The following is a 57,671-nucleotide window of genomic DNA, read 5'->3' as shown; positions in this document are numbered from 1 at the left end:
GGGCGATCGCGAATCGCCAGACCTCGGGGGGCGCGATCGCCATTGACTTCGCGGCACAGACTTTGGGTGGTGGTTTCTGTGGGAGTTCTGGGCACTGCACCCACTCTTTCCGTACAATAGCCCAAATTGCTCTCACCGCTAGGAAACCCGTTGGACACATACCCTTCCACCGGGGAGACGATTTCAATCCAAGTGCGACCCCCGGGACCTTGGATACCGCGATATCCTTGGGCGAGGGTCACTTGGGTATCGAATCCTACGCCACCCACGCGCGGGGAATTCGGGGTGGGTTCTGCGCGGACGATGAGTCCCACGGATGCGAGCACGCGGCGACAAAAGCTCTCTGGGGCCTGAGCCAGTTGCACGGAGGTTTGCCACCTCTCGGTGAGGGGGGAGGGGTTTGGCGAGGCGATCGCCGCAGGTGTCATACTGCTACCGGCGATCGCGATCGCGCTCAACACTGCACCGGGTAAACTCCACAGGGTTAATTTTTTCATCGGTTAATCTCCCAATGTAACAAAAACATTTGTGTTATGGTATTGTCGTTATAGCAAAAAACCGCCACGCTTCAAATCAGTCTGAAGATAGGGATTTTTGGCAACCACGGGGCAAAATCGCCGGAACATTTCCCCATTGGGGGGTTTTTTCCCACTGGGCGATTCCTCTCGGCAAACTCCCCCGTTTCTTCCCTGTCTGCGGTTCGATGGGGCTGCACCCGCTTCTGATTGTAATCGAAATTTCGCGATCGCACAAGGCTTTTTTCCAGTTTCGCCGCATTTTCCCCCTGTTTGCGTGGCGTCACCCCCTTCTGTGCGGCATTGGGGGGATATTCGATTAATCATTGGCAAAATGAAATCGCTTTTTTGTGCAGGTGGCATGGATTGACGAAAATACCAACCCCACGCCGCGCCTAAAAGGGAAAAAAGCATCCCCCACCCCCGCATCAGTTCAACCCCAACCCGCTGCGATCGCCCACCTTACCGGAAAAAAGCCACAATCGCCGCCTTTTTCCTCCTGCACAAAAGGTTAACCCAATAATTACCTTTTCTTAAACCAAGGTTATCACAACCTACAATATTTCTGGTAAAATAAAAATTAATTGTTTCGATTATTATCGCCCAAATCATTCACAGACTACAGGAGAACGCAAGGGGTAAGTATGACCCTCAAACGCCGAAATTTTCTAATATTTTTAGGTGCCACAGTTGGTGCCGTTGCCTGCGGTAATCTCGCAGAACAGGGACAACAAAAAACGTCATTTTCACCCGAAAAAATCGGCGGATTTTGGGACTTTAAACCGGTGAAAGGCCCCATGCCTCTGGATGGGGATACAGTGGCGATCGCGCGACAACCGCTAGAATATGCCCGCTATGAAATCAAGGATGACTTAATCCTACCCGAAGGCTACACCTACGACACCATTGCAATGTGGGGAGATCCATTAGGAGATTCCCGAGTGGGGTACAACAACGATTATCTCTCCTTTGTGGAAACCGGAGACGGCGAAGGGGTACTCACCGCCAATTTCGAGTATATCAGCGGTGCCACCTGGATGCAAACCTACGAACAGGCAATGGGAAAATCCCTGCCCCTTGCCGAAATAATCCCCAAAGATAACGCCACAAACGGCAAAATTGACGCCTACAAACTGTCGGACAAAGACCCAATTAAAGCCAAAATTCGCGAAATTTGCGAAGCGGCATTAGAAGACCAGGGAATGGGGGTGATTTTTCTCAAAAAAGCCGCCGATGGACGATGGGAAAGAGCCGAATCGAATGCCAACCGTCGCATTTCGGGAATTTCCGGTATAAAAGGGAAATATTTAAAAGCAACCGGACCGGGAGTCGTCATTTTCCAGAAAAAGAAAAAAGCGGGATATGATGATAAATTAGACGAGAAAATCCTGGGCACCTTTGCCAACTGTGCTGGGGGAACTTCCCCCTGGGGGACGGTATTTAGTGCCGAGGAAAATTTCCAAGCGCAAGTTCCGGAAGCGGTGTATGCGGATGGGTCTTCATTTTCCCCCAGCAGTTTGCCGTTTAACACCCAATCCCTTAACGGGCAGGGGAATGTGTTGGGGTTAGCGGGGAACAAGTACGGCTACATGGTAGAGGTCGATCCCGCAGATCCGAACGACTACGGCACCAAGCATACCTGGTTGGGACGCTATCGCCACGAAGCGGTTGCCTTTCATGCGGTGGAGGGGAAACCCTTGGCGGTGTATTCCGGGTGCGATCGCCGAGGGGGTCACTTGTATAAATTCGTCAGCAGTGGCAATATCAACCGCCCCACGGACAAGGCCAATTCCCGCTTGTTAGAAGACGGAATGCTTTATGCGGCGGCGTTTGAACCCGATGGAACCGGGCGCTGGATTCCCCTGAAACCGGATACGCCCGTCAGTCCCCTGTTGCCCAGTGCGGTCCGGGGAGGCAAAGTGATGCTCCCGAACCGTCCGGAGGGGGGATTTGTGGCCGTCACCCAAGACGCAGAGGCGATCGCCTTCGGGGAAAAGTATAAAACCCTCGGCGACCTCTACGAAGGCAGCGATCGCGAAAAACAAGGCGCTATCCTGGTAGACGCGCATTTTGCCGCCAACGCAGTCGGGGCCACCGCCACCGCCCGCCCGGAAGATACGGACACCGCCCCGGACGGGTCGCTATACATTGCCTATACTTCCGGTAGCCCGGGCAGCGATGGCGGACCGGATCGAGAGATTTTCCAAGGACCCCAGGGAGAACCCTGGGAATATGGCTGGATTATGCACCTCGCGGAACAGGAAAACGACCCCGGGGCGACCGAATTTACGTGGGAAATGCTGGCGATGGGGGGCGAACCGGCCAATGGGGGGGCGGGATTCTCCAATCCCGATAATTTGTTCATCGATGGCGATCGCCACATCTGGATGGTCACGGATATTTCCACCGGCAAACATAACGACCCCAACGATAAGGACCGATGCGGTTGTTTTGGCAATAATTCGATTTGGTATATTCCCACCTCTGGAGAACATGCGGGAAATGCCTATTTATTTGGCCTCGGACCGATGGAATGCGAAATATGCGGCCCGTTTTTCACTCGCGATCGCCAAACCCTATTTTTAGCCATACAGCATCCCGGCGAAATCCACGGCATTCGGCAAAACAATGCTCTAGAAACCCGCCAATTTCTAATGAAAAGCACCGATGGCAAACAGTTCCTCCAACATCGACAAGTGCCGTTAGGATCCAATTGGCCCGGAAAACAACCCAACGACCCCCCCAAACCGGCGATCGTTGCCGTTCGCAAACTCACCTAATCCCATTTTCCACCACTCGCACCACTCGTTCCCAGCACATGCTGGGAACGCCCTCCCCCAGCTACCGCCTCCCCACAATAGCACAATAATAAACCCGCTGGCTTCTAGTTAATCCTGCTGCAGGTTAATCGAGTGGGAAGAATTGCGAAATTGCAGGGTATAAATCTCCGTGGGCAACTCAATTTCCGCCTTTACCAATCCTTCTTTAATCGCCTTTGCCCCTTGAGAAGTCATTTCCATAAATTCCGCTCGTCGCGAATCCACCCAAAACCGAACTTCTAAATTTACCGTACTCGCCGCTAGTTCTTTTACCAACACTTCTGGCGGGGGACTCGGTTCTACTAAATCAAGATTTTGCAGGGTTTCCAAAATCACCTGTTTGGCGCGAGCAATATCCGCATCGTAGTCAATGCCAACTATCACCGAAGTGCGTCGCCGCTTGGATGCGGTATTGTTAATAATGTTTGAAGAAAACACTTCTTGATTGGGGATATAAACCACTCGCCCGTCATAAGTAGTCAAGGTCGTTGCCCGCAAGTCAATGTGGGTAACGGTACCCTCAAAATCTTTAATTACAATTTGGTCGCCGATGCGAAATGGGTGAGCGGCGAGTAAAATCACCCCGGCAATGTAGTTACTCAAGACATCTTTCAAACTAAAGCCGATCGCCACACTGGTTAACCCCAAAGCGCCCAGTAAGGTAGCGAAATCCAATCCCAATACTCCGAGGGCAATAATCGAACCCACCACCCAAATTGCGCCATATCCCAAGCGCCCGATGAGAATTTCGGTGTTGCGATCGCCTTCGGTTTGTTCCGCCCAAGTCAAGGCAATCCGCCGCATGGAAATCGCCACCAACCAGGTGAATACCATCACGATCGCCGCCCCCACAAACGAGGGAAAATTACTAATTGTATTTCGCAATAACTGTCGCACAGTGCCATTCACCCGTTGTACCACATCGATCGCCAGAGGCGGTTTTTCCAAAGCAGTATTGAGTTGTGCGACCCATTGGGTGGCTAATTCTTCCACATTTTCCAGTCCAAAATCCTCCGCATCCTGTGGCGTCACCGTCATAATGATCCGGTTATTTATTTGCAAGGTAGCAAAATTTTTTGCCCGGTTGTATTGCACCGTCAAAGGGTCGATTTCCTCGGATTTGGCGATTAAACTAGAAATGCGGCGGTTGATAATCTGCGCTCTTTCTCGCGCGCTCAAAGGTCCCAAACTACCGATTTGAAAAATCGGTCGCCCCCGGACCATCACATCGGCAAAAAACGGTTCGTTTACCGTCGGGGCGCTGGTTGGCGTCGCCGGGGCGACAACCGGGGGCGGGACTTCTTCCTCCTGTGCTAAAATGGTTCCACCGCCACTGAGCAGCAGACCCACCAGGAAACCGCACAAATAAACATAACCCCGGATATTTGAAGTGGCGTTGCTTCGTTTAAACATGCTAATTGGCGATCGCTGATGTACGTCTTTTCTATTGTCCTCCAAACCCTTTAAAAGGTAACAACAAGTTTGGCAAATCCGATGCATCAATTCACCCGCTACTTTGCGAAGCGATCGACCCCAAACCATTCTGCCAGATTTCCCCCCAAATCACCCTCCAACGTCCCCCCATTCCCTTCACACCGTTAGAACTTCCGCAAAAACCCTCCCCGCAAGCGGTACCCATCCACCTAACCCCCCCTGACCCGCTAAAATATTGCATGTTGTTAATCACCAAGGATTGATTGATTCCCCAACCGGGGACGAAGAACAAAAAGTCACCTACAAAAGACAATTAATACAGACCGATTGCCAATCCTAACTTTAAAATCGTAGTGAGTTAAACAGGAGCGTATTCTATCATGGCGCGGAAACAGTGCCCACTCTCCCTGGCAATGTTTGGGGTGACGCTAGTGCTAGCGATCGCCGCGATCGTAACTCGCCCATTTACCCCCCTCCGGATCCAGGCACTGGCGGGAGAATCAGACGCCCCCCAAGAAAAGCCGATCCTGAGTCAACTGGATCCTTTGGATCCACCACCGAACCAAGATGCCCCCACCCAAACGGCGGGAGGAGGCACCCGGGTGCGATACGACCCCCCCCTAAACGAAGAAGCGCCCGATTTCCGCCACAGAGGAATTAACGGAATACGCGGAAAATGCCCGGTAGACGAAGCGTTGCCAGAGGTTCCCTTAACCTTATTAATTCCGCCAAACCGAGTGGGATTGAGCCTTACAGACACCCCCCCCAGCTTTTTTGTGTATGTACCCCCCACTGCTGCACCACTGGCAGAGTTTGTCCTCTTCGATGAAAGTGAAACCATAACCATTTATGAAACGACGATTCCCTTAGATCGAACCGGGGGAATTATTCGCATCCAACTGCCCGCCGAGGGAATCTCCTTAGAAGCTGGCGAATATTATAAGTGGTATTTTAGTGTAATTTGCGACCCTAACGATCGCGCGGCGGATTTATTTGCTTCGGCATGGATTAAGCCCATCGAAACTAACCCCATGCTGAGGGAAACCCTGGAAAAAGCGACTCCCATCCAACAGGCGGCTTTATATGGAGAAAATGGCATTTGGTACAACACCCTAACCAGCTTAGCACCGTTGGTAAATGCGTCGGAAGAAAAATCCGCCACAGCGCAAGCACAATGGCAACAACTGCTCGAGTCCGAAACCGTGAAACTCGAATACCTTGCCGAAGAATCCCTGTTAGATTGTTGTCAAATTGAAAATTAAGCGGCTAGAGTAGGAATTGCAATATAGGGGCAAAAAAACTCGGTTAATTTCACCTTTTGAACCTGCGGCTGTAGCTGTAGGGTGGGCAACTCGTTGTCCACCCTACCCGTGAGGGCGGTGCGGTTGTCCTGTGCTTTTGAACCGACAGCTGTAGAGAAGCCCGGTTGCATCTCTACAGTTTGTGGAGTAGAGAAAAATAGGGAATAATTGATGTGGAAAAATCTGAAAAATCAGTTGTGGGAATGGCGGGGAATTTTTATTGCAGTTCCCACGGTAGCGGCATTAACGATCGCCTTGCGGAGTGTTGGGGGATTGCAGCTTCTGGAATGGGCGGCGTTGGACTTATTTTTTCGCTGGCGTCCCCCGGAACCCACCGAAACCCGAATTGTCCTGGTTGCCATTGAGGAATCGGACATTAGAAAAACCGGGGATTGGCCGATTTCGGATTTAATTTTAGCGCAATTGTTGCAGAAAATCAAGCAACAGAAACCGCGTGCGATCGGACTGGATTTATATCGAGATTTACCCGTAGAACCGGGGACTGAGAAGTTAGGGAACCTGTTCGAGAGTACCGAAAATCTGATTGGCATTCAGAAGCTCGTGGGGGATGCTTATGGCGAATCCGTAGCACCCTCGCCAAAATTAAAAGAATTAGGGCAAATTGGGGCAGCAGATATTTTAATCGATAAAGATGGGAAAGTGCGGCGGTTTTTGCTGTCGATGAAAAACTCAGAGGGCGAAACCGTTTATAGTTTTGCCGTGAGGTTAGCGTTAATTTATCTGCAACAAGAAGACATTTCCCTAGAACTTATTGACCGAGAGAAATTTAAGGTCGGATTGGGGAAAACCACATTCGTTCCCTTGAGAAAGAACGATGGGGGATATGTGGATGTGGATGCGGGAGGATTTCAAATTTTATTTAATCCGCGCAGTCACGTTTGTCGGGGAAAAATAGAGCATTGCGATGTATTTGAGACTGTGACAATGACCGAGGTATTAGAGAATCGGATAGCGCCGAATTTGTTTCGCGATCGCATCGTGTTGATTGGGTCCACAGCAGCGAGTTTGAAAGACCGATTTTTTACTGCATTTAGCAACAGCTATCTCACCGCACCGGCAGGGGTAGAAATTCATGCCGATATGACCAGTCAACTGGTAAGTGCGGCACTCGAAAACCGACCGTTATTGAATGTATGGCCGGATGGAGTAGAATGGGGGTGGATTGGGTTGTGGTCGGGCATAGGTGCGATTTTGGGGTGGAAATTGCTGCGCTTTCGTTGGAAAGCGGCGAGCATTCTGGTGGTAGGCGGGAGCGCGATCGCCATTGCATACCTGGCATTTTTATCCGGGTGGTGGATACCGATCGTGGCCCCCTTGCTGGCATTAGTGGGATCGGCGGTGGCGATGGTAGGCTATACGGCGTATATAGAAAGCGAAGACCGGGAAACGGTGATGAACTTGTTGGGGCAGCATGTTTCCCCGAAAATCGCACAAGCGGTATGGAGCGATCGCCACCAATTGCTGAAAGAAGGGCAAATTCTCGGCCAGCAAATGACCGCCACCGTGCTATTTACCGACTTAAAAGGCTTTACCCGCATCACCGAACGCACCGACGCCGAACAGTTGATGTTTTGGTTGAATGATTATATGAAAGCCATGTCCGCGATCGTGTTGCAGCATGATGGCGTAGTGGATAAATTTATCGGCGATGCGATTATGGCAGTATTTGGCGTGCCGATTCCCAGCACTCGGCGAGATGAAATTGCCCGAGATGCGATCGCCGCCGTTTCTTGTGCCGTCGCGATGGGCCAAAAACTGCGATCGCTCAATCAGCAGTGGCAGTCCCAGGGTCGTCCCACCGTCGCCATGCGCGTCGGTATCTCCACCGGCATGGTCGTGGCCGGCAGTCTCGGTTCTCGCCAACGCTTAAATTATACCGTCTTGGGCGATAGCGTCAACGTCGCCGCCCGGTTGGAAAGTTACGATAAATCCTTGTTGGAGGGTGGCATTTGCCGGATTTTAATCGGCGAAGAAACCTATCGTTATATCCAGGGACAATTTTCCGCCGAATGTATCGGCACCGTGCCACTCAAAGGACGGGAAAAACCAGTGAAGGTCTATCAAGTGACAGAAGTTTAATTTTGCATATCTCCCTGAATATATATTTTCGCGAATGTCCGCGTTAATCGATTCCTCACAAATGCCAAAAGAGAATACAATCTTCTCTCCGGAGCAATAGTCGCAAACAGAATGAGTCCTTGTCATGCGGACTATAGCGCTGTCGCCCCGGGCTTCGCGCTTTACCTTTGCCTCGGCACGATTTCAATCGCCCGCTTTAATTCGCTAGCCGTAGGGTGGGAAACGAGTTGCCCACCCTACCCGTGAAGGTGGTGCGTCAGTCCTGAGAGGAAAATTTGCCCACCCCCTACCCCAGAACGCCAATTTGCGGCAAAATAGTTAAGAAAGGTAAAGATTGCCATGTAATTTGAGAAAAGCCGATAACCATGACCGTACAACAGCTTACATCCTCAGCCACCCCCAACTCCGAAACCGGATTTGATTATGACATTGCCATTGTCGGGGGTTCAGTGGCAGGTACAACCCTCGCCGCCGCGTTAAAAGATTCCGGATTGAGCGTAGCGCTGATTGAGGCAGTGCCGCAGTCAGTAGCAGCATCGCGGAATAAAGTGTATGCCACCTCATTGCTTTCCGGGCAAATTTTCCAAGGAATCGGCGTTTGGGAGAAAATACAGCCAAAAATCACCACATTTTACCAGATTAGCCTATCCGACTCGGGAATCGAAGGAGTGCGGTTCAAGCCCACAGATTTGCAGACAGAAGCCCTCGGATATGTGGCAGAACATCAAGAATTGTTGCCGGTATTGCAAGAATTTCTCGAAGAGCGCTGTAGCAACGTCACCTGGATCTGTCCCGTGGAAGTGGTGGGGATAGAGTATCGAGACGACGGCGCTATCCTGGAGATGCAACCTGTCGGCGAACCGCAGACCGAAGAAACCAGGCGGATTCGCACCCGACTCATCGTCGCTGCAGATGGGGCGCGATCGCGCATCCGCACCCAAGCCGGCATTCAGACGCGCGGTTGGAAATACTGGCAATCCTGCGTTACCGTGAAAGTCAAACCCGAGAAAGCGCATCATAACATTGCTTACGAAAGGTTTTGGCCCAGCGGACCGTTTGCGATTTTGCCCTTAACCGGCAATCGCTGTAATATCGTCTGGACTTCCCCCCATGCGGAAGCAAAAGCCTTAGCACAACTCGACGACGCCGAATTTTTAGCCGAATTGAAAAAGCGCTACGGCGATGCAATGGGAGAGTTAGAATTGATTGGCGATCGGCAAGTCTTTCCGGTGCAACTGATGCAAAGCGATCGCTACGTGCAACCGAGACTCGCCCTAATTGGCGATGCCGCACATTGTTGCCATCCCGTGGGCGGACAAGGGTTAAACTTAGGAATTCGCGATGCGGCGGCGATCGCCCAAGTGCTGAGCGATGCCCATCAAAACCGCGAAGATATTGGGGATTTAGCCGTGTTGCGACGCTACGAACGCTGGCGCAAACTCGAAAACCTGATAATTCTCGGGTTTACCGATTTTCTCGATCGCCTGTTTTCCAATAACTTTCCCCCATTTGTTGCCCTGCGCCGTCTCGGGTTGTGGTGTGTGCGAAACCTACCTTTCGTCAAGAGATTTGCCTTGCGCTTGATGACCGGCCAAACCGGACGACATCCGCAAAACATCAAACCATTGCCCTTGAAAGTCTCCGTGCAATCCTAGGATTTAGCCAAACAATAATTGCCCTTTTTTATTTCGCGATCGCTACTCAATCGGTGGCGATATTTTTATTTGCAAAAACCTTTTGCTAGCAATAAAAAAACCAGTATATTGGGATAAAACAGTCCGGAAACGGGTTAAAAATGAAGAATGAATAATTTAGAGTAGCCTAGAATACCTCTAAATTATTCATTCTTTAAATGGTTTGATGGATTCTCCCAAATCAGGAAAAAGTTAAGATTTCCGAGCCAAGTGAACCCAGACATGAAAAATAGAGAACCGAGAATTGTGGTTCTAAATTCTTAATAGTTCATGCATCATTGGGTGTGACGATTAGGGAATAGATTGACCCACGGTGGAATTAATTCTTAGATTGGCGGGGTCTCCCGGGAGATAAACCAGGGGGTCAACCGCATCTTCGCCCGGAGGATAGAATTCAAAATGCAAGTGGGGGCCAGTGCTATTGCCCGTGCTGCCCACTTCTGCAATGACTTGACCCTGTTCCACCGCCTGACCTTCCACCACCAGAATGCGGTGATTGTGAGCGTAGCGAGTAAAACTGCCATCCGGGTGTTCGATTTCCACTAAATTGCCGTAACCCCCCGGATTCCACCGGGCATAAGTGACCGTTCCCCGGGCAACAGAAACGATTGGGGTACCGATGGGAGCTGCGATATCAATGCCCTTGTGCATTCGTCCCCAGCGCATGCCGTAACCCGAGGTAAAGACCCCATGAGTCGGCCAAATAAGCTGTTGAAAACCCTGTAAAGGTTCAGGGAGATAGGTACCCGCAGCAGCTAACGGGGGTAAAGCCTGGGGCGTGGTGTTCGTAGTTTGGATGCGTTCTCGCAACAAATCCAGACGAGTGCTGATGCGGGTTTCCAGGGATTCCGACTCCTGATGAGCGCTGTTGATGGGCGATGGGGGAGCCTGTTTGGGGGGCGGGGGGTTGAAGCGATCGCGGCGTTCCCACACCGCATCCGATCGCTGCAAATGAGAAACGCGGGCCGCCCCCATATCAGGCGATCGCCCGTATCGCTCTTCCCGGGAGTGGTCATTTCCCCGGGTTTCCAGACGCGACGTCGGCGTTGACGGTGCAGAAGGGGTGACAGAATTATCCGCCCCAGACCAATCCCGAGTAGAGGGTTTAGGATTAGAGAAACGGCGATCGGCATTTAGGGGAACCGAAGCGCCAGGGTTTCGCACCATTGCGCCATCCGACACTGCATCCTCATCAGTGCTGAGGGTTTCCCCGCCGCCGATCCAGAAAGGGGAAGGCTTGTCAGAAAAAGAAACCGACTCCGCAGAGACATCAGACAACTGAGCAGATAAACCCGAAGCGGGTGAGTCAGGGGATGACGAAGGGTTCATTTCCGCCGTAGGAGTTGGAGAGGGAGAGGATTGCTCCTCAGCGGGAGCATTCCCGGCGGAAAAGTCCGACTCATCCGGAGGAGCGATCGCCTCAGGGGAGAACGGAGCTTGCGATCGCGTGGACTGGGCAATTTCCAACGCCTGATAAATGCAAGCCGCCACCTCCGCGCGAGTCGCCAACTGATTCAGATGCACCACCCAATCCTCCAGATGCGAGTCCTGGGGTAGAGTTGGGTGTCGATCGAGCTGGTGCAAAAAAACAATTGCCGTCGCTAAACGTTGCTTCGCCTCCTGTGGAATCGACTCCACCTCTTGAAAATACGCCTCTAAATCCCTGCGCGCCGACTCCGGAATGGTTAAATTTAAGCCATGTACCAGAGCCAGCAAAACTTGCAAGCGCGAAATCGGTTCATTGGCTTGAAATCCCTCAGTGGTGTACTCGCCAACAAACCCCATGTGGGAAACCGCATCAATAGCCGTTCGCGCCCATTGATGGTCCTCCAGATTGGCAAAAGAAGCACCACCAAGCTTCTGAGCAGAAGCTTGGCGGCGATTGGGAAAAGCTTGTTGGAGTACGGCAGCAAACTGCCCCTGGGTCATCGGGGTCTCCGGGCGAAAACTGCGATCGGGAAACCCATGTAGCAGTCCCCGAGCTTGCAGCGCTTCGATAAACCCGCGCGCCCAATGGTCTTGCAAATCGATGAACTGCACTTGCTCCACCAAAGCGGGAGTGGAAGCGGCAACATTTTTGCCTCCTGCGGCATCGGTATTAAGAATATCCGCCCCTTGCATCCCCCGAAGGTTGTCTTTCGGATTTTGGGTGAGCGGGGTACCACTAACAAATTCTGGAGTTTGGGGTGGCACAATCGGGGAAGAGACCCCGGGCTGGATTGCCACCTCGCGGGTTAAGTCCGCCGTGGTAATTGCAGCTAAGGTGCCAATTGCAAACTGTTGAATGTTCATTGTTCGCCTTTTGAGTCGGATAAAGCCTGAGATCTAGAGCGAATCTCGGGTCACGTACCCCAGAGATTTCCGCTACAGGCTGGTGGTCATAGATGGACCCTTTCCGGAAAAAGCCTTGGGTCGCGGTGGATTCGCGATCGCAGGCATTCTTCGATGTGGGATTCCCTTGCGGGAAGCAGATGCATGGTGTGGGGGGTGACGCTGCGACATTTTGCCCGGTTGGCAAGCTCAGAGCTTCTGAGATTCAGCCACCCTCGTTCCGGTCATTCCCCGGGTGCTACATCGGGCATGACAATCGCCGGAATGCTTTTTATAAAAAGCTTTTCGCGCGATATGACCCGGCCCTCATTCAAGCTTTATACTGTGCGGCGGTGTAGAAATCCGTACAGTTACTCAATTTAATTTTTATTGAAATGATTTCGGAATTTTTTTTGCGTAAGGAATACATTTTTTGCCACAAGGGTAAATATTTATAGGTAAAGAAAACATCACAGTCAAATCATTGCAGCGTTATAAAACCAAAACCTCCGGCTCCCGCCCCGATGCTCGCGCAGTGGAAGATGCATCCGGGAGAAGAAGTGACGGGGAAAGGGAGACTCGTGGGCACTTTGGCGGGCGGGGGTTCGCGGTTCGCAGGGGTGGGGAGTGGGGGGGGGTTGGGATGGGGGGAACACAGCCCTGAGGAAATGTGGAAAATGGGATCGAGATGGATCTAGCCTGTTATTGAAAACGAGGATTGCATCAGCGACTGTGAAAGCAACAACCAAGCGTCGAAAATCTGGGGGATGGCGATCGCGGCGTCTCGCCCGCCTCTTCATCCTTCCCCTGCTGACGATCGCCTTGCTGCTGACATGCAGCATTGAGTCGATCGACGCAAGTGTAGGGAGTCCACCTGCCGGTGCCACCTCAGTGACCCTAGAGGTGGAGCCGCTAGGAATCCGCGAATCATCGGAGTTTCACCTCGCCCAGTTTCGCTCCGAGTGGCTGAATCGGGAGTTTAGAGAAGCACAAGCGCCGATTTCTCTGGATGGGCGACGATTGTTTTTCATCAGTCGTGCAGGAGAGTATCCGGCAGATGTGCGCGCGGATTTGATTGAAAGACAGCTTCAAAGAGCGGTAGAGTCCAGGGAGGCAATCGAGGTCGAAGTTCGCAACTCGAACGAGATGCCGGCGATTTTTCTTGGGTCTCGCCAACTGCTGACTGTCACCGACGCCGATGTGCCCGAAACCGTCAATCCGGAAACCCAAGCGCATATTTGGGCGCACGAAATCGAACTGGCCCTGCAACAGGCGCGGCGAGAGCGCAACGGCAAGTTTATTCAGAAATCGCTCATTTATGCCGCGATCGCGGTGGTATTCGTACTGGCACTGAATCGAGGATTGAGCATCTTCTGGCACCGCTACCGGGAACCGTTGCGCCAGCAGTTGTCTAAAAACTTGGATTCCGAGCCGGATGAGTCGGTGGGGGCGCTGGATTTGTTGCTCAGCCTGAGTGTGGCGATCGTCCGCTTCCTGCTCTGGGGTGGGGCGCTGCTTTACATCACCAATCTGTTTCCCTTCACCCGACAAGTCAGCTACCGCATCACCGAGGCTCTCAGCACCACTTTTACTTCCGGACTCCTCACCCTCGGGGAACGCTCTTACTCCGTCATCGACTTGCTGATTCTCACGGCGATGCTCTTGGGATTGGTGGCCCTGTCTGGTATTGTCACCAATCTGCTGCGATCGCGCGTCTTGCGCTACATGAACATCAACCGAGGCGCGAAGGAAGTGGTTGCCATTATGAGTAAATACGGCTTTATCTTCATCGGCGCAATGGTGGTGCTGCAAATCTGGGGCTTAGATATCAGTTCCCTAACGATCGTGGTTAGCGCCCTCGGGGTCGCGATCGGTTTTGGCTTTCAAGATATCGCGAAAAATTTTGGCAGCGGTTTGGTTCTGCTGTTCGAACGCCCCATCCAAGTGGGGGATTTTGTCGAGGTGGCAGACTACAGCGGTACCGTGGAACGGATCGGCAGTCGCAGCACCATGATTCGCACCTTGGATCAAATCTCGATTATCGTCCCCAATTCCCGCTTTCTGGAAACTGAGGTGATTAACTGGAGTCACAGTAACCCGGTTTCTCGTCTCCATTTACCGGTGGGGGTCTCTTATGGCGCTTCGGTGCAAGCGGTGGAAAAAGCCCTGTTAGATGCCGCAAAAGCCCATCCGGATGTCTTGCTGGTGCCGGCCCCGCGCGTTATGTTTATCGGGTTCGGAGACAGTTCTCTGGATTTCGAACTGCTGGTGTGGAATGCGGAACCGAGCAAGCAATATTTCCTGAAAAGCGATTTGTATTTTCGCATTTTCTCGACTTTCGCAGAGCGCAATATCGAGATTCCTTTCCCCCAGCGCGATTTGCACGTTCGTTCGGGCAATTTGCCGGTGCAATTGTCGCCGCAATTGGAACAGGCGTTGTTGCAATTGCTTCAACGATTCGGCGATCGCAAGAGCAGCTCTTGACCCCCCCCAAACTGTCTGCGCCATCCCCTCGCTTCCCCCCCCGGGGCGAATGCAGGGTTAGGATACAAATGCCATTACCGTCGCCGGAGAACCAGAACCCTCGCACAGGCGCAGGGGAGCGATCGCGAGGGTAACTCCCTTCGGCGGCAATTTATCTAAATTGGTGAGATTTTCCAAGACAATACGCGGTTGCGCTAGCACTTGCCGATTCGTGGCAAATGTGGTATCCTGCCCGCCATCTACTCCGTGGGTATCGATGCCCACTCCCGCAATCTGCCGGCGATCGAGCAAAAATCGCGTTGTTTCTTCCGCAAACCCGGGAAAATGCTGCTGGTTGATAAAGGCTTTGGCATCGGACCATTTATGTTGCCACCCGGTGTACAGTAACACCACGCAACCCGGGGGGATTTTACCCTGTTTTTCCTCCCAGTGGAGTACATCGGCGCAAGATAGGGTAAAATCCGGATTGGTAGAGGCCGGTGCTGCGATATCGATCGTCACCGCCGGAACGATTAGCGATTCTGCGGGATAAGCCTCGATTCCGACGCCATCCGGGTAAAAACTCTTCGGGGCGTTCATGTGTGTGGCGCTATGTTCGCCCATACAGAAGCGTCGCAGGTAATAGCCATCTGTTGATAATTCGGCAACTGTCTGGACGTCTACGGGTGGATCCCCGGGCCAATGGGGGATCTGAGGCGCGATCGCGTGACTGAGGTGCATCACTCGCGAATAGGTAATTGTTTTGCGGTTGGATTCAGGGTTCATCATTCCATTTTTAAGCGTTAATAGTGGGAAATGCCGCTAGCAGCAGAATCTGAAAAAAAATCGGTGGTTAGCAATCCCCGGATCGGGCTTTAACCTTAAGGATAGAATAACCAACGATTGCTTTTAGAGGGGTCAACTCTAGCTGTAAAACGAAGGAAAAACAATGCAAGAATATCAACAAATTGCTGCCTGGGTCAAAGAACAACACGCCGAAGATTATCTCCTGACATGGTTGCTGACACAACCGCAACTGTGGTGGTGCGAAGGAGAACTCTATCAAGCGGCGATTTCCAAAGACGGGGAGCGCCTCAAAGCCTTTGTCGAAACTCACCAAGAAAGTGAATTGCTCGTGCAAATTGCTGATAAGTTAACGGAGGACGACACCTGGGAAATTGTCGCCGTTTTCCTCAACCAAATCTGCGATTTTTATCAAGAACTGCTCGCTAAATTGCCGGAAGTACGCCCCAAACGCGAACGGATCCCTCGGCGCGGGTTGGAAAGTCAAAATTTCGCGATTGAAGCTTGGGCGCGAGAAGAATCCGACGCCGATCGCCACTCTGACTCGGATGCGATCGCCTGATGCAACGAGTATCGATCTCCTCGGCGGTTCAGGGGCAAAATGATGCACTCACCACGATAAAAATGAGAATTGAGAAGCACAACTCGATCCAAATTCTTAATTCTTAATTCTGCATTCGCGGTGGGGAGTAACCTGTATTCAGACGCGCCGTGGCGCGTCTGTCCCTGGATTTTCCCCCACCCCTTTCCCCGCTGCAGGAAATTTCATATCATATAATATCTCGCAATCTCACTTAAGCGTCACTGCCTTATACTAAATATATACTCGGCGCTCGGATTGGACGAACTCGCCTTGTTCTTTCGGGTCCCTCCAGACAGTCCCCCTCACCGACATTTCTTCAGATTCGGTGGGGTAACGACCAGAAAAGTTGGTATCCTAGAATAAACTGGGAAAATTTATTTTCCCAACCCAACCAACACTCAAAAAAGGTAGACAACTTAAATGGCAAGACCAACCAAAGCACAAATGCAGCAAAGCTGGAATGCCCGCAAATCCCAAGCGTTTAAAGATATGAAAAAAACACAGATGGAATACTACATGAGGGCAAAGCTGATCGAAGTCGGCGTGAATCCGAAATCGGCAATTTATCGCTGGAGTGTCGAAAGGAGTGGCGATCGCGAAACCTGGACTTACAGTGCCTATTGGGCCGACTCTAAAGAAGAACTCTTAAAACAAGAACAACAAACCTCTAATTCCACTCCCGGTTAACCCGGTTGTATGGCGAATCTTTCTGCCTTGCTCTAACTCGACAAACGAAAATCGTGGTGCCTATCGCGCTTGGGGGTTCGATAACCGGGAAGCCGCCGTGCGAGTGCCCAGCAATCCTGCGCCCCCCTCTCCCACCCATTTCGAGCTAAAAACAATGGATGCTTCGGTGAATCCTTATCTCGCTTTGGGATCCGCGATCGCGGCGGGATTCCCCGGCGAACCCGTAGCGGTAGATCCGGGCTATTTGGCACCGGCACAACGCCGCGATCGCGGCATTGATTTGTTACCCACCTCTTGAGGCGAGGCGATCGCATTTCTCACACAACATAAAATTTTCCTCGATGCCTTAGGGAACTGGCAACGGCTTATTTAGCCGTGCGAAACGCCGAATGGGAAGCCATGAAAGACCTAGACCTGGAACAAGAGGTGCTGCAAGCGCGATCGCTACTAACCCAGAAGTCGGTTGTCCGAATCGTTGCATCGCAATTCCTCCACATCGGCGGACAATCATAAGCCCCACCGCGACTTCTAGTCTTGTTTCCTTTGTCTGTGTTGCCCTTAGTATCACTGTGTGACCCATGAGAGACCTTTGGCAAATTGCCGCGATCGACCAACAGGCCCACAACCTCCTCAAACCGGAGGTATTTGCCCGTTTTCCCTATCCCTCTGCCTTCACAGAAGGACACCACAAGGCGATCGTCAACCATCACGCCCGTCATACCCTCTGCTATCGCCGCAGTTTGCGCGATATCGCTCAACTGTTGCAATGCGACCCCACCGAATCCGCCATTCTCGCACAACGCAAACGCTTGGGGTTATAACGCCTCACCGAAGTGTGCTTTAACCACGCCCAACTCGATACCATTCTCTTAGATGACGGATTTCTCCCCACCGACATTCTCCCCCTAGAATGACACCAAAACTTTCTCCCCGTCAAGCGATTGCTGCAGTTGGAAATGCTCGCCGAAACCCTCTTGCGAGAACCTGCCGATTTTGCCACATTTTTAGCGCGATTTCACGCCGAACTCGACCCGCCCCCGCCTGGAGTTGTCGGATTTAAAAGTATTGCCGCATATCGCACCGATTTAGCAATCGAATCGGTCTCCCCAAAGGTAGCAAAACCGCGATTTGATGCGCTCAAAAACGCTGCCAAAACAACATCTTTTCGCCTCCAGGATAAGTGCTTCATTGACTTTTTAATCGCCCAGGGATTGGAAATTGCGGCTCAATACGAACTCCCGGTGCAATTTCATACGGGATTTGGCGATCGCGACTTAGATTTGCGCCGCGTCAATCCCCTGCACCTGCGCCCTTTGCTGGAAGATTCCCGCTTCCAAACCGTCCCTTTTGTCTTGCTTCATGCCGCTTATCCTTTCTCCCGCGAAGCCAGTTATCTCGCCTCGGTTTATCCGCAGGTTTATCTCGATTTTGGCCTTGCCGTGCCCTATCTCAGCGTTGCCGGCATGCGCCATGCGGTTCAGATGCTTCTAGAACTCGCCCCCACCTCAAAAATTATGTACTCTTCTGACGCTCATTTTATCCCAAAATTGTATTATTTAGCAGCAAAATGGGGGCGAAAAATATTGGCCGACTGTTTAGAAGCCGCGATTGGCGATTTAGATTTAACCCCTCCCGAAGCTGAAGACATTGCAACGGCAATTTTACAGAGAAATGCGCGGCATCTATATCGGTTATAATCGGCACTTTTCCTCGGGATTCACCCCTTTAAGTGATTCATTTCACCCCCGGTGGTTCCCCGGCGATCGCCCGGAGGGAACGAGTCGGATTTACTCCCTCGCGACGCTATTATACCTACGTTTTCGCCGCTTGCGGGAGGGTTTCGAGAACCTTGGTGGCGACCCCGGCTAAATTATCATCTCGAGTCATGCCGAGAATATAAACGTAAATGGTGTTTTTTCCCACCCGGTAGACTTTGATATCGCTGAGGTGGTATGTCAGAAATGTCAGCAATTGCCGATATCTCCGCAGGGTTGCCCTTTCGTGGAAGCCGTACCACTCCTTTTCGGAGAATGCAGGGGCAAAAAATTCGTCCACAGTGATGACTTCTACCGGTGCGTCTGGCGGGTGGTAGGTTAGTTGGAGCAGTTGCTCGCGCGTCACCTGGTTCGTGTCCCAAGTTATCACCTGAAAGGGAAAGTCAGATTCGCTCATCCAGAATAAGCAATTGGTCAATTCGGCAAGCTTTTCTCTCAGAGTGGTATTGATCGGAATCATTTTTCTCCCATTTTAGAGCCAAAAGACTTATTATAGTAGCAAAAAGCGCTTTTTGCTTTCCATCACGGGGTCAGTTGCCGTCAGGTTGGGATTGTCAGGGTCTAGTGACGAGCTATTTTGTCTCACATAAAGAGAGTTGAGGGCATAAGTGCGGTGGAAAATATAGTGCGTTTTTCATGTGGCTTCGGTGGGTGCCGGATTTCGATTAGCCGATCGCGCCTGCGAGGATCCTCAGAATTGACAGACAGTTTTTTTCGGACCGTGACCCTCTACCCACAGCGTTCATCAATCCGCCCCCGTCATTCTGTGGCGCGAGTCGAGATGACTGGCGCGATCGGGGAAACAATAAAGTGCTAAACTCAGACGGCGATCGCCCAGGGAGAAGCTTCCCCTTCCAGCGACGCACAGAACTAGGAGAAAAGCGAACACCCATGCAAAACACCAACCCCCAACAAGGGCTGCACTATCTGGAAACCCAGAATTACCCCGAGGCGATCGCCTTTTATCGGCGCAGCATTCAAACCAACCCCAACGAAATCTCCCACTATTGGTATTTAGGATTGGCACAACTGCTGCTTGGCGAAGCCACCGAAGCGATGGAAACCTGGAATCGCATCATCTCGGGCGGAAGCGCCGCGCAATATGAAGCTTGGCGATCGCAGCTTCTCGCCCTGTTATTTCAATATACCACCGGGCGCGAAACCCTTGGCGATTGGGACAGCGCTTTACCCTTGCGCCAGTGCATTCATACCCTCGATCCGACGGATTTTAATAACCTCCTCGCCCTCATTTGGCTTTACGCCGAACTCGAGGTTTCTCACGCTACCTTGGACCGGGCTTTATCCGCCGCCATCGAATTACTGCGCGCCAAACAGTATGACAATATTAACAATCCACGCCTAGTTAACTTATTGGCAAAATTGGTATCTGGCAATTGCGTTTATGCCAAATCTCTGCCATTTTTTACCGCTTGTTGTGCCGAAAATCTGTTACACCCCCAAGACGCCACCGTGCTTTCCATCAGCCAAAGATATGCGATCGCCTACAGCGCTAGAGGTCAGCAACTCTCGAACATCGGCGAGTTTGACGAAGCGGTTTTTCATTTTAACAAAGCCCTAGAACTCGATGCCAATGTGCCGCGCATTCACTATAATTTAGGCATGGCTTTATTCTCCCAAGGCAATAGCCGGGAAGCCGCCCAACACTTACAAAACGTCACCGCTACCGAACCGGATTATCACACCGCTGGCATGATTTTGGAGGCGATGGATACGCCAAAAGCCCGCGAGATTCTGCTGACGATTTATCATAAAGCGTTACGGAGAAACTGGAAAGCAGCGCAATACGAACGGATGGCCAAAATTGCGCGATCGCTTCTTTCCCTGCAACCCCATGAAGCCGATTCCTATTATCACTTAGCCCTCGCTTTGTATTATGATGGCATCTTCGCCTCAAAACCAGAAGCGATCGCCGAATCCGAGGGGTACTTTCAAAAAGCCCTAGAACTTCAAGTAGATCGAGAAGAAGCGCGCTTCAGATTGGCTACCTTACCCTACATGAAACAATTTGCCGCAAAAGGGTATTCCGTGAGCGCCGATTGTTTTACCATTGTCATGCCCATTTGGGAGGAGCAATTAAAGCGATTTGCCCATGTGCCAAACTTAAATGTATTGGAAATTGGCTGTTTTGAAGGCATGGCAAGTTGCTGGTTGCTCGATAATCTTCTCACCCACGAAACGGCGAGAATCACCTGCATTGATAATTTTGAAGGGGTGGTGGAGAAGAAGAAACAAGACCAAACCGCGCGAGAAAGCGTAGAAGAGCGGTTTGATGGGAATATCGAGAAAAGTGGCGCAGCGCAGAAAGTGAAAAAGCGGGTGGGGAATTCGCAAGAATTGTTGCGATCGCTCCCGTTAAATGCCTACCATATTATTTACATCGATGGGTCTCATTTTGCCAGCGACGTGCTGCAAGATGCGGTATTAAGTTGGGGACTGCTCAAACAAGGCGGCGTGATGATTTTCGACGATTATAATTTTAAATTTGCCGACCATCCCCAATGGAATACCGGGCGAGGCATCGATGCGTTTTTAACGGTATTTGAAGATAAAATCCAAATCATCGAACGGGGAGAGCGGCAAATTTTTCTAGAAAAAATCGCGCCATAAATCCGGGGTTTTTCTGGAAAAAAATCCCCGGAGAAGGGGAAAGGATCCGAGCGATCGCCCGGATCCGAGTAGGGAATTGAAAACCCACGGCGCAACCTTATTGCTCATCCGCCGTAAAGCAATAAATCGTCTGAGTTTCCAACTCGGAACAGACTTCGGAAGGCAGTTGAGAGAGGGCAAAACTTTGACGTTTGAGCTGGACCCCCAAATGAGTCAAGGGATCGACCCCAGTAGAGATGAGAAATTCCATGCGATAGATATCGGGCCACTGGGCGAGTTTATCGAGGATTTTCCCGATCGCCTGCACGTAAGGATGTTCCGAATGTTCGTACCAATCGGGCGTCGCCAAATGAGCTTGGTCGAACCCCAAATGAAAGGTTAGCTGAGGTTTGCCAAACAGAGCGATCGTCACCGGGCGCTTTTCCTCTTGGACCAGCAAATGGTATTCATCCGCCAGATCGCGAATTTTTTCCAAATGCTCGTACCATTGTTTCATCTGGGTTGGCGGCGTCACATCCGGATCCAGTTCTTGCCAGTGAATCGCCACCGTCACCAGATAGGTTTGCAACAGCATGTGACCCAGTTTTTCCGCCTTAGTTGCGAGATAGGTGCAATTGTACGGGTTAGCCTCGATTAACAACGGTACGCGATCGACCATCTCCAACCCATACCCTTTCAACCCGGCAATTTTGCGCGGATTGTTGGTAATCAAGCGAATTTTCTTCACCCCCAAATCGTTGAGAATCTGCGCCCCCACGCCATAGTTGCGAAGGTCCGCCGGAAACCCCAGACGCTCATTTGCCTCTACCGTATCCAACCCCATATCCTGTAGCGAATAAGCCTTCAGCTTATTAATCAAACCAATTCCCCGCCCTTCTTGGCGCAGGTAAACCACCACCCCTTGGCCGAAATTTTCGATCATTTTCAGCGCCGCCTGTAGCTGCATGCGACAGTCACAGCGCAGGGATCCCAACGCATCCCCCGTCAAGCATTCCGAATGCACCCGCACCATGACTGGATTCTCTTTAAACCCCGCCAAGTCTCCCTTGACGATCGCCACATGCTCTTTGTCATCCAAGATATTGCGATAAGCGTAAATCTGGAATTGGCCAAATTCCGTGGGTAATGCGGCGACGGTTTCGCGCACCACAAAGCGCTCGTTTTGCAGGCGATAGCTGATTAAATCCGCAATGCTGATAATTTTCAGATTGTATTTTTTAGCGTATTCGATTAATTCCGGCAAGCGCGCCATCGAACCATCGGGGTTTTGGATTTCGCAAATCACCCCCGCCGGATATAATCCGGCCATGCGGCTGAGATCCACAGCAGCTTCCGTATGTCCGGCGCGTTTGAGGACCCCTCCTTCCTTCGCCCGAATCGGAAAAATATGGCCGGGACGACGCAGATCCTTGGGTTTGCTTTCCGGATGAATGGCAACCTGAATCGTGCGCGATCGGTCCTCGGCAGAAATTCCGGTGGTGACGCCGTGGTGGGGTGCAGCATCAATGCTGACGGTGAAGGCAGTCTGATTGGTTTCGGTATTGTCGATCACCATCAAAGGCAGCTCGAGTTCGTCCAGGCGATCGCCCTTCATCGCCAGACAAATCAATCCTCGGCCATTGACCGCCATAAAATTGATAATCTCCGGCGTCACAAACTGAGCCGCGCAAATCAGGTCGCCTTCGTTTTCGCGGTTCTCATCATCCACCACAATAATCGGGTGTCCCGCCTCGATCTCTGCCAAGGCAGCTTCAATAGAATCAAACTTAAACGGTTGTTGTCCGGCGTTTTCTGGCAATTCCACAGAGAAGTTCTTTCGCGTAAACGATAATGTTTGTTAAGGATATCTGTTTTTAATTTTAGCCTTTTTACTGTCTCCATACAGGGATTGGCCGCAACTCCCTCTCTTCTCACCGCCGCGCCCCGCCTTTCTGCTTGCTCCAGCATAATTTCCCTGAAAAGTCAATCCGCAAAATTTCTCAATCTGCTCTCTTTTTCCCTCGGTTCCCGGTAATACCGACTCCCCCCTCACCCACCCCGCCGGCGATTTCCCTTCTCCTTTTCTCCTCTTTCTACCCCCATTCCTTTCTCGGTTTGCTAGAAAATTACTGTAAAAATTAGCAAACTTTATGTTATAATTAACTGCTAAAAAAAAACCGGGGTAAACTTGATGGTTCCAGTGGCTTGGCGGATGATAGTAGAAGCAAAAGGACGGTTTGCCATTACCGCGATCGGGATTGGCTTTACCGTCATGCTGATGCTTTTTTTGCTCGCCGTTTATGAAGGGGTAAAATCCGGCGCGAAAACCTACGTACTTCAAATTCCCGCCCAAGTTTGGGTCAGTCAGCGCAACTCCACTAATTTGATTAAAACCTCTTCATTTGTACCCGTTCCTATCGGCGATCGCCTCCGTCAAGTTCCCGGCGTCCAAAGCGTTAACGGCATTTTGCGAACCATTGCCCCCGCCGAATTCGACTCGGAAACCGTCACCCTCTTTATTTTTGGCTTCGACATTCAAACCCAAATCGGCGCACCCAAAATTATATCGGGCACGGCTAACCTCCGCACCGGTGAAATTATTTTAGATAACGCCTTCGCCGCTACCCACAACTTAGAACTTGGCGAATCGTTACAGATTCAAGGACGCTCTTTTCGCGTAGCGGGCATCAGCGAAGGCACCAATTTAATTGTCGGTCAGTTTGCGTTTGCTACCCTCAATGATGTCAGCGAATTACTCGGCTTGTCCGAGGTGAGAAGCTTTTTCCTCTTGCAGTTAGAGCCAGAAAATTACCAGTCGGTTCTCGAAGACTTGCGAGACACTTTCCCCGACTTGTTGTTTACCCCTTCCGCAGAATTGGCGCAAAACAACGTTGCCGAAATGGAAATCGGCGTGTTGCCCATTCTCTGGACAATTGTAATTTTTGGCAGCATCACCGGCGCAACGGTTATCGTGTTAATGATGTACACTGCTGTGTTAGAAAAAAGAGAAGACTATGCGATGTTAAAAGCGGTGGGGGCTAACCAGAATTTTTTAGTGAAACTGGTCTTAAAACAGTCGATTATTGCCTCGGTTGCGGGATTTACTTTAGGGCTAACTGTAGACTTGATGTTATCCCCAATTCTCAGTACCATAATTCCCGCCCTTCTGATGGTATTTGTGTGGCAAGATGCTACGGTAGTGTTTATCGGTTCTTTGGCGATCGGTATCCTGGGGGCTTGGGCATCCCTTCGCACCTTAAGAAATATTTATCCAGGAGAAGTGTTTCGCGCATGAATACGCCACAATATCGGGTGTTGCACGCCCAAAATTTGGATAAAATCTATGGCGAAAAAACCCCCAATCCGGTGCAGGCGGTGGTGGATGTTAGCTTAGAGATAAAAGCCGGAGAATTGGTGATTATCAGCGGGCCGAATGGCAGCGGTAAAACCAGCTTGCTTTCGTTATTGGGCTGCATGACGAAACCCTCATCCGGGTCTTTGAGAATTTTGCAGCAAGAAGTGACGCGGTTGAGTCAAGATAAATTGAGCGAATTCCGGTTAAAAAATGTGGGGTTTATTTTTCAGACCTTTCGGTTGCTGGAGTTTTTGACCGTGGTAGAAAATGTGGAAATCATTTTTAATTTAGCGGGGCGATCGGGTGCTGGAGTGCGCCGCCGCGCTCAACTGTTGCTAGAGGAATTGAATATCGATCGCCGCGCTCATTTTTTTCCCAAAGCATTAAGCGGCGGCGAAAAACAGCGAGTTGCCATTGCCCGCGCCTTAGCCAACGATCCGCCTTTATTGCTTGCCGACGAACCGACGGGGAGTTTGGATTATCATAGCGGACAAGCAGTGATTGAGTTGTTAGCAACCGTGGCAAAAGAACGGAAGAAAGCGGTGGCGATCGTCAGTCACGATCGCCGCATCGAACACTACGCCGATCGCATCTTGCACATGGAAGACGGACATCTCAGCCTCCGCCCGCCCCACGCCTAACCGCCGCCACAATTCAGCTTTTTTTTGCGTCACTGTGACAGACAGCGACTCAATATTTAGGGCGATCGCCAAATTGTTTCAACCCTAGATTTTCTGCCACACCACCAGCATAGAGCCTCTGACCCCTGCCACTCTACCCACCATGAGAGTCATCCCCCCCTCACCGTCGGGGACACTCCCCCAGGATCGGGGGTTCTCTTCCTTACCCGGTCTAACCTGTAGGGATTTCTACCACGAACTTTCCCATTTGGTACTAAAATGCAGCAACAACTCGATTGAAGTTAACTCATAGGAGAAAAATTATGGGTGAAGACACCCTGCGGGTGGGTATTGTTGGGGCGTCAGGCTATGGTGGAGTGCAGCTTGTGCGCCTGATTAGAGATCATCCAAAATTAGAGCTAGTTTATTTAGGCGGGGAAAGCAGTGCGGGGAAACCCTTTTCCGACCTTTATCCGCATTTAGGACAAGCCACCGACTTAACCATCGAACCCGTGGAACTCGACACGATCGCCGATCGCTGTCAAGTGGTATTTTTATCTTTACCCAACGGGCTAGCCCACCAGATGGCTCCCCAATTGCTGGAAAAAGGATGCAAAGTCCTCGATCTCTCCGCAGACTATCGGTTTGCCAACTTGCAAACCTATCAAACCTGGTATGGGGGAGACCGGCAAGACAGCGCGATCGCCGCCACTGCAGTGTATGGCTTGCCCGAACTGTACCGCGATCGCATCAAAGAAGCGCAACTCGTCGGCTGTCCCGGTTGCTATCCCACCGCCAGCTTACTCGCTCTTGCCCCCCTACTCAAACAAGGTATGGTCGTCCCCAACAGCGCCATCATCGACGCCAAATCCGGCATTTCCGGGGCGGGACGCAAAGCCAAAACCAACCTCCTCCTCGCCGAAGCGGATAACTCCGTCGCCGCCTACGGCGTAGCGGGACACCGCCATACCCCAGAAATCGAAGCCATCTGTAGCGAATTAGCCGGACATGAAATTCTGGTGCAATTCACCCCCCACCTGATGCCAATGGTGCGCGGTATCTTATCCACCGTGTATGCCACCTTGCGCGATCCCGGCTTAGTCCGCGAAGATTTAGTAACCATTTACACCGCCTTTTATCGCAATTGTCCCTGGGTGAAAGTCCTGCCGGCAGGGGTTTATCCGCAAACCAAATGGGCGATGGGCAGTAATATGTGCTACCTCGGCGTCGAAATCGACCAGCGCACCGATCGCGCCATCGTCGTCTCCGCGATCGATAACCTGCTCAAAGGACAAGCCGGCCAAGCCATGCAATGTCTCAATTTGATGATGGATTGGGAAGAAACCCTCGGATTGCCCGAACTCGGCTTTTATCCTTAAACTCCCCTCCATCCAAAAAAACAGCCCGCCTGGGCGGGCTGTACTCATCTCCCTCCACCCCTTGCGGGTGCGGGTTTTTCAATCGCTGAATTATCGAATTACTTAGAGCAGCACTTCGGACCTAAACCCACCGCACCGGCATACACCGCGCGATCGCCCAACTCATCCTCAATCCGCAACAAGCGATTGTACTTCGCCACCCGTTCGCTGCGACACAGAGAACCGGTTTTAATTTGACCCGCCCGAGTCGCCACCGCCAAATCCGCGATCGTGGTATCCTCCGTTTCCCCAGACCGGTGGGAAATCATCGAACAGAACCCATTGCGCGTCGCCATATCAATGGTTTCCAAGGTTTCCGTCAGAGAGCCAATTTGATTGAGTTTAATCAAAATGGCATTCCCCGCACTCATCTCGATTCCCTTTTCCAAACGAGTCGGATTGGTCACGAACAAGTCATCCCCCACCAACTGCACGCGATCGCCTAACTTCTGCGTCAGCAACTGCCAATTTTGCCAATCTTCCTCATGCAAACCATCCTCAATCGACACGATCGGGTATTGACTGACCAAATTCCCCAAATAATCGATTAACTCCGACGGTTCGTGAGTGCCCCCTTCATACAAATACTTGCCATCTTTGTAAAACTCACTCGCCGCCACATCCATCGCCAGGGCCACCTGTTCTCCAGGTTTGTAACCCGCCTTCTCGATCGCCGAAATCAGAATATCCAACGCCTCCTGATTCGACTTCAAATTCGGGGCATAACCCCCCTCATCGCCAACCCCACTCAGCAACCCTTTATCGGCGAGTACCTTGCTCAGAGAGGCAAAGACTTCCGCCCCCCAGCGCAGGGCCTCTTTAAACGAAGAGGCCCCCAACGGTACGATCATAAACTCCTGAAAGTCCACATTATTCGCCGCATGGGCACCGCCATTAATCACATTCATAAACGGCACCGGCAGCAAATTGGCCAACGGTCCGCCCAAATAGCGATAAAGGGAAATTTCCAGGGCATTCGCCGCCGCCTTCGCTGTCGCCAAAGACACGCCTAAAATCGCATTTGCCCCTAAATTGGACTTGTTCCCCGAACCGTCCAACTCGATCATCTGACGGTCGATCTGCACTTGGTTAATCGCGTCGAGTTCGTATAGATTCGGCGCAATTTTGTTTTCTACATTCTCAACCGCCTTCAAGACTCCTTTGCCGCTGTAGCGGTTCTTATCCCCATCGCGCAATTCGTGGGCTTCAAACGTCCCGGTGGAGGCACCACTGGGCACCTGCGCCAGTCCCATCGCCCCATTTAACAGATAAACTTCCGCTTCGATGGTGGGGCGTCCGCGAGAGTCGAGAATTTCGCGGGCTTTAATCATTTCAATTGCGGTATCGATTTCGTTGGTCATTTTGTTTTCCCTGAACTTCAGACACTTCAGATGGAAATCGGCCAGACATTGACGCTGGATTCTCCCAGCCTTGTCAGCCACACCCGAGAAAGGTCTTCCAGGTTTAAGATACAGCGCCACTCCCGGATCGGGCATTAGATTTAAGAATGTTTATCGATCCCCGTGACGCTTCGATCGCCCCCCACTGCGATCGCCACCCCAGGACTATCGTTCAATCCCTATATCTTTAAATTGCTTTTTAGAAAAAGTTAAGATTTCGCGATCGCCTGCCTCTGAGTTCTGCCCCTCTGGGTTTTTCTGAAACATGCCTCAGAAAAATAAATCAAAAATCATGCAAATTAGATGTATCTTAATGCCAGAATACCCGGTCAGATCTGCCTCAAAATCAAACCCCCGATAGAATAAGGAAAAGTCAGGAAACTTGGAGAAAGCCCATGCGAATGCTACACACGATGTTGCGAGTCGGCAACCTAGAAAAATCCCTCGACTTTTACTGCAACGTCCTCGGCATGAAATTACTGCGCCAGAAAGATTATCCGGGGGGTGAATTTACCCTCGCCTTCGTGGGTTATGGCGACGAATCCGACCATACAGTTATCGAACTAACCTACAACTGGGGAACGGATAGCTACGACCTCGGCGATGGATTCGGTCATATTGCCCTAGGCGTAGATGACATTTACGGCACCTGCGAGCAAATCAAAGCCAAAGGCGGGATTGTCACCCGCGAACCCGGTCCGATGAAACACGGATCCACCGTGATTGCCTTTGTCAAAGACCCCGACGGTTATAAAATCGAACTGATTCAACTCGGCACCCAAGGTTCAGCCCAGGAGAAAGCCGAAGCCGTGGGGGCCAGCAAATAACCCTTCCCCTCGTTCCCAGGTTCCCCCTGGGAACGGCAAAATTGAGGCTTTGCCTTTAAATTGCATAAATTGGCGATCGCTTCAAAGCCCCGCGACCCCCTGCTTCCCACACCCACGAGAACCCCAGAACTGAGGTAAACCTCATACAAAGACCCTGGCCACAGGGATGCGGGATATCCATTAGTCGGTCTGTCTTTCAAGTGACGATTTAAAATAGATTTAGGAGATAGACTAAACTCTGCGATCAGCACCAACATTGGAGGCACGGAAAGCGTAAAAGATGCAGCCTACGGACGCCAGCAAGTTTACCGATAAAACTTGGGAAGCCATCGTCAAATCCCAAGATGTTGCCCGACGCTACCAACATCAGCAACTCGAAGTCGAACATTTAGCGATCGCCCTACTCGAACAACCCGAAGGACTCGGCCACCGCATCCTGACCCGCGCCGGCATCCTGCCCGAGAAACTCCTGCAACAACTCTCAGGCTTTGCCGGACGTCAAGCCAAAGTGGCCAACACCAGCCAACTGTACCTCGGGCGCGGACTCGACCTGCTATTAGACAAAGCCGAAGCCGCAAGGCAAAGCTTCGACGACAACTACATCTCCGTCGAACATCTCATTCTCGCCCTCGGCGAAGACGATCGCGTCGGTCGTCGCGCCCTGAAAGCCGCCACCAAAGATCCGCGCAGCCCCTTCGAATTCCAACAAATCGAAGCCGCCGTCAAAGAAGTGCGCGGATCGGCCAAAGTCAAAGACCAAAGCCCCGAAACCGAATACGAAGCCCTGGAAAAATACGGGCGCGATTTAACCGAACAAGCCAAACAAGGCAAACTCGACCCAGTAATCGGACGCGATGAAGAAATTCGTCGCGTGATCCAAGTCCTCTCGCGGCGCACCAAAAACAATCCAGTGTTAATTGGCGAACCTGGCGTGGGCAAAACCGCGATCGCCGAAGCCCTCGCCCAACGCATCGTCAACGGCGATGTTCCCGAATCCCTGAAAAATCGCCAACTGATTTCCCTGGACATGGGCAGCTTAATCGCCGGAGCAAAATTCCGAGGCGAATTTGAAGCCCGCCTGCGTGCCGTTTTGCGCGAAGTCACCCAATCCGCCGGCCAAATCGTCCTGTTTATCGACGAACTGCATACTGTGGTGGGAACCGGGGCCGGCCAGGGAACGATGGATGCCGGCAACCTGCTCAAACCCATGTTAGCCCGAGGCGAATTGCGTTGCATCGGGGCGAGTACCATCGACGAGTATCGCAAATACATCGAAAAAGATGCAGCGTTGGAACGGCGATTCCAACAGGTGATCGTCTCGCAACCTACGGTAGAGGATACGATTTCGATTCTGCGCGGACTCAAAGAGCGCTACGAAGTCCATCACGGGGTGAAAATTCTCGATGCGGCATTGGTGGCGGCGGCAAGTTTGTCCAATCGGTATATCAGCGATCGCTTCTTGCCCGATAAGGCGATCGACCTGGTAGATGAAGCCGCCGCTAAGTTGAAAATGGAGATAACCTCCAAACCGACGGAATTAGAAGCCTGCGATCGGCGCGTCATGCAGTTGGAAATGGAAAAACTCTCCCTGGAAGGTGAAAAATCCGGGGTTGTGGCGGCTAGAAGCAGTGCTTATGGTGCCTCCCAAGAGCGCTTAGAGCGGATTAATGAAGAAATCGCCACCCTGACGGCGAAGCAGCAGCAGCTCAGCAAGCAGTGGGAGATGGAAAAAGAGCTGTTAAAGTCGATTAATGCGCTTAAAGAGCAGGAAGATGGGTTGCGCGTGGAAATTGAAAAGGCAGAGCGCAATTATGATTTGAATCGAGCCGCTCAGTTGAAGTATGGGAAACTGGAAGTCCTGCAGCGCGATCGCGAAGCGAAAGAAGCCGAACTGCTGAAACTGCAAGCTAGCGGTTCTACTCTCCTGCGCGAGCAAGTCACCGACGCCGACATCGCCGAAATCGTCGCCAAATGGACCGGGATTCCTCTCAACCGACTCCTGGAATCGGAACGGCAAAAACTCCTGAAAATGGAATCTTATCTGCACAAGCGGGTCATCGGGCAGGAAGAAGCGGTTAGCGCCGTCTCCGCCGCAATTCGTCGCGCCCGCGCCGGCATGAAAGACCCCAGCCGCCCGATGGGTTCGTTCCTGTTTATGGGGCCGACTGGAGTCGGGAAAACCGAACTCGCCCGCGCTTTGGCTGAGGTGCTGTTCGACACGGAAGATTCGATTGTCCGTTTGGATATGTCGGAATATATGGAGAAGCACTCCGTGTCCCGGCTGGTCGGTGCTCCCCCCGGATATGTGGGCTACGATGAAGGCGGTCAGCTCTCGGAGGTGGTGCGGCGCAATCCTTATTCTGTGGTGTTATTCGATGAAGTGGAAAAGGCGCACCCGGATGTGTTTAATATTTTGCTGCAAGTGCTCGATGATGGGCGGATAACCGATTCTCAAGGTCGGGTGGTGGATTTTAGAAATACCGCGATCGTGATGACGAGCAATATCGGTAGCGACCACATCCTCGATGTGGCTGGGGATGATTCCCGATATGAAGAAATGCACAAACGGGTGATGAATGCCCTCAGAAATCATTTCCGTCCTGAGTTTCTCAATCGTGTGGATGAGATTATTCTGTTCCACGCCCTGACTCGCGCGGAATTGGGCGAAATTGTGGGGATTCAAATCGAGCGCCTCTGTGAGCGTCTCGCCGAACAGAAAATTTCTCTCAAATTGATGGAGGGGGCGCGCAATTATTTGACCGAAGTGGGGTACGATCCGGTGTATGGGGCCAGACCCCTCAAGCGGGCTATCCAGCGCGAGCTGGAAAATCCCATTGCAACTCTGTTGTTAGAGGGCAAGTTTGTAGCTGGAGATACGATTTATATCCATCGATCCAAGGAAGGATTGAGGTTTGACAACCAACCGCCTTCCGCGCCGGTAAACCCGGTAGGGAATTCCTCTTCAACCACGGGAGAGGCTCCTTCTGCTAAACCCTTGCAGCACTCCGAGGTGCAACCATCACCTAGGACCGCAGAAACGCCCGCGATCGAAGTGAAAAGCGAGGAAATTTAGTCCGGGTCGAGGGTCTTAAATATGCAGTGATTTCGCGATCGGGGAGCATTGTTTTATGGTGGATTTAACCGTAGCCATTTGTACTTACAATGGAGAAAAGCGCGTCCCTGAGGTTTTAGAGGCGCTCGAATCTCAGGTGAATGCCGCTCATTTTTCCTGGGAAATCCTGGTGGTTGACAATAACAGCAGCGATCGCACCGCACAAGTGGTTCGATCGCTTCAAGAAAAGTGGCCCAATGCCCCGGCGCTGAAGTATTGCTTTGAAGAGCAACAGGGAGCAGGTTTCGCTCGCAAACGGGCAGTGCAGGAAGCCCAAAGTCCGTTAATCGGGTTTCTCGATGATGACAATATCCCGGCACCAGACTGGGTGGCAGCAGCATACAACTTCGGCATGGCTCATCCCCAGGTGGGTGCCTACGGCAGTCAAATCCAAGGGGAGTTTGAAGCACCACTGCCCCCGAATTTTGAGCGGATTTTACCCTATTTAGCCATTACCCAGCGCGGCGACGCCCCCTTGCCCTACGAACCAAGGCACAGAGTTTTGCCGCCCTCGGCAGGGTTAGTGGTGCGATCGCGCGCCTGGCGCGAAAGCGTTCCCCGCCGCTGTATCCTCAATGGCAGGGTGCCGGGAAGTATGGTAACAGGAGAAGATTTAGAGGTGCTGGCTTACATTCAACAGGCCGGCTGGGAAATTTGGTACAACCCACGGATGCAGATTAAACATAAAATACCCCGGCAGCGTTTGCAAAGGGAGTATTTAATTCCGTTTTTCCGAGGGATTGGGTGGAGTCGTCACGTGACTCGCATGGTGAGAATTCAACCCCGATTCAGACCCCTGGCGGTGGTGGCGTTTATGGTCAGCGATCTGCACAAAATCATTCGGCATTGGCTAAAATACCGCAGGGAGGTACAGACCGACTTGGTGGCGGCTTGCGAACTGGAATTGTTGGTGGCCAGCTTCACCAGTTTTTTTTATTTGTGGCAAAATGGGTATTTGAATCAAAACCAGTTAAGTCAAGAACGGGAAAGTCAAACCCACCCTGCAATCGAGAGTCATTTGTGAAAATACAGACCTCTGTAAATTTTAATTCAAAACAGCGGTAAAATCAGCGATTTAATCGTCCAAATTCCCCAATATTTTATCGAGTAATTTCACCCCTCTTGGAAAGACAAAAGAATGGTTGGGTTATTAACGGGCATCACCACAGCATCCAAGCCTCCTATTTACATCGTCGGTTTGCCCAGGACTGGAACGACGTGGCTGGCTTCTATCTTGAACACGACCCCCGGAATAAAGCATTTACACGAACCGTTTAACGCCATCAACGTTCCAGAAGCCGTGCCCCACGCTCTCCAATATATGCGTGCAGACGATAAAAATCCCGCATTTTATCGGTTGTGCCGGCAAGCCTTTTCCGGACACAGTCCTCGAGATTGCGTTACCTACAAGCGCTCTCCTGTTTACAAAATACTGCCTTGGTGGCCCGGGCGGGTGATGGTGAAAGACGTTCATTCTTATTTGGCTTTGGATTGGATTGACCAACACTTCAATCCCGTTGCCATCCTAGTGATGCGGCACCCCTGTGCTTTTGCTTATAGTTGGTTTCGGCTTTATGGCCAATTTGGAAAGTCCCTCGAGAAGGTGATAGAGCAACCAAAGCTGATGAATGACTATTTATACCCCTTTGAAGAACAGTTAAACAAAGCAGAAGGATTTTGGGAAAAAATCGGTGTTTTTTGGGGGGCAACCTATTATGTGATGCTTCAACAACAGCAGAAACATTCCGATTGGATCTGGGTCAAGCATGAAAGCTTGTGTCAGGATCCGTTAGGAGAATATCAAAACTTATTCAAACGCTTAGATTTGCCTTGGACGAGCCAAACCGAACGGCGATTACAGCAATCTACAACCAAACACAGCACTCAACCTTACGTACCGCAAAGGATAACTTCACAAGAGCCACAGAAGTGGAAAAATCAGCTCGAACCCAAGCAAATCGATCGCGTTCTCGAATTTGCTCGGCCTTTCGGCTTGCAATGCTATCCGGAATTATAAAATCCAAGAATAACTTGTTTGGCTCGTCTGACTCCTCTAACTCCTGTGACTCGTTCCCAGGCTCCACGGGCAATCAAACCCGAGGCTCCACCTGCCCAAAATCGGCCAAATAATTGACAAGCTTGCTTAGGGAAATGAGGAAAAGCGCCTGGGAATATTTTTCTGGGCAAGGAATTGGTAATCTCCTATCATGTAATCCGAAGCAAATTATCTGAAATTGATAAATATGTTAGATTTTACCGTGGCGATTCCAACCTATAATGGGGCGAGCCGCTTACCCCAAGTTTTGGAAAAACTACAACAGCAAAGGGGCACGGAAGAGATTGCCTGGGAAGTCTTGGTGATTGACAACAACAGCACGGACGACACGGCCAAAGTTGTGCAACTGTTACAAGACAACTGGCCTCACCCTTATCCCCTGCGGTATTGTTTTGAAGCGCAGCAGGGTTTGGCATTTGCTCGCCAACGCGCCATTGCAGAAGCCCAGGGCAGTTGGATTGGCTTCCTCGACGATGATAACTTAGCTGCATCAGACTGGGTGGCAGCGGCTTGCTCGTTTGTGAAGGACTATCCCAAAGCGGGTGCCATCAGCGGCCAAATTCACGCCAGTTTTGAAGCGGCACCGCCAGAGAATTTTAAACAAATCGAAGCCTTTTTAGCCATTCGCGAACATGGTCCGACTCCCTTTCAGTTTGAACCCGAAAATTTACGACTTCCTCCCGGTGCTGGGTTAGTGGTTCGCAAGCAAGCTTGGGTACAGAGCGTTCCCAGTCGCCTCGCGTTGCAGGGTCGAGTGGGAAAAGCGGCGGTAGCCGGCGAAGATTATGAGGTTCTGCTTTACATGCACAAAGCGGGATGGGAAATTTGGTACAATCCCGCCATGCATATCGAGCATCGGATCCCCCGCAGCCGGCTGGAAAGAGAGTATTTACTGCCTCTCGCCCGGGGGATTGGCTTAGCCACTTGTCAGCTTCGCATGATTAATGCTAAAACTTGGCAAAAGCCCTTGATTTGGTTGAGGACTTTGCTGGGAAACCTGCGGCGAGTGATGCGCCATTGGCTCCACTACCGAGGTCGCGTAGAAACCGAACTGATTCCGGCGTTTGAGATGGCATTTTATTGGGGGAGTTTAATGAGTCCTTTTTTTTATATTAAAAGAACGATGCAAATGCGATGATAAACTAACGGCAAGCCGATTAATTTATCGAAATGATTTTAGGAAATTAAAAGAAATAATAAAATCAGTGGAGTCATTGCCAGGGAAAAGGTCGATCGCTACTCCTTGAATTAACAAACAGTTTAAGCCATGCCGATGATTTCAGTTATTATTCCCGCTTATAATGCAGAAAAAACAATTGCAGAAACCATCGATTCGGTTTTAAAGCAAACGGTTTCCGATTTTGAAGTCATTGTCATTAATGACGGGTCGGAAGATTCAACGTTAGAAATTGTGTCCCAGATTGAAGACCCCCGGGTTCAGGTGTTTTCTTACCCCAATGCGGGGGGTTCAGCGAGTCGAAATCGCGGGGTTTCTCATTCGGTGGGAGAATTTATTGCGTTTTTAGATGCAGATGACTTGTGGACTGAGGATAAGTTAGAAGCGCAATTAAAAGCATTAGAAGCTAATCCTCAAGCAGATGTCGCCTATAGCTGGTGTGATTGTATTGATGAATCAAACCAATTTTTGCGTCGTGGCGGTCATTTGACGGCCAATGGAAACCTGTATGAAAAACTGTTAATGGCGGATATTTTGGAAAATGGTTCTAATCCTTTGATTCGACGACAAGCCGTGTTGGAAGTAGGTGGGTTTGATGAGTCACTTTGCGCCGGACAGGATTGGGATTTTTATTTGCGATTAGCGGCACGCTATCAGTTTGTCACCGTAGAGCGATCGCAAGTATTGTATCGCATCTCCCCTCGTTCGGTGTCCGCGAATGTTTTTAAGCTGGAATCGGGCTGTTTGCAACTGCTCGATCGCGCCTATGGTCAAGCCCCTGAATCTTTACAGCACCTCAAGCCCCATAGTCTGGGAAATCTTTACAAATATCTGACCTTTAAAGCACTTCAAGGAAATCCAGAAGTCGGTAATGCGATCGCGGCACTTCGATTTCTCGGACAAGCCATCAAAAATGACCCCTCCCTGCTGCAAAAAAAAGCGATCGCTAAAATAGTATTGCGAGTGGGCATCATCTCTCTACTACCTCCTTCCCTGGCAAAAACACTGCTTGTCAAGTTCCAAAAATATCTCGATCCCATTACCTTACTGGGCTACTTGCGGTACAATCCATCCCCCCTATAATTTTCACCCCCTTTTCAAAATAGTTCCTATTTTATTATGCCACTGATTTCGGTCATTATCCCGGTTTTTAATGGCGAAAAAACCATCAAACAAACGGTAAATTCAGTGTTTAGCCAAAGCTTTACAGACGTACAACTCATCATAATCAACGATGGTTCGACTGATTCTACATTAAGCATTTTGTCCACCCTTAAAGACCCCAGAATTCAAGTTTTTTCATATCCGAATGCTGGAGTAGCGGCAAGTCGGAATCGAGGAATCGCCCAGGCAAAAGGGGAGTATATTTCATTTCTCGATGCCGATGACCTCTGGACCGCCGACAAGCTAGAAGCACAATTCAAAGCCTTGCAAGACAATCCCCAAGCCGCCGTCGCTTATAGCTGGACTGATTATATCGACGAACACAATCAATTTCTCTGTCCCGGGAGTCACATCACGATGAATGGAGATGTGTATGCCAAGCTATTATTCAAAAATTTTATTGAAAACGGCTCCAATCCTTTAATTCAGCGGGGGGCTTTAACCGAGGTTGGAGGCTTTGACGAATCCCTGCCACCGGCTGAAGATTGGGATATGTGGTTGCGATTGGCAGCCCGATATCGGTTTGTTGCCGTACCTCGACCCCAAATTTTATACCGGATGTCAGCGGATTCAAATTCGGCCAATATTGCTAAAATGGAAGCCCAGGGATTGAAAGTGCTGCAACGGGCTTTTGCTGAGGCTCCTGAGTCGTTACAGCCCCTCAAAAAGCCCAGCATCGCTAACTTCTATCAATACCTGACCTTTCGGGCGCTAGAAGGCAATCCCTCTCGCCAAGAAAACCTCACGGCTGCTCGATGCTTTTGGAATGTGGCGATTAACGAGCCGGCTGTGTTGCGGCGACAAAACCGACTGATGTCTATCGTATTTTTCAAAATTATCGCGGGTCTTTTTTTGCCGCCGCAACAGGTGCGAGGATGGATTAAGAAAGTTAAAGCAATTTCGGAAAATTTGAAGCAAACTTAAAGGCACAATCGGGTATAATAGAAAAGATGAAGAGGGGGAATTGACCGGGAAAAGTTCCCCTCGATGATTGACCTCCGTCCCCTTTTTATGAATTTCAAGCAAAATGCAGTAGTCGGATTGATTTCAGGGGTTTTACTCTTTTCTATGACGGCTTCGGAAGCTTTGTTTATTAGGCTGTTTATCTTAGCAGGGCAATCCAATATGGTGGGATATCAGTCCAACCTCAGCCAGTTGCCCGATCGCCTGCAAAAATCTCAGCCTCCGGTGTTGTGGTACAATCAAAACCAAGAGTGGGAGCCGCTGAAAGCGCCAACGGAACCGGTGCTGAGTGCCGACCTCTCCATTCCCGTTCCGCCGTTTGAAGATTACCATCCCGAACACAGTCATAAAGTGAAAAATAAAGTCGGGTTTGGGCCGGAAATTTCTCTCGGGTTAACCCTCGCCAAGGCTTTGAACGAACGAGTGGCTATGGTAAAATATTCTCGAAACGGCACGAGCCTGGCCACGCAATGGGATCCGAGAGAGGATGCAGGGGGCAATCCAAAAAATACCCTTTACCCTCGCATGAAAGAGCGGGTCTCGAAGGCGATCGCCGACCTGAAGGCGCGCGGCTACATTGTAGAAATTGCCGGGTTCTTCTGGATGCAAGGCGAGTCGGATGCTAGTGTAGAAACCTGGGCGAAAGACTATGAAGCGAACTTAACCCACTTCATCCAAACCCTTCGCGAAGACTACGATCGGCCAAATCTGCCATTTATCTACGGCATGGTTCATTTTGGCAACGAGCATGAAAAACCCAATGGTAGCGTAAATTGTTGTGGGGATACGGTGCGATCTGCCCAGTGGAATGTGCAGCAAAGCATCCCAAATACCGTAGCGGTGGAAACCCAAAATCTGTCCCTCCACAATGACTTACTGCACTTTGATTCTGCGGGAATTATTGACCTCGGAACTCGTTTTGCGAACGCTTGGTTGAATTTAACCTCAGATTCTCCTCAAGCATTTAGTGAAAGAAATGCCCCCTGATAGCTCAATCCTTTGCTGAAGGTTTTAAGTTCTCCACAAATTTAACCGTCTCTGGATTTTCTTTTGCCCAAGCTTCGCGATCGCGCCGTATTTTTGCCAGATGGGATTCGATATTTTCCGGGGTGATGAGTACCCCAAAATCATCGGGGACTTTTTCTGACTCATCGCCAAAAATCCGACTGAGTACCATATCCCCTACTTTTTGTTTATAATGGGAATTATCCCAATAATTTTTCAGATTCCCGTTCAAGGGTTCGGTAGTGATGCTATTGTACCCCGAAAAATCCCAAACGGGTAAAATTTTTACCACTTCTCGCTTCCACCTTTCAAAAGCATTCCAACCCTCCACCGCGCGAATGGCCTCCCATTGAATCGCATGAGAGGGAGAAATAAAGAATCTACAGTCTATTTCATGTTCTTCGCACAGTTTCACCACAGTTTGCAATTCTTGAAGATATCGCAGGGAAACTTGATAGATGCGGTCTCGGTCTACGGGTTGAAAAACCCCATATTTCAATCCTTGGGCGATAATAGCTTTAGTGCTTTGTTCGCCATAGATAGCCTTGCGGTAGAACTGAGCATTTTTTTGGCCATCTTTATAATAAAACCCCACCGTTTCGTTTGGATAACTCAAACTTCTTTTAATGGTTTTTGCGCTAGCAATTAAAGCATCGATAGAAAAAGTAGAATCGAGAATATCTTGCCAGACTAAATGATTAGTTTCGAGTCTAGCTTCTAGAAAATCCGGCGTATTTTCCGTAAACTGGTTAAACATCAATAAATCCAGTCCGATCGCCGCCGTTTTTAAATTGGACTGATTGGCGATCGCATGTTCCAAATAGCGGCGGACTTCATACATATTTGCCGCCGGAAGTCCCAGATTGTAAGCTGGGGGATTACCTTGCAACGCGAGGCGATCGGGGTCTAAACCAAACTCAGTTCTAGAAGAACCCAGCAAAACCGTCTGGGGTTGGATGCGGATAACTTCAAGCGCCTTGAATCGTCGAACCTGTTGGTTAATTTCGGCTTTAATATGGTTAAATCCTGCCACTCTCGGCGCATTCATTACCCCATAGGGATCTACCAAAATATTAAATAAAACAACTCCTAATGACTGGCAGAATACAAAAGCCAGTACAAAACCAGCATATCGACGATACATATCCATTGATTTCGTTTTTTTCAGCATGCATGTAATTAATTTCGATTGGCATTAATTTATTCCAACTAATTTTTACCCAAATCGTAGTATAACCCATTATTTTTGAGAATATATTCCCCAAACTTCATCTAAATTCAGGGTTCTATAGTCATTAGTTTTACTCACCCATAACTCCCGATTTGTCCGAATCCTTTCCAGGGAATCTTCTAGTGTATCTCGGGTTAGAAATATGCCAAAATCGCTCGGGACATTTTCTTCCTGAAATTGAAACATGCGATTGAGTACCAGATGACCGACTTGCGGGCGATAGTGAGAGCTATCAACGTAATATTTCATCGGGTTGGAGATGGGTTCTGTTGTGATGCTATTATAGCCAGAAAAATCCCATACAGGTGTTATTTGGACGACTTCGCCCTTCCATTGCTCAAACAGAGGCCACAATCCAGCTTCGCGAATGGCTTCCCATTGAGTCGCATGTGAAGGAGAGATAAAAATTTTTAAATCTATATTCTTTTCTTGGCATATTTCCACCAATTTATTTAAGTCTTTTAAATACTCCATTGACAAGTAATATTCTCCATAAAGCTCCCTGTCTTTTAAATATTCTTGCAGACTGAAACGAAAACTTTTTAACCGGGATTGGGGAAGGAAGTGATTAATCTGGTATTGTAAATTACGTCGGCCATTTGAATGGTAAGAATCAGGCTTATTTGGAGATTTTAAATTACTTGAAATGGTTTGATAGCTAGAGTCTAAAGCATCCAAAGAAAAGCCAACTCCCAAGGTTTCTTCTAAGGTTAAGCTTTGGCGCTCTAACCTGGCATCACTAAAATCGGGTCTGTTTTTTCGCACCTGGTTAAACATAAAAAAATCAATACCCAGCACCACTTGAGTGATTTGAGGCTGATTGTTGAGAGCATGTTGGAAATAGCGCAGCACCTCATACATATTCGGGCCAGAAAGGGCTAGATTGTATCCAGACCCGCTATTTGCCAAAACCGGATGAGTGGGATCTAATCCTAACTCAGTTCTAGAGGAACCTAAGAAAATAAAATCGTATTGGCTGCGAGTAATTGCCATTGCTTTAAATAACCTCACATGAGTGGCCAGGACGGGTTTAAACTGGTTAAAGTTTTCTACTTTTGGCATGCCGAGGACTTCATAGGGATCCACAACAACATTAAACAATCCAAGCGCCAAAGATTTAGCGCAGAAAAAGGCGAGCAAAAAGGTACTATATCGACGGTAATTCTTCATCATTAAAACTGGAAGTAAAGAAACTCGGACACGCGATTGAGGGACAGCAAACAGAAAACCGCCAGACTACTCACCCCAAATGCCATCCACCAGCGCGGTTTGAACCCTTGCATAATTTCCTGGGTATTCGGTAAAAAAACCACCCCTAATAACAATCCGACCAATACAATAAAACTTTGTTGTCCGCGCAAAGGCGGTAGGTAACTAAACCCTCCCCATTCCTGAAACTGCACGCCAAAAACTTTTAACCCACCGAGGACACCTTCATAAATATTCGGTAATATAATGCCTTTCATCCCCATCATTGCCTGCAACATTTCTAGACCCTCATACAAGCTAGTGGCGCGAAACAACACCCAACTCGCGACGACGGCGAGAAAGGTCATCATCCACCCGAAGATTTTGGGTAAAGGAATGCCCAACCTGCGCCATCCGTGGTTTATCGTCAACAATACCCCATGCATGCCGCCCCACAGCACATAGGTCCAGCCCGCACCGTGCCAGAGTCCTCCTAATAACATGGTAATAAAAAGATTAGCATATCGGCGAATTTCGCCGCGTCGGTTGCCACCCAAGGGAATGTACAAATAATCGCGCAGAAACGCAGAGAGGGTAATATGCCACCGCCGCCAAAAATCGGTTATCGAAAGGGCTTTATAGGGAGAATTAAAATTAATGGGCAGTTTAATATTCATCATCCACCCCAGACCGATCGCCATATCAGAATAGCCCGAAAAATCAAAATAAAGCTGTAAAGTATAGCTCAATGCCCCCACCCAAGCTTCGAGAAACGTCACCGCCTCAGTATGAGCGAATACCTGGGCCACCCAGGGGGAGAGATTATCCGCAATTAACACTTTCTTCGAGAGTCCCAGGATAAAAAGCGTGACACCCATCGCCAAATTCTGATAAGAAAAGATGAAATTTTTCAGTTGGCGAAACTGCGGAATCAGTTCGTCGTGACGCAGGATGGGGCCGGCAATTAACTGCGGAAAAAACGAAACGAATAAGGTATAAGTGGGAAAATCGTAGTTCGAGTCTTTCGTCTCTCCCCGATAGGCATCTACCAGGTAAGCAATCTGGGTGAAGGTGTAAAATGAAATGGCCAGGGGTAAAACAATCTCGGGACTGGGAAACTGACTCTGAAAAACCTGGTTTACCGAGGTGATGAAAAATTCGGCATATTTGTAATAGCCTAACAGTCCCAAATTAAAACTAATGCCAGCAATCAGTATCCCTTTCGCCTGGGTGCTGTTTGGCTTCGCCTTGTCTAGCTGTTTGCCTAATAAATAATTTCCGGCAATGGATAAAAGCAGCAAAGGAAGATAGGAAATTTTCCAGTAGGCGTAAAAAAACAAAGAGGCGATCGCCATCCAGATAATCGCCAATTTAATTAACCGGAACTTGCCCAGCACGAAATAGACAAGTACCGCAATCGGCAGAAAGCCAAAAATAAAAACGTAAGAATTAAATAACATTTACCCTACTTTAATCTTGACTAACTTTGACCTTTTTAAACACGCCAATCCAGCCATCTTTTGTGCCAATTTTACCTCCAGAAGCGCGACAAGCCAACACACTCAAAAACTCGAGAGTTTGCCACCACTTCGTGGTAGAAGTTCGCAGATATCTGCCTGTGACAAACTGAGGGCGATAGTGACGCCGACGAAACCAAATATTTTTCAGTTGCAACTTATTGCGCGAGACATATTGCACCTGTTCGTCATAGTTTTCCACAAAAACCATCATAATTCCTTGCGGATAGTAAGGTTTCACATGGTCAAAATCATCATAAAACGTGCTACTCATTAACGGCGTGGCAATAATCAAATGACCTCCCACTTTCAGGCGGTCGAGATAGTCATCCATAAACGCTTTCAAATCCGTCGGGGTAAAATGTTCGATAATATGCGACATCAGCATCAAATCGAACTGACCCTCAGTTGCCTCAAACGCTTCTACCGTCATGCAATTTAAGCCATTTTTTTGATTCGCTGCCACCAGTGTCGGATTGATTTCCACTCCTAATGCATCATACCCGGCATCCTGTAGTGGCTTGAGTTTTCTCCCGTAACCGCAACCCACATCCAAAAGCTTGCAGGTTTTGCGCTCCTTCCCAGAATACTTAGCACAATACTTCAAAATTTGCGGCAAGTCGTAATCATAGCGCAGCAGCGAATAAAAATCCGCTTTCAGTCGGCTATAGAGGCTACCCCTTTTTCCCTGCGTCATGGAAACTCAAGCTCCTAAATGAACAAACCAAAGCCAATAATTCGGCACAACGATCGCCCAAAACACGCAGAACTGACATTGCAGATATCGCCCCGCGCCGAAAACCAAGGTTGCGCCCCAAAGCACAACCCGATCGCAACACTCCCCCATTGGCATCATAGAAGCAGGCGATCGCCTTCCCCGCTGTTCTCTCAATCATTCCCTTTATAACCCATAAGTAGGGAAATCCGAATCCCCGGTAGGGGGCAATCCCGGATCTAAAACAGCGGGGTAATCCCCCACAATCAATAACTAGACCCATTTTACCCACAGGAGAACTCTCTATGACGGTACTCGAACAAGGCCAAATCGCCATTCATACCGAGAATATTTTTCCCATTATCAAGAAATCTCTCTACTCCGACCACGAAATTTTTCTGCGCGAACTGATCTCCAACGCCGTAGACGCGATCGAGAAACTAAAAATGGTCGCCTACGCCGGAGAATTCAGCGGCGACACCAGCAACCCCGAAATTACTATTTCTATCGATAAAGAAAAAAATACCCTCTCCATCACCGACAACGGGATCGGGATGAGTGCCGACGAGGTAAAACAATACATCAACCAAGTCGCCTTCTCCAGCGCCGAAGAATTTATTCAAAAATACCAAGCCGGCAGCGATCGCGCCATTATCGGGCACTTCGGACTCGGATTTTACTCCTCCTTCATGGTCGCCCAGCAAGTAGAAATCGACACCCTCTCCTACAAAGAAGGTGCCCAAGCCGTACACTGGACCTGCGATGGTTCCCCAGAATTCAAACTAGAAGACTCCACCCGCAGCAACCACGGAACCACCATCACCCTCACCCTGCAAGAAGAAGAAAAAGAATACGTCGAACCCGCCCGCATCAAGCAGTTAGTCAAAACCTACTGCGACTTCATGCCGGTGCCGATTAAATTTGAAGGAGAAGTCATCAACCGCCAAAAAGCCATTTGGCGCGACTCCCCCACCAACCTCACCGACGAAGATTACCTGGAATTCTACCGCTACCTGTACCCCTTCCAAGAAGAACCCCTGCTGTGGGTTCACCTAAACACCGACTATCCCTTCCTCGTCAAGGGCATTCTCTACTTCCCCAAACTGCGGCCCGATGTAGACGTCACCCAAGGACAGATCAAACTGTTCTGCAATCAAGTCTTCGTCTCGGACCACTGCGAAGAAATCATCCCCAAATTCCTGCTGCCCATGCGCGGCGTGCTCGACAGTCCCGATATTCCCCTGAATGTCTCCCGCAGCGCCTTGCAGATGGACCGGACCGTCCGCAAAATTGCCGACTTCATCGCCAAAAAAGTGGCAGACCGGCTCAAGGCCCTGTACAAAGAAAACTGGAAAGAGTACATCCGCAGTTGGCAGGATATCGGCACCTTCGTCAAATTTGGCTGCTTGAATGATGAGAAATTCAAAAAACAGGTAGAAGATATCGTCATCTATCGCACCACCGCCAACTTGAAACCCGCCGAAGCGGAACAACCCTCGGTAGAAGTGCAAGCGGAAGAGGGAGACGCCTGGAAAGAAGTCAACCCCAACGCCCAAACCGAAGGCCCGTACTACACCACCTTAGAAGAGTATCTCGAACGCAACAAAGCCCGTCACGAGAATCAGGTGTTTTACTGCACCGACGAAGTGTCCCAGGCGACCTACGTGCAACTGCACAAGAGTCAGGGGTTGGAAGTCCTGTTTATGGACTCCTTTATCGACCCGCATTTTATCAGCTTCTTAGAGCGGGAATACACCGACGTGAAGTTCTCCCGGGTGGATGCGGAAATTGACGACAAGCTGATCGAGAAAGACAAAGCCTCGGATATCGTGGATCCGAGTACCAACAAAACCCGGGGCGAACAAATTAAAGAAGTCTTCCAGAAAGCCCTCAACAAACCGAAGCTCAACATCCGCACCGAAGCCCTCAAATCCGACGACCCGAAAGGCACTCCCCCCGCAATGGTACTGCTACCGGAGTTTCTGCGTCGCCTGCGGGATATGAATGCTCTGGTGAGTCAGGATAAGGCGGAATTCCCCGAGGAGCATATTTTGCTGGTCAATACCTCCCACCCCCTGATTCAGAATTTGAGCCAGTTGACTCAAGGGGCGATTATCCAAGGGGAAGGAAAATCCCCCTCGGCGGAATTGGCGGATATGATTTGCCACCACGTTTATGACTTGGCGCTGATGGCGCAAAAAGGCTTCGACGCCGATGGGATGCAGTCTTTTGTGGAACGCTCTAACGAACTGCTCACCCGCCTGACGGAACAACGCAGTTAATTGGAATTGGAACCGGGCGAGTCTCCCTTCCGGGAGTCCCAACCCAACCCCATCCCAAGCCCAATCCAGCCGTAGGGTGCGTCACCCCCTCCCTCCAAACCATCGAAAAACACCCCACTCCCTGGCGGGGGTGACGCACCGGCCCTATCCGTCACACCTGGAAGGCAAAACCCCTCCTCTCGCCAGTTGGGGCAAAACTCGCTACAATGGAAGGCTGTACTTAAAATCGCGAAATTGTATCCGGAGAAAGATTATGCCACGCAAGTGCCAGCTTACTGGGAAAACGGCCAATAACGCCATGTCCATTTCCCACTCCCACCGCCGCACCCACCGCCTCCAACATGCCAACCTGCAGTGGAAGCGCGTGTGGTGGCCCCAAGGCAATCGCTGGGTCAGACTGCGCCTTTCCACCACTGCAATTAAAACCTTAGACAAAAAAGGCTTGCAAGCCTACGCGAAAGAAGCGGGAATTGATTTGAATAAATGCTAAAGGGAATATTTCGGCGCTAAAACGCCGGGAGGTCTGGGAATGGGAGACAAGCGAACAGTTCCCTGGGTATTTATTCCCCCCTCCCCCCATTTTCCCCCCCCGGTTTTTTGAACCGGGTTTTTTTCTTTCTACTGGGTGATGGATTTTTCTCTGAAGCTGGGTAAGCTTAAACTGATATCATACAAGCCCTTGGCCGCCTTTCTCCGGAAATCTACTGATTGTCGATTGCGGGAATTTTAGGCTAAGACATAAATAACAGTATTTTTTGACACCTACTGGCACCCCTGCATCTACGGAGCAGCTATGGCTAAAAAACGCAAAATCAAAAAAGGTCTAAATCGTCTGGTGCAAGCGATGACTCGCTTCATGCAGAAACTGACCAGTGAAGAAACCTATCGCATCCTACGCACTGCCCTCGTCACCTCTAAAAAACGGGGACAGGCGGGTTTTGTGTTGCCAACCACTACCCTGCTGATTCTGGTGATGCTGTTGGTGGTCAGTGCCCTGATGTTTCGGTCCTATCAGCGATCGACTGAGGTGATTGGGGAATATCAACTGCAAGCGGTAGAAAATCCAGCAGCAGCAGCGATCGAACGGGCAAAATCCAAATTAGAATACTTGCTTTCCGATAAAGGGGTGTACGGTCAAACCGCAGGGGTTCCACCAGAAACCCTGATGGAAAGTCTGCTATTAACAGACAATATTTATTTATTTGATGATGAAACGGCAATTCCGCCTCAAGTTAATATCGATGGAACGCCAACTGAGGCGGCGTGGAGCTTTCAAACTGATGGCAATGGTGATGGAGATACCACCGATCCAGAAGACTTGACCACTGCTTACACGATCGTTTTGCGATCGACAAGACCGGCAGGAAGTGGTTTTAAAACCGTAGACCCTAAATTAGCTGCGGACCAGCCAACCATTTACCAACTCTTTAATGACAACGAAAAAGCGGATAATCTGGTGGTCAACAATGGCCCGCTAGTGCAAACTCGCGATACGAGCAATTCTTGCAATCCGCGAGTGGAATATATCCAAGGGTGGTTCCCGGTCAGTACGGCAGTCTTGATGAAGAGCTTTCAAGTGTTTGCCGTCAGCGTGCCCAATGCGGTGACTAACGGCGGTAGCTCTGCGAATCCAGTGATTTCCACGGTTCAGTACCAACAAGACCGAACGATTAATACGGCAAACAAGTGGGGCGCGTGGTTCCGCAACGATATCGAATTCAACCCCGGTCGAGACTTGATCTGGAATGGGGCGATCCACAGCGAAGGAAGTATATTTGTCAGACCGGAAGGCAATACATTTTCTTCGCACTTAATTAGCGCGCCTCCCTCTTGTTTCTATAAACCCGAACTAAACTCGAAAATCACCGCCAGAGGACATTTCGTCAATAATCTGCTGTGGGCGAATAGCGGTGCCTTCACGGGCACTACGCAGGTATATACATATGATAATACCACCACGGGGATTACCCTGACCGAGGACAACGACTCGATCGACAACAGTTTTATCACCGGGGGCAATGCGATTAATATTGCCCTGGATCCGTTGCGGATCCAGATCGCGAATGAATCGGTACCTCGGGGGGGCGGTACATTTTCGGCAATGACCGATGCGAACTGGCAGGGCAGTGACTTGTCCCAACGCATTGAAGTGGCACTGTCCTCGGCAAGTCCACCGCCCTATGTGGACGATACCTACCGCGCCGATGACCTGTACGGGCCAAAACCGGGATATGACAACAATTCACAACCCCCCTATACCACTACTCCGGATTGTCCGATCGGGATGGAAATTGACGATCCATTATGCGGCATTACTCCACCCCTAACCAACAACGATCTGCTGCGGAATGAAACCGTACCCACCGCACCCGATGCCTATGGGTTGGATGGATATTGGGAACGTCGTGCCCGAGCGGAAGGTCTGCGGGTCATCGTCGGGCAGCGACTGGAATTGGGGAATGCCTTTGGCTGGAGTGGAGAGGACCCCCTCCATCCACCAGACCCATCAATTTCAATTACCAATCTAGCCCGCCAGCGGCGCACTCAGTGGGATAATTTAGCGGCGGTGCAAGCCACTGCAGTGTATCACTATGATCATGGCACCAGCAAAGGCTATCAGCCCGTTGCAGTGGTGGCAACGACCGTTCACCCTGGCACGGCCGAAACCCTGCAGGACAGTGCCACCTTTGACAACATTCAGTTTCAAACCGTAGATAATACTCAGTTTAATGCGGTGGCTCCCGACTTTTTCAATGGTCGGGGGACGAATGGCTGGGAATTTGAACCGCCAGAACTGAATGCTTCTGTGTGGAAAGCCCTAGCAAACCTCGCCTATTTTGCTGGGGATCCCAATGGTGCCTATCCACCCCTGCAAGCTGCAGGAAGAGTGCATCCCTACCCGCAGTTGACCATGTGGGGAGACTTCTCCAATCTGCGACGGATTATTGAAAGTGGCAACCAAACTCCCCCTTCTAGCGGAAATGCAGGGGACATGAGTCTCGCCGATGCTACCACCGTTCACACGGCGGCGGCAATGTTGGGGATGTTGGCGTATAACATTGACTATCTGGAAAGTTACGATTACGCAGGCAATCAAACCAGTGGGTTATACGGAACGTCAGGCGCAGGTTTGCAGACGTTAGCAGATGAACTGTGGGAATTGCAAAATGAAGTTGACGATCCTGCTAATGATGACTATGAGGTAATAGCTCTCGATGGCGCTGGCAAGCTGGTTAATGATGGCATTAGTGGAACTTTAGCAGGTAATCCACCAGACCCAGATGATTACAAATTACCGCCCGAGGCATATATTTCTAAACTCCAACAGAAAGTAGAGAACGGAGACTTAGCGCAAGAAGTCGTAGAACTGGCTCGGTTCGTAATGACTAAGGAGCAAGTGAAACGCGATCGCATCTATGGGTTCAGGCCAACTGACGAAAACGCTTCAGAGAATGCAGCAGTTTTTACGTTTGAACCTAAACAAATAAATAATGCCAGCGTTTTTCATAACCGAAACTTTAGGATTAGTTGTGATGTAACCAACAACAGCGGGAACAACTATTTTGGACTGGCTAACTTTGAAGATCCTGTTGCTCCTGCAAATTCTCCCTTGAAAGCAGCAGGAACTAACCTGGATGAACAAGATCTAATCGGTTTATCTCGCCTCTGCTCCAACGATCCGAAATTCCCGGCGCTGTATTACGTTTTCCCAGTGGTTAATCACGGCCATGCAGGGGCAAATAATACGGCAACAGGAGGTGTAAACCATCTGCAACCAGCCGAACCTTACATCGCAGATACCTACATTCAGGGCATCAATACCGGCACTAGTCTGTATCAGGAAATCACCAACACGGACCTGAATAATATCGCCCTCCAACCCCGCCCGATTACTTTCGGCAGCTGGATCCTGCCGACGCAAAGCGCACCCGCCGGAATAACCGGGAGCAATCCCAACCGCAATGATGTGGATCTGGTGGCCGTTCAAGATGGCAGCGCCACAACATTGCGACGAGTGGCGATTAAGGATTCAGCATTCTTTGACCCTCGCGAAGAAATGAGCGTGCGGGCGTTGAATATGGATGTGGATATATTGCGCAACAACAGTCCTAACAGCGATACCTGGTTGCCGGGACTGGGGAATAGCGATGTGGATCCGAACCGGGGTGCGGTCTATGTGTTCCGGGAAGATGCGGTGCGCGAAGATGCGATCGCTCGACCCCCGACTACCAATTACACCAGCTACGAATCCGCCTGGAGTCCTGACGGGACGGTGAGTAGCGGCAGTGTCCTGATGGATGCCAATCGTCCAGCCGATCCCCCGGTATTTAATGTGGGAACTGGAGGTAGCCCGGATAATAATGCCGATCGCGGTATCAGTCCCAAAGCGGTGGATTACTATGCCGACCCCGATCGCCGTCCCTATGGTTTCCGCTTAAAAAATGGAGCCGACCTGCGGCGCAACAGCAATAACGATGTGCTGCAAGGGATCACCCTGGTGTCCGACAACCCGGTGTACATTCAAGGGGATTTCAACGTCCACACCGAGGAGGAATTTTTAAATAATTCCGGTGATTTCTACGATCGCACCAACATTAACCCAAACTTCGGCGATCCGAATGGAGACTCCTGGCGACCCTCAGAAATTCTGGCGGATGCCGTTTCCACCCTCTCTGCTAACTTCTGTGATGGCAGCATCGAAGATGGACTGGTGCCCGTAGATGCTTCGGCAATTCAAACGGTGGATCCAGGTAATATCAGAACTGGGAATCTCAACGAGCGCATCGAATATTTGAGATCGCCAGCATCAAGCTCAGACCTTAGGGACACCATTCAAGTGCGATATGGTTGTCCGAACATTCCCAATAATAGACCCTACACCTCGTACTTAAACCAAAACCGACCCCGAACCGCTCTCGGCACTGACGTTCGCTGGTTGCGAGCCAATCCAGCGGAAAACGATTCGACGTTTAGTGGGCCAGTGTCTTCTTCCTCGCCAAATCCAATCATCGTTTCATCGCCGATCGTGTTTTCCCGAAATGGCGCACCCATGACGATTAACACATCAGCAACACCCCCAACATCCAATCCCACTGCTTATAACAACAACTACTACCAGTTCAATGCCATACCGTGGTCCAGTAATGCGAACCGCGATGGCCGACAACTGGTGCCCGCCGCGAATGGAACCACAGAAATAAATGCCGTGATTGTCAGTGGTGTGGTGCCGTCGCGCAACGCTCAACAAAATGGAGGTATCCCCACCTACCCGCGCATGATCGAAAACTGGAGCGGTCAAACCTTGAAGATTCGGGGTTCGTTTATGCAGCTTAACTTCAGCAATTACGCAACCGGCCCACTGGAGCGCGATGCCTGGGAACCCAGAGCGATAAGCGGCGCACCGGATATGCCCCACTGCAGCGGCGTCAACCCCTGCAATCCAGTCAGCGGCACCAATCTCACCGGTGGCAACAATCTCAACTTGCTGTTCTACTTAGCACCCACCCGGGATTGGGGTTACGATGTGGCGTTGCAGTATCTCCCCGCCGGGCCAGTGTCGCGACGGTTTGTGATGCCCGATAGCACCCGCAGCGAATTTTACCGGGAACCGAAAGCGGATAATGACTACATTTGCAAGCTCCGCGATGCGATCGGTTTTAGCTGTCCGTAATAGTACAGGGAGGAGTCTGATGAAACCTGCAAAAGACAAGCAAACCGAACGAGGATTGACGATGGTGGAGTCGATGGCGGCAATGGTCATCTTTAGCTTGGCGATCGTCTCGATTACGCCACCGATTATATTCGCGATGGCGAATCGGGTACGCGCGCACCGCGCGGAACAGGCAATGAAACTGGCTCAGAGCGAAATCGATCGGGTTCGACTCGTACTCGAGCGAGGGAATGGTGCCTTCAATAATTTGAATGATTTTGTGGCTCATTTGCCTCCCTCTGGAGGTGATAACATCGAGCCACAACAGGTGGCAGCGCCCACGCCAGCCGGTGCCAGTGCTTGTGCCACGCCACAGACTCAGGGGGCAGACGAAATCTGCCTTGTGGACGTGAACAACGATGGCGAGAACGATTTTGCCATCCAAACCTTTCGTACCCTGAGCCAATGCTTACCCAACACATCTGGAGACCAAGTGCCAGTGGGATTCTGGATGGGGGTGCGAGTTTATACCAAAGCGTCTTTGGATTTTAGTGGAGGTTCATTGAGCAAGGAGCAAGCTTCTTTGTCTTTTTCCAATGCCAATACGGCAGGATCTTCCCCATTGGCAGTGCGCTACATTTCTATAGCCAGAACTAGCATAGACAGTAATTCCCTTGATGTCTATCAAGACCTAGCAAAAAAAGCAACTGGCGATTGTCCTTAAGGTGAGTATCATAGCACGGTTGGCAATTAGAACAGATGGCGTATAGGGATTTGATAAGGGAGAGGGTTCAATGGTTTTTGGAAAAAAAATGGCAAGCAAAAGTCTGCAATTTTATCTAAAAAAATACCTAGCAGGTTCAAAACAGAGCAAGGTAGCCGGTTTTACGTTGCTAGAGCTATTGATGGCGATCGCGGTTGCCGGCATTGTCCTCTATGGTATGTTGTCCCTGGTGGTGAACCTGCTAGGAATCGAACAAAAAGAAACTGCCAAGAGTCAAGTCCAGCAAGAAATGGATCAAGCAATGGATTATATCGCCGCCGATCTTCAAAAAGCAGTGTACATTTACGATGGGGATTGTGTGGCTGGGGGGGTGGGAAGTCCCGGAGATCCTGATTATTGTCCGGGACTTGACAATATTCTCGGTTTTTCCAGTGAGAACGTCATTCCAGTGGTGGCATTTTGGAAATTGGAGGAAGTGCCCTATAGAAATCCCACTACTACCGCTGCACAACAGTTACCTACAGATTGTACCAGCTTGCCCGCATCCGACCAAAATCAATGTTACGCCCTCAAAACAGGTCGCCATACCAATACCTTGGTGATTTATGCTCTAGATCCGGACCCCTCCAATACCTGGGACGGTCCTGCAACCATTACTCGCTATCAACTCCGTAAATACGATCCAGAGCAGTTATCCACTCTTACCCTAACTACTAACTTTGTGGATCCAACCACCACAGAGAAAAGCTATCAAACCTGGCCGTGCAACACAGATGGCACCAATTGTTTAGCTCAACAATCTTATGCAGGCAATAATGATGTATTGGTTGATTTAGTAGACAAGGACTTGTTAAGTAACAATCCTCCAACTTGTGCTGATTATCCAAATTACAGCCTAACCGGAGATAATGCTCATAGTAGTTTTTATGCCTGTGTCAAGCCTCCCGAGTTAGGGTCAGGTAATTTTCAAGATGCGATTGTTTTTCTACGCGGTAACGCTGCTGAAAAAGCCGGAGAGAGCGGTTCGCGCAATACGGTCTATTTACCGAGCTTGCAAAGAAGAATTCAGGCTCGCAGTCTCTATGAAACCACTCCCTCGGATCTGTAATTCATTTACGGGGAAGTTGATGGGAAAGCTTGAGAATCGGCGAGTTCTCATTCCAGATGAGAGTTTATTTTAGCAAAAAACGGGATTTAAAATGATACCTCTGAAGATGAAGTTACTTCAACAACTGAAGTCCTGGCAACATCAGCAACGGAATCGAGTTACTGTAGCCGAAAAATACAGTGCAGGCGGCGGTTTTACCCTGTTGGAAGTGCTGCTAGTGGTGTTTATGCTAAGCATTTTAGCAGGCATCGGCATTCCCAGTTGGCTGGCAATGGTGAACAACACTCGCCTGAAAAGAGCGATAGTACCGATAGAACAGGCCATCAATCAAGCCCAAAGCAAAGCCAAGCAGCAAAAAAGCACCTGGCAAGTTACTATTCAACAAACCACTGATGCTGCTGGGGATATTGTGGTTCAGTGGGCGGTTCATCCGGCAAGTAGTACCCCCAATTGGCAGACCATCGATAAAGAAACGGGAATTAAAATTGATGACACTTTAACCACTTTGGATGGTACAGCGACTTTACCGTGGAGCATTCAATTTAACGATAAGGGAAATTTGTCCGACGGATCGCCATTAGGTCAAGTGACTCTAACCCTACAGAGCAATGCTAACAAAAAACGATGCGTGAGAGTGCTCACCCTTTTAGGAGCCACGCGAACTGCTGAAAACCAAGATTGCAATCCCTCGCCCTAACTCACGAAAACCCTTGGCCAACCCTCACTTAAGTGCTACCGTGCAAATGTTAAATAAATGTTAAAAACCCTCAGACACTCGGCGCTGAGGGTTTATTCTATAGACAAAGTAAAATGAGGGTGCTGAGCCATGCAGAATCAGACATGGAGCCTTCCTCACAAAACCTCGCCCACCTCGGGATTCACCCTTCTCGAAGTCTTGCTGGTGGTGTTCATTATCGGCATCCTCGCCGCCGTGGGAATTCCCAGTTGGCTGGCTTGGGTAAACAGCCTCAAACTCGACACCGCCCAAGATAAAGTTTACGCTGGTCTGTTGGAAGCGAAAAGCAAAGCCAAGCAACAGAAAATCACCTACCAAATCAGCTTTCGGGATAACAATGGTCTAGCACAATGGGTAGTTCACCCCGCCAGCATCACCCCCAGTGATGACAGCGGGTGGCAAAGTCTGGATGCGGAGGTAAAAATCGACACCAACCACACCACCTTTTATCAAACCCCCGCCACTGGCTTTTGGCGAATGCAATTCAACCACAAAGGGCATGCCAACGGGCAACTGGGGCGCGTCACCCTGACCCTGGAGAATAACAGCAACCAACACCGATGCGTCTTTGTCTCCACCCTGTTAGGCGCAATGCGCGAGGACGAGGATTGCGATTGATTGCATGTTGTTAATGATTAACCGAGAGCGATCGCGCGAAATTGCCCACCGAGGGGGGTTAGTGCGTCATCCCCGGGACCCCATGCCGGGGGTGACGCCGCCGGAAACTTATGTGAGCGCTCTTGAGTGAGCCTCACTTTCCGGTAACTTAACTCTGATTCATCCAGGCTTTGCGGGCTTCCTCAGTTTTCTCCTTATCCAACTGGAACACGGACACGGACAGAGGAGGCAAGCACAAATCCAAGGAATAAGGACGTCCGTGGAACCACCATTCATCGGCCCACTTGCCGCCTAAATTCCCCATATTGCTGCCGCCATAATCCCGAGAATCGCTGTTAAAAATCTCATTGTAGAACCCATGCACTGGCACGCCGACGCGATAGTGACTGTGGGGCTGTGGGGTGAAATTGCACACCACCACCACAAAATCCTCGCGGTCCTTACTCCAGCGAATAAACGACACCACACTGTGCCGATTATCCGAGCAATCAATCCACTCAAACCCTTCTTCACCGAAATCCTGACTGTAAAGCGCCGGCGTGGAGCAATACAAGCGATTCAAATCGCTCATAAACTGCTTGAGCTGCTGGTGTGGCTCGTATTGCAGCAGATGCCACTCTAAATCCCCCCAAACATTCCACTCGCTCCACTGAGCGAATTCCATACTCATAAACAGCGTTTTCTTGCCCGGGTGAGCGAACATATAGGAAAACAGACAGCGGACATTAGCGAACTTCTGCCAGCGGTCTCCGGGCATTTTGCCGATGATATTGCTCTTTCCATGCACCACCTCATCGTGGGACAGAGCCAGCATAAAGTTCTCGCTGTGGTGATACCAAATACTAAACGTGACGTTATTTTGGTGGAACTGACGGAACCAGGGGTCCATGCTGAAATAATCCAGCATATCGTGCATCCAGCCCATATTCCACTTTAAATTAAAGCCCAAACCGCCCACATAAGTCGGCCAGGACACCATTGGCCAAGAGGTAGATTCCTCCGCGATCGACAGCACGCCGGGATAGTAGCTAAACAGCAGGTTATTCACCTGACGCAGGAAATCCGCCGCTTCGAGATTTTCCCGTCCGCCATACTGGTTGGTCACCCATTCCCCTTCTTTGCGGAAATAGTCCAGATAAAGCATGGAAGCCACAGCATCCACCCGCATGCCGTCGATATGGTACTTATCGAACCAGAACAAGGCATTGGCCACCAAGAAATTCCGCACCTCATTGCGGTTGTAATTAAACACCAAAGTGCCCCATTCCTTGTGTTCTCCCTTGCGCGGGTCGGCATGTTCGTACAAATGCGTGCCATCAAAGAAAGCCAAGCCGTGACCGTCTTTCGGGAAGTGGCCTGGAACCCAGTCTACCAGGACGCCGATGCCATTTTGGTGGCATTGGTCTACGAAATACATGAAATCTTCCGGGGTGCCATAGCGGGAGGTAGGGGCATAGTAGCCGGTGACTTGATAGCCCCAAGACCCATCAAACGGGTGTTCCGCCACCGGGAGCAATTCCACGTGGGTAAAGCCGAGGTCTTTCACATAGGGAATCAGCTTGTGGGCGAGTTCGCGGTAGGTGAGGAAGCGCGCGCCGGGTTTGAGTTCCGAGACCACCACCATCGGTTCGGTTTCGCCATTGGGCAACTGGGCCGGTTCGGAGGCGGAGGCATGGAGCCAGGATCCGAGATGACATTCATACACCGAGATAGGCTGAGTCAGGGGGTCGGTGTGGCGGCGATGCTCCATCCACTCGCTATCGTTCCAGGTATAGCTGTCCAACTCGGTGACAATCGAGGCTGTTTTCGGTCGGACTTCTTGCTGGAAGCCGTAGGGGTCGGATTTTTCGTAGATGTGGCCTTCGTAGTTTTTGATTTCGTATTTGTAATGCTCGCCGACGTTTAAATCGGGGATAAACAGTTCCCAGACGCCGTTACCGCGTTTAGCCATTTGGTGTTTGCGCCCGTCCCAGTGGTTGAAATTGCCCAGGATGGAGACATTGCGGGCGTTGGGTGCCCAAACGGCGAAGTAGACCCCTTGGACGCCGTTAACTTCGAGGGGGTGGGCACCGAGTTTTTCGTAGATGCGGTGATGATTGCCTTCGCTGAAGAGGTGGATGTCGAAGTCGGTGAGTTTGGGGGAACGGAAGGCGTAGGGGTCGTAGATGACCCGATCGCGATCGCCTTCTTTGACTCGCAGTTGGTAGTTTGCCAGTTCTTCGATATCGATGGTGCATTGGAAAAAGTGGGGATTATGCACCGATTCCATTGGGAATTCTTGCCGTTGTTCTGGCAGGATAACTGATGCGGTGTCGGCATTGGGGAGATAGGCGCGCACCACCCAGCGTTTCACTTTCCCATTTTCCTCGATTGGATGGGCACCGAGGACTTGGAAGGGGTCGTCATGCTGGTTCCAAACAATCCGGTCTACTTGATCTGGGGCGATGGTGATTGACATGGGGTTCCTTCAAATGCAGTTACGTGAATCGGTTCGATCGCGGTGCCACGCTCTTGGGAGTGGGCACATCAGGGGGTTTGGTGTCGAGCAACGGCTGCTCGGTGCTGGGTAACGTTTGGCCTGCGATGGATGGGAATGGCTTGTTTTTACCGCAAACTGACCCAGTATGCAAGGGGCGAGAAAACGCTTTGCGATCGCGGCTGAATCTCTTTTAAAATTAAGGGTTCTAGAGTTAACTTCCCTGAAAGACTACCCGGTGCGATCGCCTCTGGAGGCTTTCGGGACACAGCCAGGGAAAGGGCTAGCCTGAAACCTGGAGAGGTTTTATCTCCAATAGCCTACACCAGCAATATTAAGGAATGTTAATTAATGTGGCAAGATTTAAAACGGAAATATGGCGCGCAGCAGGTCGCGAATCGGCAAGATGTTGGTGATGTTCTCCTCGCCAGAGACGCCGATACTCGCGGTGGTCGCGGCTTGCGGGGGCAGTAAATTCACCCCTACAGGTTCGAGGTTTTCGATTAACGCCGCATATTCAGCCGGCGCGATCGCTTCCCCATCAATCGGCGATCGCGCTTGGGTAATAATTTCAGTTCGCAAAATTTCTTCTGGCACATCCGACGGTGGCGGTAATCCCCGCGCGGGGGAAGCGAAACCCAACAGCAGCATCACCCCCACCATTTCCCAGGTTGGGGCGCAGGGGAGAGCGGGCGCGAGAGCAGGGCAAACACGAGGGGTTATCTTCATTTTTGATTAGCGGTTGGGTGCCAAGCTAAGAGAACTTCTTCAGGAGTGGGAGCGGGAGACAATTCGCCTTTCGGTAGAGATTGCAGGATTTGCAGCGAGTGCGAATCTGGCCCAGGCGAATTTCAATTTTCGAGAATCCGGAGCGATCGCCAACCATCGCTTGTGACGACGAACCTCCGGGATTGCGGAACCCAAAGAAACTAGCGCTTCCCCGTGGTGGTATGGACAAAAAACTCACGGGGAAAGCACAAGGGAATAAAGTGGCCAAGGAAATGAAAACCGCCTAGGGCTTTGTTGGGTTAGTGCGCGCCGGGGGAGGGGTGTAGATGAGCGATCGACCCATTCCTGCGCGAGGGACTTCACCACAGCCATTTGCCCGTCGGCGTTTATTTTACTCGGCTTCGGGCATTTCTTCTTCAGTGGTGGCGGCGTCTTCCATCGTTTCGGGTTCTGCCGGGGCAGCCTCAGTCTCGGAATCTTCCATCGTTTCGGGTTCTGCCGGGGCAGC

Annotated in this window: 47 protein-coding genes (1 of these 47 running past the window's edge); 33 read left to right on the top strand and 14 right to left on the bottom strand. The window is 50.4% G+C overall.

From position 1 onward, the window contains the following. Positions 1-497, bottom strand: partial view of an SH3 domain-containing protein gene (locus LKK83_RS28120; protein ID WP_324634771.1) — the 5' portion only. The gene continues 169 nt to the left of window position 1, outside the view; the window shows 497 of its 666 coding nt (coding positions 1-497); it begins with the start codon at positions 495-497; the stop codon falls past the left edge of the window. 662 nt (positions 498-1,159) lie between these two features. On the opposite strand from LKK83_RS28120, the gene LKK83_RS28115 reads away from it, so the two are divergent. Then, positions 1,160-3,295 carry a PhoX family protein gene (locus LKK83_RS28115; RefSeq protein ID WP_324634770.1) on the top strand — a complete coding sequence of 712 codons (2,136 nt, stop codon included), beginning with the start codon at positions 1,160-1,162 and terminating at the stop codon, positions 3,293-3,295. A 108-nt stretch (positions 3,296-3,403) separates the two neighbouring features. Here LKK83_RS28115 and LKK83_RS28110 read toward each other — a convergent pair whose 3' ends face one another. Beyond that, positions 3,404-4,792 (bottom strand): mechanosensitive ion channel family protein, encoded by a 1,389-nt coding sequence (locus LKK83_RS28110; RefSeq protein WP_324634769.1) that lies wholly within the window; start codon positions 4,790-4,792, stop codon positions 3,404-3,406. A gap of 356 nt (positions 4,793-5,148) precedes the next feature. Between LKK83_RS28110 and LKK83_RS28105 the strand changes: the two genes are divergently transcribed. Next, on the top strand, positions 5,149-6,030 hold the full coding sequence (locus LKK83_RS28105; protein WP_324634768.1) for a DUF928 domain-containing protein: 882 nt from the start codon (positions 5,149-5,151) through the stop codon (positions 6,028-6,030). Here the strand turns inward: LKK83_RS28105 and LKK83_RS28100 are convergent. Continuing rightward, the gene (locus LKK83_RS28100; protein WP_324634767.1) at positions 6,027-6,200 is read right to left on the bottom strand and encodes a hypothetical protein; all 174 of its coding nucleotides are present in this window, start codon (positions 6,198-6,200) and stop codon (positions 6,027-6,029) included. The two genes, LKK83_RS28105 and LKK83_RS28100, sit on opposite strands and share 4 nt — an antisense overlap. A gap of 40 nt (positions 6,201-6,240) precedes the next feature. Between LKK83_RS28100 and LKK83_RS28095 the strand changes: the two genes are divergently transcribed. Together LKK83_RS28095 and LKK83_RS28090 are read left to right on the top strand one after the other, a co-directional pair. Further along, positions 6,241-8,169: a CHASE2 domain-containing protein gene (locus LKK83_RS28095; protein WP_324634766.1), complete on the top strand. Its 1,929-nt coding sequence runs from the start codon at positions 6,241-6,243 to the stop codon at positions 8,167-8,169. 365 nt (positions 8,170-8,534) lie between these two features. Then, positions 8,535-9,824, top strand: coding sequence for an FAD-dependent hydroxylase (locus tag LKK83_RS28090; RefSeq protein ID WP_324634765.1), 1,290 nt, complete (start codon positions 8,535-8,537; stop codon positions 9,822-9,824). Positions 9,825-10,154: 330 nt separating this feature from the next. Here LKK83_RS28090 and LKK83_RS28085 read toward each other — a convergent pair whose 3' ends face one another. Further along, positions 10,155-12,155, bottom strand: a complete 2,001-nt coding sequence (locus LKK83_RS28085; RefSeq protein ID WP_324634764.1) for a peptidoglycan DD-metalloendopeptidase family protein — start codon at positions 12,153-12,155, stop codon at positions 10,155-10,157. A gap of 750 nt (positions 12,156-12,905) precedes the next feature. Here LKK83_RS28085 and LKK83_RS28080 point away from each other — a divergent pair. After that, positions 12,906-14,657 carry a mechanosensitive ion channel family protein gene (locus LKK83_RS28080; protein WP_324634763.1) on the top strand — a complete coding sequence of 584 codons (1,752 nt, stop codon included), beginning with the start codon at positions 12,906-12,908 and terminating at the stop codon, positions 14,655-14,657. A gap of 57 nt (positions 14,658-14,714) precedes the next feature. Here LKK83_RS28080 and LKK83_RS28075 read toward each other — a convergent pair whose 3' ends face one another. Continuing rightward, complete coding sequence (locus tag LKK83_RS28075; protein ID WP_324634762.1) at positions 14,715-15,425, bottom strand: cyclase family protein; 711 nt, start codon at positions 15,423-15,425, stop codon at positions 14,715-14,717. 160 nt (positions 15,426-15,585) lie between these two features. Between LKK83_RS28075 and LKK83_RS28070 the strand changes: the two genes are divergently transcribed. The 6 genes from LKK83_RS28070 to LKK83_RS28045 all read left to right on the top strand — a co-directional run bounded on the left by LKK83_RS28070 (position 15,586) and on the right by LKK83_RS28045 (position 18,407). Further along, positions 15,586-16,002, top strand: a complete 417-nt coding sequence (locus LKK83_RS28070) for a hypothetical protein (protein WP_324634761.1) — start codon at positions 15,586-15,588, stop codon at positions 16,000-16,002. A 441-nt stretch (positions 16,003-16,443) separates the two neighbouring features. After that, positions 16,444-16,710, top strand: coding sequence for a hypothetical protein (locus LKK83_RS28065; protein WP_324634760.1), 267 nt, complete (start codon positions 16,444-16,446; stop codon positions 16,708-16,710). A 97-nt stretch (positions 16,711-16,807) separates the two neighbouring features. Beyond that, positions 16,808-17,008: a hypothetical protein gene (locus LKK83_RS28060; RefSeq protein ID WP_324634759.1), complete on the top strand. Its 201-nt coding sequence runs from the start codon at positions 16,808-16,810 to the stop codon at positions 17,006-17,008. Positions 17,009-17,085: 77 nt separating this feature from the next. Further along, positions 17,086-17,223, top strand: a complete 138-nt coding sequence (locus LKK83_RS28055) for a hypothetical protein (RefSeq protein ID WP_324634758.1) — start codon at positions 17,086-17,088, stop codon at positions 17,221-17,223. 65 nt (positions 17,224-17,288) lie between these two features. After that, on the top strand, positions 17,289-17,531 hold the full coding sequence (locus tag LKK83_RS28050; RefSeq protein ID WP_324634757.1) for a hypothetical protein: 243 nt from the start codon (positions 17,289-17,291) through the stop codon (positions 17,529-17,531). 120 nt (positions 17,532-17,651) lie between these two features. Beyond that, a complete protein-coding gene (locus LKK83_RS28045) occupies positions 17,652-18,407 on the top strand; it encodes an amidohydrolase family protein (protein ID WP_324634756.1) in 756 nt (251 codons plus the stop codon). Positions 18,408-18,522: 115 nt separating this feature from the next. On the opposite strand, the gene LKK83_RS28040 is transcribed toward LKK83_RS28045, so the two are convergent. Next, complete coding sequence (locus LKK83_RS28040) at positions 18,523-18,945, bottom strand: nuclease A inhibitor family protein (protein ID WP_324634755.1); 423 nt, start codon at positions 18,943-18,945, stop codon at positions 18,523-18,525. Positions 18,946-19,376: 431 nt separating this feature from the next. On the opposite strand from LKK83_RS28040, the gene LKK83_RS28035 reads away from it, so the two are divergent. Continuing rightward, positions 19,377-21,113, top strand: coding sequence for a class I SAM-dependent methyltransferase (locus LKK83_RS28035; RefSeq protein ID WP_324634754.1), 1,737 nt, complete (start codon positions 19,377-19,379; stop codon positions 21,111-21,113). Positions 21,114-21,210: 97 nt separating this feature from the next. Here LKK83_RS28035 and ribBA read toward each other — a convergent pair whose 3' ends face one another. After that, the gene (gene ribBA / locus LKK83_RS28030; RefSeq protein ID WP_442957372.1) at positions 21,211-22,917 is read right to left on the bottom strand and encodes a bifunctional 3,4-dihydroxy-2-butanone-4-phosphate synthase/GTP cyclohydrolase II; all 1,707 of its coding nucleotides are present in this window, start codon (positions 22,915-22,917) and stop codon (positions 21,211-21,213) included. 366 nt (positions 22,918-23,283) lie between these two features. Between ribBA and LKK83_RS28025 the strand changes: the two genes are divergently transcribed. From LKK83_RS28025 to argC, 3 genes are all read left to right on the top strand, one after another. Further along, the gene (locus tag LKK83_RS28025; protein ID WP_324634753.1) at positions 23,284-24,387 is read left to right on the top strand and encodes an ABC transporter permease; all 1,104 of its coding nucleotides are present in this window, start codon (positions 23,284-23,286) and stop codon (positions 24,385-24,387) included. After that, positions 24,384-25,088 (top strand): ABC transporter ATP-binding protein, encoded by a 705-nt coding sequence (locus LKK83_RS28020; protein WP_324634752.1) that lies wholly within the window; start codon positions 24,384-24,386, stop codon positions 25,086-25,088. The genes LKK83_RS28025 and LKK83_RS28020 overlap by 4 nt, the downstream gene beginning before the upstream one ends. A gap of 302 nt (positions 25,089-25,390) precedes the next feature. Then, complete coding sequence (argC, locus tag LKK83_RS28015; RefSeq protein ID WP_324634751.1) at positions 25,391-26,446, top strand: N-acetyl-gamma-glutamyl-phosphate reductase; 1,056 nt, start codon at positions 25,391-25,393, stop codon at positions 26,444-26,446. Positions 26,447-26,544: 98 nt separating this feature from the next. Here argC and eno read toward each other — a convergent pair whose 3' ends face one another. After that, entirely contained in the window at positions 26,545-27,846 is a 1,302-nt protein-coding gene (eno, locus tag LKK83_RS28010; RefSeq protein ID WP_324634750.1) for a phosphopyruvate hydratase, read from the bottom strand. 434 nt (positions 27,847-28,280) lie between these two features. Here eno and gloA point away from each other — a divergent pair, with 434 nt between their 5' ends. From gloA to LKK83_RS27970, 8 genes are all read left to right on the top strand, one after another. Then, a complete protein-coding gene (gloA, locus tag LKK83_RS28005) occupies positions 28,281-28,712 on the top strand; it encodes a lactoylglutathione lyase (protein ID WP_324634749.1) in 432 nt (143 codons plus the stop codon). A 280-nt stretch (positions 28,713-28,992) separates the two neighbouring features. Beyond that, positions 28,993-31,785: an ATP-dependent chaperone ClpB gene (clpB, locus tag LKK83_RS28000; protein WP_324634748.1), complete on the top strand. Its 2,793-nt coding sequence runs from the start codon at positions 28,993-28,995 to the stop codon at positions 31,783-31,785. 55 nt (positions 31,786-31,840) lie between these two features. Next, positions 31,841-32,848, top strand: coding sequence for a hormogonium polysaccharide biosynthesis glycosyltransferase HpsE (hpsE, locus tag LKK83_RS27995; RefSeq protein ID WP_324634747.1), 1,008 nt, complete (start codon positions 31,841-31,843; stop codon positions 32,846-32,848). A gap of 114 nt (positions 32,849-32,962) precedes the next feature. Beyond that, entirely contained in the window at positions 32,963-33,841 is an 879-nt protein-coding gene (locus tag LKK83_RS27990; RefSeq protein WP_324634746.1) for a sulfotransferase, read from the top strand. 226 nt (positions 33,842-34,067) lie between these two features. Continuing rightward, positions 34,068-35,018 carry a hormogonium polysaccharide biosynthesis glycosyltransferase HpsE gene (hpsE, locus tag LKK83_RS27985; protein WP_324634745.1) on the top strand — a complete coding sequence of 317 codons (951 nt, stop codon included), beginning with the start codon at positions 34,068-34,070 and terminating at the stop codon, positions 35,016-35,018. A 129-nt stretch (positions 35,019-35,147) separates the two neighbouring features. Next, entirely contained in the window at positions 35,148-36,140 is a 993-nt protein-coding gene (locus tag LKK83_RS27980; protein ID WP_324634744.1) for a glycosyltransferase, read from the top strand. 36 nt (positions 36,141-36,176) lie between these two features. Next, on the top strand, positions 36,177-37,145 hold the full coding sequence (locus LKK83_RS27975) for a glycosyltransferase (RefSeq protein ID WP_324634743.1): 969 nt from the start codon (positions 36,177-36,179) through the stop codon (positions 37,143-37,145). An 87-nt stretch (positions 37,146-37,232) separates the two neighbouring features. Next, entirely contained in the window at positions 37,233-38,171 is a 939-nt protein-coding gene (locus LKK83_RS27970) for a sialate O-acetylesterase (RefSeq protein WP_324634742.1), read from the top strand. A gap of 4 nt (positions 38,172-38,175) precedes the next feature. On the opposite strand, the gene LKK83_RS27965 is transcribed toward LKK83_RS27970, so the two are convergent. The 4 genes from LKK83_RS27965 to LKK83_RS27950 all read right to left on the bottom strand — a co-directional run bounded on the left by LKK83_RS27965 (position 38,176) and on the right by LKK83_RS27950 (position 42,822). Beyond that, positions 38,176-39,360 carry a hypothetical protein gene (locus LKK83_RS27965; RefSeq protein ID WP_324634741.1) on the bottom strand — a complete coding sequence of 395 codons (1,185 nt, stop codon included), beginning with the start codon at positions 39,358-39,360 and terminating at the stop codon, positions 38,176-38,178. A 69-nt stretch (positions 39,361-39,429) separates the two neighbouring features. After that, positions 39,430-40,593 carry a hypothetical protein gene (locus LKK83_RS27960; protein WP_324634740.1) on the bottom strand — a complete coding sequence of 388 codons (1,164 nt, stop codon included), beginning with the start codon at positions 40,591-40,593 and terminating at the stop codon, positions 39,430-39,432. Beyond that, on the bottom strand, positions 40,593-42,068 hold the full coding sequence (locus LKK83_RS27955; protein ID WP_324634739.1) for an MBOAT family O-acyltransferase: 1,476 nt from the start codon (positions 42,066-42,068) through the stop codon (positions 40,593-40,595). The genes LKK83_RS27960 and LKK83_RS27955 overlap by 1 nt, the downstream gene beginning before the upstream one ends. A 10-nt stretch (positions 42,069-42,078) precedes the next feature. Beyond that, complete coding sequence (locus tag LKK83_RS27950; RefSeq protein WP_324634738.1) at positions 42,079-42,822, bottom strand: class I SAM-dependent methyltransferase; 744 nt, start codon at positions 42,820-42,822, stop codon at positions 42,079-42,081. A 323-nt stretch (positions 42,823-43,145) separates the two neighbouring features. Between LKK83_RS27950 and htpG the strand changes: the two genes are divergently transcribed. The 8 genes from htpG to LKK83_RS27910 all read left to right on the top strand — a co-directional run bounded on the left by htpG (position 43,146) and on the right by LKK83_RS27910 (position 54,088). Then, the gene (htpG, locus tag LKK83_RS27945) at positions 43,146-45,122 is read left to right on the top strand and encodes a molecular chaperone HtpG (RefSeq protein WP_324634737.1); all 1,977 of its coding nucleotides are present in this window, start codon (positions 43,146-43,148) and stop codon (positions 45,120-45,122) included. A 253-nt stretch (positions 45,123-45,375) separates the two neighbouring features. Next, on the top strand, positions 45,376-45,612 hold the full coding sequence (gene rpmB, locus LKK83_RS27940; RefSeq protein WP_324634736.1) for a 50S ribosomal protein L28: 237 nt from the start codon (positions 45,376-45,378) through the stop codon (positions 45,610-45,612). Between the two features lie 303 nt (positions 45,613-45,915). Continuing rightward, positions 45,916-50,793 carry a hormogonium polysaccharide biosynthesis protein HpsA gene (gene hpsA, locus LKK83_RS27935; RefSeq protein ID WP_324634735.1) on the top strand — a complete coding sequence of 1,626 codons (4,878 nt, stop codon included), beginning with the start codon at positions 45,916-45,918 and terminating at the stop codon, positions 50,791-50,793. Between the two features lie 19 nt (positions 50,794-50,812). Next, positions 50,813-51,496 (top strand): type IV pilus modification PilV family protein, encoded by a 684-nt coding sequence (locus tag LKK83_RS27930; protein ID WP_324634734.1) that lies wholly within the window; start codon positions 50,813-50,815, stop codon positions 51,494-51,496. A gap of 88 nt (positions 51,497-51,584) precedes the next feature. Further along, complete coding sequence (locus LKK83_RS27925; RefSeq protein WP_324634733.1) at positions 51,585-52,604, top strand: prepilin-type N-terminal cleavage/methylation domain-containing protein; 1,020 nt, start codon at positions 51,585-51,587, stop codon at positions 52,602-52,604. Positions 52,605-52,695: 91 nt separating this feature from the next. Then, the gene (locus LKK83_RS27920) at positions 52,696-53,301 is read left to right on the top strand and encodes a type II secretion system protein (protein WP_324634732.1); all 606 of its coding nucleotides are present in this window, start codon (positions 52,696-52,698) and stop codon (positions 53,299-53,301) included. 129 nt (positions 53,302-53,430) lie between these two features. After that, positions 53,431-53,958 (top strand): prepilin-type N-terminal cleavage/methylation domain-containing protein, encoded by a 528-nt coding sequence (locus LKK83_RS27915; RefSeq protein ID WP_324634731.1) that lies wholly within the window; start codon positions 53,431-53,433, stop codon positions 53,956-53,958. Between the two features lie 4 nt (positions 53,959-53,962). Continuing rightward, positions 53,963-54,088 carry a hypothetical protein gene (locus LKK83_RS27910; RefSeq protein WP_324634730.1) on the top strand — a complete coding sequence of 42 codons (126 nt, stop codon included), beginning with the start codon at positions 53,963-53,965 and terminating at the stop codon, positions 54,086-54,088. An 18-nt stretch (positions 54,089-54,106) separates the two neighbouring features. Here the strand turns inward: LKK83_RS27910 and glgB are convergent, their stop codons facing one another. Further along, positions 54,107-56,416, bottom strand: a complete 2,310-nt coding sequence (gene glgB / locus LKK83_RS27905; protein WP_324634729.1) for a 1,4-alpha-glucan branching enzyme — start codon at positions 56,414-56,416, stop codon at positions 54,107-54,109. On the opposite strand from glgB, the gene LKK83_RS27900 reads away from it, so the two are divergent. Further along, entirely contained in the window at positions 56,410-56,631 is a 222-nt protein-coding gene (locus LKK83_RS27900; protein WP_324634728.1) for a hypothetical protein, read from the top strand. The genes glgB and LKK83_RS27900 overlap by 7 nt on opposite strands. A 166-nt stretch (positions 56,632-56,797) precedes the next feature. Here LKK83_RS27900 and LKK83_RS27895 read toward each other — a convergent pair whose 3' ends face one another. Beyond that, entirely contained in the window at positions 56,798-57,085 is a 288-nt protein-coding gene (locus LKK83_RS27895; RefSeq protein WP_324634776.1) for a hypothetical protein, read from the bottom strand. A 176-nt stretch (positions 57,086-57,261) separates the two neighbouring features. On the opposite strand from LKK83_RS27895, the gene LKK83_RS27890 reads away from it, so the two are divergent. Then, positions 57,262-57,450: a hypothetical protein gene (locus LKK83_RS27890; protein ID WP_324634727.1), complete on the top strand. Its 189-nt coding sequence runs from the start codon at positions 57,262-57,264 to the stop codon at positions 57,448-57,450. Positions 57,451-57,671 lie beyond the last annotated feature (221 nt).

This window comes from Phormidium sp. CCY1219 (assembly GCF_035615515.1).
GTDB lineage: Bacteria > Cyanobacteriota > Cyanobacteriia > Cyanobacteriales > Laspinemataceae > CCY1219.
This window is presented reverse-complemented; position numbering and strand designations above follow the sequence as displayed.

Bases quoted from the DNA above. Each gene is read 5' to 3' on its own strand.
- LKK83_RS28115 (WP_324634770.1), top strand. From the start codon at position 1,160: ATGACCCTCAAACGCCGAAATTTTCTAATATTTTTAGGTGCCACAGTT.
- LKK83_RS28105 (WP_324634768.1), top strand. From the start codon at position 5,149: ATGGCGCGGAAACAGTGCCCACTCTCCCTGGCAATGTTTGGGGTGACG.
- LKK83_RS28100 (WP_324634767.1), bottom strand. From the start codon at position 6,200: ATGCAACCGGGCTTCTCTACAGCTGTCGGTTCAAAAGCACAGGACAAC.
- LKK83_RS28095 (WP_324634766.1), top strand. From the start codon at position 6,241: ATGTGGAAAAATCTGAAAAATCAGTTGTGGGAATGGCGGGGAATTTTT.
- LKK83_RS28090 (WP_324634765.1), top strand. From the start codon at position 8,535: ATGACCGTACAACAGCTTACATCCTCAGCCACCCCCAACTCCGAAACC.
- LKK83_RS28085 (WP_324634764.1), bottom strand. From the start codon at position 12,155: ATGAACATTCAACAGTTTGCAATTGGCACCTTAGCTGCAATTACCACG.
- LKK83_RS28075 (WP_324634762.1), bottom strand. From the start codon at position 15,425: ATGATGAACCCTGAATCCAACCGCAAAACAATTACCTATTCGCGAGTG.
- LKK83_RS28070 (WP_324634761.1), top strand. From the start codon at position 15,586: ATGCAAGAATATCAACAAATTGCTGCCTGGGTCAAAGAACAACACGCC.
- LKK83_RS28065 (WP_324634760.1), top strand. From the start codon at position 16,444: ATGGCAAGACCAACCAAAGCACAAATGCAGCAAAGCTGGAATGCCCGC.
- LKK83_RS28050 (WP_324634757.1), top strand. From the start codon at position 17,289: ATGAGAGACCTTTGGCAAATTGCCGCGATCGACCAACAGGCCCACAAC.
- LKK83_RS28040 (WP_324634755.1), bottom strand. From the start codon at position 18,945: ATGATTCCGATCAATACCACTCTGAGAGAAAAGCTTGCCGAATTGACC.
- LKK83_RS28035 (WP_324634754.1), top strand. From the start codon at position 19,377: ATGCAAAACACCAACCCCCAACAAGGGCTGCACTATCTGGAAACCCAG.
- LKK83_RS28025 (WP_324634753.1), top strand. From the start codon at position 23,284: ATGGTTCCAGTGGCTTGGCGGATGATAGTAGAAGCAAAAGGACGGTTT.
- LKK83_RS28020 (WP_324634752.1), top strand. From the start codon at position 24,384: ATGAATACGCCACAATATCGGGTGTTGCACGCCCAAAATTTGGATAAA.
- argC (WP_324634751.1), top strand. From the start codon at position 25,391: ATGGGTGAAGACACCCTGCGGGTGGGTATTGTTGGGGCGTCAGGCTAT.
- eno (WP_324634750.1), bottom strand. From the start codon at position 27,846: ATGACCAACGAAATCGATACCGCAATTGAAATGATTAAAGCCCGCGAA.
- gloA (WP_324634749.1), top strand. From the start codon at position 28,281: ATGCGAATGCTACACACGATGTTGCGAGTCGGCAACCTAGAAAAATCC.
- clpB (WP_324634748.1), top strand. From the start codon at position 28,993: ATGCAGCCTACGGACGCCAGCAAGTTTACCGATAAAACTTGGGAAGCC.
- hpsE (WP_324634747.1), top strand. From the start codon at position 31,841: ATGGTGGATTTAACCGTAGCCATTTGTACTTACAATGGAGAAAAGCGC.
- LKK83_RS27990 (WP_324634746.1), top strand. From the start codon at position 32,963: ATGGTTGGGTTATTAACGGGCATCACCACAGCATCCAAGCCTCCTATT.
- hpsE (WP_324634745.1), top strand. From the start codon at position 34,068: ATGTTAGATTTTACCGTGGCGATTCCAACCTATAATGGGGCGAGCCGC.
- LKK83_RS27980 (WP_324634744.1), top strand. From the start codon at position 35,148: ATGCCGATGATTTCAGTTATTATTCCCGCTTATAATGCAGAAAAAACA.
- LKK83_RS27975 (WP_324634743.1), top strand. From the start codon at position 36,177: ATGCCACTGATTTCGGTCATTATCCCGGTTTTTAATGGCGAAAAAACC.
- LKK83_RS27970 (WP_324634742.1), top strand. From the start codon at position 37,233: ATGAATTTCAAGCAAAATGCAGTAGTCGGATTGATTTCAGGGGTTTTA.
- LKK83_RS27965 (WP_324634741.1), bottom strand. From the start codon at position 39,360: ATGCTGAAAAAAACGAAATCAATGGATATGTATCGTCGATATGCTGGT.
- LKK83_RS27960 (WP_324634740.1), bottom strand. From the start codon at position 40,593: ATGATGAAGAATTACCGTCGATATAGTACCTTTTTGCTCGCCTTTTTC.
- LKK83_RS27955 (WP_324634739.1), bottom strand. From the start codon at position 42,068: ATGTTATTTAATTCTTACGTTTTTATTTTTGGCTTTCTGCCGATTGCG.
- LKK83_RS27950 (WP_324634738.1), bottom strand. From the start codon at position 42,822: ATGACGCAGGGAAAAAGGGGTAGCCTCTATAGCCGACTGAAAGCGGAT.
- htpG (WP_324634737.1), top strand. From the start codon at position 43,146: ATGACGGTACTCGAACAAGGCCAAATCGCCATTCATACCGAGAATATT.
- rpmB (WP_324634736.1), top strand. From the start codon at position 45,376: ATGCCACGCAAGTGCCAGCTTACTGGGAAAACGGCCAATAACGCCATG.
- hpsA (WP_324634735.1), top strand. From the start codon at position 45,916: ATGGCTAAAAAACGCAAAATCAAAAAAGGTCTAAATCGTCTGGTGCAA.
- LKK83_RS27930 (WP_324634734.1), top strand. From the start codon at position 50,813: ATGAAACCTGCAAAAGACAAGCAAACCGAACGAGGATTGACGATGGTG.
- LKK83_RS27925 (WP_324634733.1), top strand. From the start codon at position 51,585: ATGGCAAGCAAAAGTCTGCAATTTTATCTAAAAAAATACCTAGCAGGT.
- LKK83_RS27920 (WP_324634732.1), top strand. From the start codon at position 52,696: ATGATACCTCTGAAGATGAAGTTACTTCAACAACTGAAGTCCTGGCAA.
- LKK83_RS27915 (WP_324634731.1), top strand. From the start codon at position 53,431: ATGCAGAATCAGACATGGAGCCTTCCTCACAAAACCTCGCCCACCTCG.
- LKK83_RS27910 (WP_324634730.1), top strand. From the start codon at position 53,963: ATGTTGTTAATGATTAACCGAGAGCGATCGCGCGAAATTGCCCACCGA.
- glgB (WP_324634729.1), bottom strand. From the start codon at position 56,416: ATGTCAATCACCATCGCCCCAGATCAAGTAGACCGGATTGTTTGGAAC.
- LKK83_RS27895 (WP_324634776.1), bottom strand. From the start codon at position 57,085: ATGCTGCTGTTGGGTTTCGCTTCCCCCGCGCGGGGATTACCGCCACCG.